Origin of the sequence: Mycolicibacterium flavescens, from assembly GCF_001722335.1 — a bacterium.
Taxonomy (GTDB): Bacteria; Actinomycetota; Actinomycetes; order Mycobacteriales; family Mycobacteriaceae; genus Mycobacterium; species Mycobacterium flavescens.
Map to the genome: position 1 here is coordinate 1 of NZ_MIHA01000031.1, position 49,243 is coordinate 49,243.

Consider the following 49,243-nt stretch of genomic DNA (forward strand, 5'->3'; position numbering starts at 1 on the left):
CCCGCGGGCTGCACGCCCATCACATCGTGCACTGGGAAGACGGCGGACCCACCGAGTTGTGGAATCTGGTGCTGGTGTGCCCGCATCACCACCGCATGCATCACCGCGGCGAGATCACCATCCGCGGCCCGGCTGACAAGCTTGTCATCACCGACAAGGGCGGACGCAAACTGACCAACAAGTCACTGGCCCGACCACCCACCGAAGCACCCCCGGCGGTCCCGCCCTGGCGCGGCCCCCTGGGCGAACCCGCCCAATGGTGGTGGTACCAGCCCTACGAACCACCCTCACCGAACTAGATTCGAAACCCGAACACCCTGCAACACCGACGTATTCGGTGCCACCCAGCCCTGCACGCCGGTCCCCCAGCGGCGATTGTCACGAGGAAACCGTGCTGCGGTCATGACCGTTCACGATGCTCATCGCCGCACGACATGCAGTCGTAGGTGAGCGACATTGTCGCCACCAGGCTGACACTCCATGCCCCCGAACGGGCGACGCCGCGTTTGACTCCAGCCTCAGCGGGCACGCCTCCGGTAACACACAACAGGAGGTGCCCATGCGTGCAGTGACGTGGCAAGGCCGCCGGAAGGTCTCCGTCGACAACGTGCCCGACCCAGCGATCAAGGAACCCAACGACGCGATCATCCGCGTCACGAGCACCAACATCTGCGGTTCGGACTTGCACCTTTACGAAGTCCTCGGTGCGTTCATGAACCCCGGCGACATCCTCGGCCACGAGGCCATGGGCGTCGTCGAAGAGGTCGGCCGCGAGGTCGACGCCATCAAGCCCGGCGACCGCGTCGTCATCCCGTTCAACATCTCCTGCGGCAGCTGCTTCATGTGCGGCCAGGGCCTGCAGAGCCAATGCGAGACCACCCAGAACCGTGACCAGGGCACCGGGGCGGCGCTGTTCGGCTACTCGAAGCTCTACGGCGAGGTCGCCGGCGGCCAGGCCGAGTACCTCCGCGTCCCCCAGGCGCAGTACACCCACATCAAGGTGCCCGAAGACGGCCCCGACGACCGCTACGTCTACCTCTCCGACGTCCTGCCCACCGCATGGCAGGCCGTCGAGTACGCCGCGGTCCCCGACGGCGGCACCCTCGTCGTCCTTGGCCTCGGCCCGATCGGCGCCATGGCCTGCCGCATCGCCGCGCACCGGAAGGGCTGCAAGGTCATCGGCATCGACCTGGTCGACGAACGCCTCAACCGGGCCCGCTCCTCCTGCGACGAGGTCATCGATCTGCGCAGCGACGACGCCGACGAGATCGTCAAGAGCCACACCCAGGGCCGCGGCGCCGACTCCGTCATCGACGCCGTCGGCATGGAAGCCCACGGCTCACCTGTCGCCGAGACCATGCAGACCATGAGCCAGTTTCTGCCCTCACCCGTCGGCCGCGTGGTGATGAAGAACGCCGGCGTCGACCGACTGGCCGCCCTGAACTCCGCGATCTCCCTCGTCCGTCGCGGCGGCACCATTTCCCTGTCCGGCGTCTACGGCGGCGCCGCCGACCCGATCAACATGATGACGCTGTTCGACAAGCAGATTCAGCTGCGCATGGGCCAGGCCAACGTCAAGAAATGGGTGCCCGACATCATGCCGCTGCTGACCGCCGACGACCCGCTCGGCGTCGAGCAGTTCGCCACCCACCGCCTGCCGCTCGACGCCGCACCGGGCGCCTACGAGACCTTCCAGAAGAAGCAAGACGGGATGGTCAAGGTCGTCCTCAAGCCCTGACCTTTTCAGATTGACCGCCCACAGGCGGGGGTATGCGTCGTCCATGCAGCTTCGGAGGCGCATGCGTTTGGCGCGCGCCGAGCCCGCAACCCAATACCCGGTACCCCTGGTTTCGGCTGGGGGCCTTCTGGCAACATTACCGACGAGTAAGAAGTTTCCTCCGACATTGAGGTGGGGCAGATGACGGGTACGCCGGAAATTTCATACCTGGCACAGAGTGAGGGCGGCGGCACCGCCATCCACGAGGTGATCGGCCTTTCGGTGGCCGCCGTCATCGTCACGGCGGTCCTGCTGTGGATCGGCTGGATGCACCGCAGCCACAAGATCACGTGGCTGACCACCCTGGGCGACAAATTCGCCAAGCGCTTCAAACGACCATCGTGGGTCGCCCTACCGATCGCGATGTTCATCACCTCGATCATCTGCGCGCTGTTCGGCTTCATCTGGGACGTCAGCCTGCACATCGGCAACGGCCGCGACGACGGCGCGCTGGCCAACCCCGCCCACTACTTCATCCTCATCGGCCTGTTCGGCATCTTCGTCGCCGGTTGCACGGCGATGGTCCTGCCCTTCGGTAAGCCCGGACCCGCCGCCGTCCGCATCACCGACAACTGGTCGGCGCCGGTCGGCGGCATCGTGATGGCCGGCTGCGGCCTCTACGCGCTGATGGGCTTCCCGCTCGACGACATGTGGCACCGCATCTTCGGCCAGGACGTCACCCTGTGGGGTCCCACCCACCTGATGATGATCGGCGGCGCCGGCTTCTCGACCCTGGCCGCGGCCTACCTCGAGATCGAAGGTAAACGCGCCGCCGGGCCCGACGCCCCCCGCGACGGCATCGGCCTCAAGTTCATCCAGTACCTCGCCTTCGCCGGCGTGCTGATCGGCATGTCGGTCTACCAGATCGAATTCGACTTCGGCGTGCCGCAGTTCCGCCAGGTGTTCCAGCCGATGCTGATTGCCGCCGCGGCGGCGCTGGCTCTGGTCGCCGCCCGCGTGTTCCTCGGCCGCGGCGCCGCGCTGCTGGCCGCGATCATCGCCATCGGACTGCGCGGCATCGTCGCGTTCGCGGTCGCGCCCGTGCTCGACGCGCCGGCCAACTGGTTCCCGCTGTACCTCGGCGCCGCCGTCGTCGTCGAACTGATCGCGCTCACACCACTGATCAAACGGCCCGTCCTCTACGGCGCCGTCGCCGGTCTCGGCGTCGGCACCATCGGGCTGTGGCTCGAATCGCTGTGGATCGGTGCGGTCTACCCCTACCCGTGGCCCAGCAGCATCTGGCCCGAGGCCCTGTTGATGGCCGTGCCGGTGGCGATCCTGACCGGCGCGTGCGGCGCGATGATCGGCATGGTGCTGTCCGCCCGGCGGCTGCCGCGACGCGCCATCGGCGTCGGCCTGGTTGTGCTGACCGTGCTGGCCATCGGCGGCGTTACCGCCAACGGGCTGCGCTACGACGTCCCCGAGAATGCCTCGGTCGCAATGACTCTCACCGAGGTGCCCAGCGACGACGGGCAGCGGATGGTCACCGCGGACGTGCAGATCACCCCGGCCAACCAGGTCAGCGACGACCCCAACTGGGTGTCGGTGCTCGGCTGGCAGGGCGGCTTGCCCAACGACAGCGGACTGTTCATCGACCGCCTCGAGCAGGTCGGCCCCGGCCAGTACCGCTCCACCGAACCGATGCCGGTGTCGGGCACCTGGAAGACGTTGCTGCGCGTGCACGACGGGCGCACATTGGCCGCGGTGCCGATCTACCTGGCCGGTGACCCGGGCATCGGCGCCGAGGAAGTGCCCGCCGAGGAGAACATGACCCGCCCGTTCGTCTCCGAGATCACCATCCTGCAGCGTGAGCGCAGCCCCGACATCCCGCAGTCGCTGTGGCTGATCGGCTGCCTGATCGTGCTCGCCTGCACGCTGGCGATGGTCGCCGGGATCACCTGGGGCGCCGGGCGTATCGACAGCAGCGAGCCCAGCGGAAGCGAGGCCGAACTCCAACCGAGCGCTCAGGCATGACGCGCGAACACGACGTCGTCATCCTGGCCGACCACCCCATTTGGCTCGCCGTGCCGGCCTTCGCCCCCGCGATCGTCGTCGCGGGGGTGGTGGTGTACATCGCTGTGAAGAACCGCCGCAGGGGCCCGGAAGGCCCGACCGACGAAAGGACACCGTGACCTCGATCCGCCAGTACGCCACCGTCGTCGCCGCCACCGCCGCGCTGCTCACCGCAGGATGCGGCGGCTCACCGGACGAGTCGAGTAGCGCACCGAGCAGCCAGCCGACGACGGTCAACCCGTCGGACATGTCCGATGTGCAGCGCCCGCCGGACCGCCTGACCATCGACATCAGCATCGAGGGCGGCAACGTCACGCCGACGAACGCGCAACTGCAGGGCAAGGTCAATGAGCCGATCGTGTTGCGGGTCAACAGCGATGCCGCCGACGAGCTGCACGTGCACTCGGTGCCCGAGCACACCTTCCAGGTGGAACCCAACGACGGGCAGCAGTTCCAGTTCACCGTCGATGTGCCCGGCAACGTCGAGATCGAACTGCATGACCTGAACCGCGTCGTCGCCACCGTCCAAGTCCAACCGTGACGTCCGCGTCGTCGGTATCCGTACTGGCGCACGGCCTCGGCGGCTCCACCGATCTGCCGATCCCCTTCACCTACGCGCTGATCGGCGCGGCGTGGGCGCTGACCGCCACGTTCGCCGTCGTCGCGCTGGCATGGAAGAAGCCGCGCTTCGACCCGGCTAAACCCGCACGCGCCCTGCCACATTGGGTGACGACGGTGATCGACGCGCCGGCGACCCGCTGGATCGTCGCGCTGGCCGCGCTGGCGCTGGCCATCTGGATCGGCGTCGTCTCGGTCACCGGCCCGCAGGACGCCACCAATCCCCTGCCCGGCGTGTTCTACGTGCTGCTGTGGGTCGGCCTGGTCGCGGTGTCGCTGATCATCGGGCCGGTGTGGCGCGCGATCTCACCGGTGCGCACGATCCTGCGCTTGCTGCGCGGGCGCACGCTGGGCCTCACCTATCCCGCGGCGCTGGGTTACTGGCCCGCGGCCTTCGGTCTGTTCGCGTTCGTCTGGCTGGAGTTGGCCAGCCCCGACCCGGGATCGCTTGGCGCGATCCGGATCTGGCTGCTGGTCTACCTCGCCGTCACCCTGGTCGGCGCGCTGTGCTGCGGCCCGCGCTGGTGCACCCGCGCCGACCCGTTCGAGATGTACAGCGTGGTGGCCTCGCGGCTGTCGCCGTTCCGCCGCGATCCCGACGGCCGGATCGGCATCGGTAACCCGTTCGACCATCTGCCGTCGCTGCCGGTGCGAAACGGCGTCGTCGCGGTGATGGCCGTGCTGCTGGGGTCGACGGCGTTCGACAGCTTCTCGGCAATGCCGGTGTGGCGCAACTTCGTCGACGACACCGCATCCTCGACCGTCACCGCCACCCTGATCAAGACCGCGGGCCTGGCCGGGTTCGCCGGAATCGTCGCCGCGACGTTCTGGTTGGCGTCGATCGCCACCGGCGGCGTGGACCGCGCGCGTCGCCGCGAGCTTCCCGGGCTGATGGCGCACTCGCTGATCCCGATCGTCATCGGCTACGTGTTCGCGCATTACCTGACCTACCTGGTCGAGCGCGGACAGCTGACGATCATCCAGCTGTTCGGCCTCAACGCCGAGGTCAGCTACTTCCTGTCGCAGCATCCCGCGCTGCTGGCCACGCTGAAGGTCGGGTTCGTCGTCGCCGGACACGTCGGTGGCGTCATCGCCGCACACGACCGTGCGCTGCGGATACTGCCCCCCGGCCACCAGCTCACCGGGCAGCTGGCGATGATGCTGGTGATGGTCGGCTACACGTTCACCGGGCTGTACCTGCTGTTCGGCGGGTAGCGTCGAGGCATGAAGGCGCTCATCATCGTCGACGTGCAGAACGACTTCTGCGAGGGCGGATCGCTGGCCGTGACCGGCGGCGCCGCCGTCGCGCAAGGCATCAGCGAACTCCTCGCCGGTGACCACGGCTACGCACATGTGGTCGCCACCAAGGACTTTCACATCGACCCCGGTGACCACTTCTCCGACGAACCGGACTTCGCGACGTCGTGGCCTCGGCACTGCGAGGTCGGCACGCCCGGCGCCGACTTCCATCCGCAGTTCCGCCCCGACGTCGTGGAAGCGGTGTTCACCAAGGGTGAGTACTCGGCCGCGTACAGCGGGTTCGAGGGCTCCGACGACGACGGCACACCGCTGGCCGACTGGTTGCGCGGGCGCGGGGTCGACGAGGTCGACGTCGTGGGCATCGCCACCGACTACTGCGTGAAGGCGACCGCCGCCGACGCGGTGGCCAACGGGTTCGTGACGCGCGTGCTGCTCGATCTGACCGCCGGCGTCGCGCCCGAGTCCACCGACCGGGCCGTCGAGACCCTGCGCGCGGCCGGCGTCGCGATCGTCTGAAGTGTGATTCTCGTGCCGCGCTGATTGCGAACGTGCCGCATCGGGCACACCCCTATCGTTCTGATCCGCCACCGTCTGGAGTGTGACCTTTGACCCAAGCCCCCGCCCCGCAACCCGCACCGTTGGAGGTCTGGCCGGGTAAGGCCTACCCGCTCGGAGCGACCTACGACGGGACGGGCACGAATTTCGCGGTGTTCAGCGAGGCCGCCGAGAAGGTGGAGCTGTGCCTGTTCGACGCCGACGGAACCGAGACCCGCATCACGCTGCCGGAGAACGACGCGTTCGTCTGGCATGGATTCATCCCGAACATCGAGCCGGGGCAACGGTACGGCTACCGCGTGCACGGCGTCTACGACCCGCCGACCGGTCAGCGCTGCAACCCGAACAAGCTGCTGCTCGACCCGTACTCCAAGGCCATCGACGGCAACTTCGACTGGAACCAGTCGCTGTTCAGCTACAACTTCGGTGACCCGGACAGCCGCAACGACGACGACTCGGCGTCGAGCATGCCCAAGTCGGTGGTGATCAACCCCTACTTCGACTGGGGCAACGACCGGCCGCCGGAATACGAGTACGCCGACTCCGTCATCTACGAGGCCCACGTCAAGGGCCTGACGCAGACGCACCCCGACATCCCGGAGAACATCCGCGGCACCTACTCCGCGGTCGCCCACCCGGTGATCATCGAGCACCTCAAATCGCTGGGCGTGACGGCGATCGAGTTGCTGCCGGTGCACCACTTCGCCAACGACTCCACGCTGATCGACAAAGGCCTGTCGAACTACTGGGGCTACAACACGATCGGCTTCCTGGCGCCCGACTCCAAGTACAGCTCGAGCCCGAACCCGGGTGGGCAGGTGCAGGAGTTCAAGGCGATGGTGCGGGCCCTGCACGAAGCCGGCATCGAAGTGATCCTCGACGTCGTCTACAACCACACCGCCGAGGGCAACCACCTGGGTCCGACGCTGTCCATGCGCGGCATCGACAACGGCGCGTACTACCGGCTCGTCGAGGACGACAAGCGGTACTACATGGACTACACCGGAACCGGTAACAGCCTCAACGTCGGTCACCCGCACTCGCTGCAGCTGATCATGGATTCGCTGCGGTACTGGGTGACCGAGATGCACGTCGACGGGTTCCGCTTCGACCTCGCCTCGACCCTGGCCCGCGAGTTCTATGACGTGGACCGGCTGGCGACGTTTTTCGAACTCGTACAACAGGATCCGACGGTCAGCCAGGTCAAGCTGATCGCCGAACCGTGGGACGTCGGGCCCGGCGGCTATCAGGTCGGCAACTTCCCGCCGCAGTGGACCGAGTGGAACGGCAAGTACCGCGACACCGTCCGCGACTACTGGCGCGGTGAGCCGGCGACGCTCGACGAGTTCGCCTACCGGCTCACCGGATCGGCCGACCTCTACGAGCGGACCGGCCGCCGACCCGTCGCCTCCATCAACTTCGTCATCGCCCACGACGGCTTCACACTGCGGGACCTGGTGTCCTACAACGAGAAACACAACGAGGCCAACGGCGAGGACAACAACGACGGCGAGAGCCACAACCGGTCCTGGAACTGCGGGGTCGAAGGGCCCACCGACGATCCGGAGATCAACGCGCTGCGGGCCCGCCAGCAACGCAACTTCCTGGCGACACTGCTGCTGTCACAGGGTGTGCCGATGATCGCGCACGGCGACGAGCTCGGCCGCACCCAGCAGGGCAACAACAACGTCTACTGCCAGGACAACGAGCTGTCGTGGATCGACTGGGGCAGCGCCGACACCGAGCTGATGGAGTTCACCCGGACGGTGTCCGAGTTGCGCGCGGCGCATCCGGTGTTCCGTCGGCGCCGGTTCTTCTCCGGCCGCCCGGTCCGTCAGCGTGGCGGCGACGGGCTGCCCGACATCGCGTGGTTCGCGCCCAACGGCTCGGAGATGGGCGACGAGGACTGGGAGAGCGGCTTCGCCAAGTCCATCGCGGTGTACCTCAACGGCAACGGCATCCCCGACCTCGACGTGCGCGGTCAGCGCGTCGTCGACGACTCGTTCGTGCTGTGCTTCAACGCCCACTACGAGCCGATCGACTTCGCGATGCCGGAGAAGAAGTTCGGCGAGTCCTGGCGCGCGGTCATCGACACCGCGGCCGATGGTGACGACGAGGCCACGGTGGTCGCCGCCGGCGAGAAGGTGACCGTCGCGGCCCGCGCGGTCGTGGTGCTGCAGGCCGAGCCGACGGAGTAGGCGCGAAACTGAGCTTGTGCTCGAGGAATCGCGCGGATTTCGGGCACAAGCTCAGTTTCGGCGCAAGAGACCTACTCCACGACGGGGTAGAAGGAGTCGCCGTCCTCGGGGGTTCCGTCGATCTGGCCCTCGGTGCGGCCGTGCACATCGGGGTCGACGCGGTCGACCTCGTCGTCCGGGCGGACCTCGGTGTCGCCGCTGGGCTCGGCGAGCGGTTCGGCCAGCTCGGGTTGTTCGGGCTGCTCGGCGGCGAGTTTCTCGTCCAGGGATTCGTCGACCTCGCCGTCGGCGTTGATCTTGTCGGCCTCACGCCACCGGTCGGGCGGGTCGACGGTCGCGTCGCCGTCGTCGTTGCGCAGGTCGTCGGGGTCGGTGGCCTCCATCGGCCGGAGCGTGTCGCCGACGCCGCCGCCGTCGTTGGGTGAATAGCCTGGGTCCGGGTTCATGCTCACAACAGTTCGGGTGCCCAGCTGCCGACCTGCTAAACGCCGCGGGCCGGGATCGAGACCGCGGTCACCACGGCGCCGTCCAAACAGCCTGTGCGACAACACCCTTGCATGCCGAAACGGCTGATCTTGAGTGTCCCCGTGTGCTACGGTCACGGGCACAGCGACCGTGGCCGCCGCGGAGACATTCGACATGTCAGCGGCCAGGCGGGCCCTGGTGAGGCCGATGAGCGGCGGACCTCACCCCGGCGGCCATGGTTGCCAGACTTCGCGCGGATCCTTCACCGCCGGAAGTAATTTTCGCGAGTGTCAGTAAAAGCCCTCGAACCGCCGTATGCTGCCCCTCATGACGGCCCCACCCAGCACCGGTCGCCGCGTGACGGCCGATGACTGGATTCAGGCCGGCTTCGATGTGCTGTCCGAAGGCGGCCCGAACGCGCTGCGCATCGGCCGGCTGTGCGAGCGCCTCGACGTCACCAAGGGCAGCTTCTACTGGCACTTCGCCGACATGCGGGCCTACCGCGTCGCACTGGCCCGGGCCTGGGGCAATCTGCACGACGAACGTCGCCGCCGGTTCGAGAACATGCGCGACGCGGACCCGCGCAAACGGCTGGCCGTGATGATGCAGACCCTGGTGTGCCCCGACCACTGGGCGCTGGAGCGGGCGATGCGGGTGTGGGCGCTGACCGACGAGTCGGCACTGGCCAGCGTTCAGCGCAGCGACGGGAGCGTGCTCGGCGCGGTGCGCCAGGCGCTGGTCGACTACGGGTTCGAACAGGACGAGGCCGACCTGCGCTCGGCGGTGCTGTTCGCCACCGGCGTCGGATTGCTGCACGAGGCCAGTTCGACCGTGCAGGAGGCCACCCCGCTCAGTGAACGGGTGCTGGATCTGGTGTTGCGCCGCTGAGCCCACCCGACCGGCTAGGGTGACGGACGGCGGGGTTTGTTAACTTTCCGCCGGGCAATTCCGATACACCACGTGATCCGGTTCCGAGATGGGGGAATTGTGCGCAAGCTTTTCAAGGCGTTCGGTGCGTTGGCGGTTGTCGCACTCCTGGCGGTCACGCTGACCCAGATGCTGAGCAACGACGGCACCGCGCCGCGCACGCGCAGCCTGCCGGTCCAGGAGACCGCGGCCGTGAGCAACCTGGGCTTCGCCGACTCCTGGCTGTGGTTCCTGTCGCCCGGCGACGTGAACCGCCAGCTGGACCTGATGGTCAGCACCGGTGTGCGCAGCGCGCGCATCATGCTGCCGTGGGCCGGGATCCAACCCACCCCCGACACCTGGGACTGGGGTCAGGCCGACCTGATCGTCAACGCCGCCAACGCGCGCGGCATCGGGGTCGTCGCGCTGCTGAACTCGACACCCGGCTGGGCCACCGGCGGCGGACCGGCCGTCACCGCGCCGCCGGCCACCCCCGAGTCCTACGCCGCGTTCGCGGGGGCGTTCGCCGCCCACTTCGCCGGTCGGGTCGCCGCCTACGAGATCTGGAACGAGCAGAACGCGGTGCAGTTCTGGGCCATCCCGGAGGGCCCGCAGCCCGACCGGTTCGCCGCGATGCTCAAGGCCGCCTATCCCGCGATCAAGGGTGCCGATCCGGGCGCGACGGTCATCGCGGGCGGGCTCGCCCCGACGATCAACTTCTTCTCGCTGACCATGAACCCGGTGACCTACCTCGAGCGGATGTACGCGGCCGGCGCCGCGGGCTCGTTCGACGCGCTGGCGTTCCACCCCTACCTGTTCACCCCCGACGCCAAGGCGCGCTTCTCCGGCGGCCGTTCCAACGGGCCGCTCGGGCTGTACGACCAGCTGCGCGCGCAGATGAACCGCAACGGCGACGGCGGTAAGCAGATCTGGGCCACCGAGTTCGGCGAGTCGACCACCGACGTCGACGAGGCCACCCAGGCCGAGCGCATCCGCGACTTCATCGTCACCTGGCGCTCGCTGCCCGGCGCCGGCCCGGCGTTCATCTACACCACCCGCGACCGCGCCACCGGCAGCCCCAACGCGCAGGACAACTTCGGCGTGTACCGCACGGACTGGACGGCCAAGCCGGCCGCGGACGTCATCCGCAGCCTGGCGTAACGGGTTCTAGCCGACGATCCGCGCGATCGATTTCAGCGGAATCGGCAGCCAACTCGGGCGGAACCGGGCCTCGTAGGCCGCTTCGTAGACGGCTTTGTCCAGCTCGTAGGCCGCCAGCAGGTGGCTGGCGTGGCGCGGGTCGAGCCCGGCCACCTCGGCGTAGCCGTCGCAGAACGACGCGGCGTTACGGTCCACCCACTCGCGGGCCCGCGCGGCGAGCTGGCGGTCGCGGTCGCCGTCGCCGCCCTGCTCCATCAACCGCTGGTAGGCGGCGTACTCGTAGGACCGCAGCAGCCCGGCGACGTCGCGCAGCGGGGAGTCCGGCCGGCGGCGCTCCTCGAGCGGCTGTCCCGGCTCGCCTTCGAAGTCGATCAGCAGCCAGCCCTCCGGGGTGCGCAGCACCTGACCCAGATGCAGGTCGCCGTGGATGCGCTGGACGGTGATCGTCTCCTCGGCCAGCTTGCGGTAGCGCTCCTCGATCAGCGGCGCGTACTCCTCGAGTCCGGGCACCGCTTTGAGCGCCGACGCCAACCGCTCGAGCGCGGTGTCGGTGGGGAACACGACGGTCTCGGTGCCGAGTTCGTCGGCCAACGTGGCGTGCACCGCGGCGACGGCCTCGCCGAGACGGTAGGACTCGCCGGCGAAGTCGCCACCCACCTCGTCGGCGTACAGGTCGCCCTCGGCGAACAGGTCGCGGGTGCTGGCCGTCGCCATGTCCCAGCCCTCGGCGGAGTTGGCGGCGAACTCGGTGACCATCCCCAGCGCGCACGGCTCACCCCGGCCGTCGGCCTCCCACGTCGTCTCGAACGATCCGAGCAGCCGCGCGACGTGCGGGTTGCCGGCGCGGGCCAGCACCCGGTTCAGCTCGATGTCGGGGTTGATGCCGGGCGTGATCCGCCGGAACACCTTGAGGATCGCCTCGTCCTCGAACACCACGCTGGTGTTGCTCTGCTCGGCCGACGACAACCGCGGCGCGGCGTCCAGCGGCAGTGCGGCGTCGGGTTCCTTGACGAACCGCACGTGCCCGACGGTCGCCGAGGAGTCGATCAGCGACAGCAGGAACTGCGCGGCCGCGGGATCGTAGAGCGCGTCGTAGGCGGTGCGGTCGGCGTCCGCACCGATGGTCGCCACTTCGGCGTACTCGTCGATCGGTCCGGAGTCCCAGCGGATCAGCACCTGGTAGCGCTCGGCGGAGCCGTCGGTGTAGGACACGTCGAGCAGCGTCAGGTCCAGGTCGTCGCGCAGGGACGTGCTCGCCACCGCGTTCGCGGCGGCCAGTTCCCTGCTGCGGCCGGCGTACCACCGCTGCTGCGGTAGCCACTCGTCGAACTGCAGGGTCATGGGTGATCTCCGTGCTCGGGTTCGGGAGCCTTCAGTGAGAACCAGTAGAAGCCGTGCCCCGGCAGCGTCAGCAGGTACGGCAGCTGGCCGATCGGCGGGAACTCAACGTACCCCGTCATCTCCATCGGGGTGTAACCGTTGTAGGCCTGCAGGTTGAGCTCGATGGGCTGCGGGAACCGCGACAGGTTGTTGACGCACAGCACGATGTCCTTGGCCCCGTCCGGCTTCTCGAGCTCCCGGACGTAGGCCAGCACCGACGGGTTCGAGCCGCCGAGCTCGTGGAAGGTGCCGATCGCGAACGCGTCGTGGCGGCTGCGGACCGCGAGCATGGTGCGGGTCCAGTTCAGCAGCGAGTTCGAGATGTCGCGCTGGGCCTCGACATTGACCGACTGGTAGCCGTAGATGGCGTCCTGGTTCGGCGGCAGGTACAGCCGGCCCGGGGTGGCGGTGGAGAAGCCCGCGTTGCGGTCCGGTGTCCACTGCATCGGGGTGCGCACCGCGTCGCGGTCGCCGAGCCAGATGATGTCGCCCATCCCGATCTCGTCGCCGTAGTACAGCACCGGAGACCCGGGCAACGACAACAACAGCGCGGTGAACAACTCCATCTGGTTGCGGTCGTTGTCCAGCAGCGGCGCCAGGCGACGACGGATGCCGACGTTGGCCTTCATCCGCGGGTCCTTGGCGTACTCGGCGTACATGTAGTCACGCTCTTCGTCGGTGACCATCTCCAGCGTCAACTCGTCGTGGTTGCGCAGGAAGATGCCCCACTGCGCCATCTCCGGGATGTCCGGTGTCTGGGCGAGGATCTCCGAGATCGGGAACCGCGACTCGCGGCGGACGGCCATGAAGATGCGCGGCATCAGCGGGAAGTGGAACGCCATGTGGCATTCGTCGCCGCCGGTGTCCGGGTCGCCGAAATACTCCACCACGTCGGCGGGCCACTGGTTGGCCTCGGCCAGCAGCACCCGGCCCGGGTACTCGTCGTCGATCACCTTGCGGCAGTGCTTGAGAAACGCGTGCGTCTCGGGCAGGTTCTCGCAGTTGGTGCCTTCGCGCTCGAACAGGTAGGGCACCGCGTCGAGGCGGAACCCGTCGATGCCGATGTCGAGCCAGAACCGCAGGACGTCGAGCATCGCCTCCTGCACGGCCGGGTTGTCGTAGTTCAGGTCGGGCTGGTGGCTGAAGAACCGGTGCCAGTAGAACTGGCGGCGCACCGGGTCGAACGTCCAGTTCGACTCCTCGGTGTCGACGAAGATGATGCGCGCGTCGGAGTACTTGTCGCTGGTGTCGCTCCACACGTAGAAGTCGCCGTACGGGCCGTCGGGATCGCGCCGGGACTCCTGGAACCACGCGTGCTGGTCGGAGGTGTGGTTCATGACCAGGTCGGTGATCACCCGGATACCGCGGCGGTGCGCGGCGTCGAGCAGTTCGACGAAGTCGTCGACGGTGCCGAACTCCGGGAGCACGCGGTAGAAGTCACGGATGTCGTAGCCGCCGTCGCGCAGCGGTGAATCATAGAACGGTGGCAACCAAAGGCAGTCCACGCCAAGCCATTTGATGTAGTCGAGCTTTTCGGTCAGCCCGCGCAGATCACCGATGCCGTCGGAGTTCGAGTCGTAGAACGCACGCACCAGCACCTCGTAGAAGGTGGCGCGTTTGAACCACGTGCGGTCCTCCGGTAGCACCCGGGCGTGGCCGAAGTCCTCGGCGGTGGGATGTTCGACGACCCCGTCTTCGACATGACTGCCCTCGGCCGGGTCGTGGTCGGCCGACGCGTCGGAAGCTTTGACACCGCTGATGTGGTCCATACGATTCCAAAGCTACCCACGCCGCCGGAAATTGAATCGCCCGCCGACCGCATCGGAGCGGTTGAAACAGTGATCTTGACGGGTTACGGTTTCCGTCGTCTCGCTCACCCCCTACGAATCGAGTGGCTGTGGCTGATTCGACGCCCAACGATGGTGAAGCTCAGGTCATTGTCGGCATGGCCGACGCGGCGATGCACATGTACGGCGCCGCGATCGATGCCCTGCCCGACCACAGCGACCCGGACTTCCCCGACCGGGTGGGCGTGATCCTCGAGGGTATGCGCAAGCTGCAGGGTTCGCTGACCGAGGCGGCGGGCCGCAGCCGCACCCAGCCGTCGGTCATCGTGGCGCTCAGCGGGGTGCGCAGACGCTACGACGAGTTGATGGAGAACGCCGCGACCGGACCCAACGCCACGTTGGGGCAGCGGCTCTACGTGGCGCGCGGCCGGGCGAAGCTGTCGACCAAGGAAGCCGCCAACGGTGTCGGGTTGCGCAAAGACCTGATCGAGTCGGTGGAGGCCGAGGGGCCGGCCAACGAGGAAGAGACCTCACGCATCAAGGACCTGATCGCCGCGCTCGGCGGCTGACCGGGATTCGGTAGTGTCCTGGCGTGGCAACACGTGATCACGGTGACCCGGGCGACGCTCCGAGCGTGCCGCCCCCGCTGACGGAGATCGTCAACCCCGTCCGCCCGTCGGCGGCCGAAGAGGCCAGGACCATCGCCGCGTCGACCAACGTCGGAACCCTGGCGACGTTGACCGCCGACGGCAACCCGTGGGCGTCGTTCGTGACGTACGGTCTGCTCGACGGCGCGCCGGTGCTGTGCGTGTCCAACCTCGCCGAGCACGGCCGCAACCTGCTGGCGGATCAGCGGGCCAGCATCGCGATCGTCGCGCCGCAGTCGGGGTCCGACCCGTTGGCCAGTGCGCGGATCACGCTGGCCGGGGTGGCGTCGCGGCCGGCCGGCGACGATTTGGCGGCCGCGCGGGAGGCGCACCTGTCCGCGGTCGCCGCCGCCCGCTACTACATCGACTACAGCGACTTCACGGTGTGGCTGCTGCGGGTGGACCGGGTCCGCTGGGTCGGCGGGTACGGGCGGATGGACTCGACGACCGGCGAGGCCTACACCGCCGCGCAGCCCGATCCGGTGGCGCCGCGGGCGGCCGGGGCGGTCGAGCACCTCAACGCCGATCACGCCGACACGCTGGTGGCGATGGCCCAGGTGCTGGGCGGCTACCCGGACACCACCGCGGCGACCTGCACCGGCGCCGACCGCTACGGGCTGGACCTGCGGGTGGAGACGCCGCGCGGGATGGCCTACACGCGGATCGGCTACGCCTCGCCGATCGATTCGGTCGGCGAATTACGTTCAGCCGCAGTCGAGTTGACGCGTCGCGCGCGGGAGGGGCGATAGCATGGCGGCCGTGCCCGAGCGCCCGCAGAGTTGGCAGGCCGCGTTCGACCTGATCGCCACCCGCGGTCATGAGCGTCGCGAGGAGCCGTTCAAGCTGGCCAGCGGTCAGCTCAGCCACGACTACATCGACGGCAAGTACGCGATCGACACCGGTGAGCGGTTGACCGTGGTCAGCCGCGCGGTCGCCGAGCTGGCCGAGCTGCACGGCATCTCCTACGACGCCGTCGGCGGGCTGACGATGGGCGCCGACCCGTTGGCGCACGGCGTGGCGATGGTCACCGGCAAGGCGTGGTTCTCGGTGCGCAAGGAGCAGAAACAGCGCGGCCGCCAGCAGTGGATCGAGGGCACGCGGTTGACGCCCGGGACGCGGGTGCTGCTGGTCGACGACGTGATCAGCACCGGCGGGTCGACGGAGATCGCGTTCGACCGGGTGACCGCGGTGGGCGCCGTCGTGGCCGGCGTGATCCCGATGGTCGACCGCGGCGACATCGCGGCCAAGCGGTTCGCGGCGCGCGACGTGCCGTTCGTCGCGCTGGTCAGCTACCGCGATCTGGGGATCGACCCGGTCCGCGACGTCTAGTCTTTTCTTTGGCGCGAATTGCTACGACGCCGGCGGCACCACCAGCACGCCGTCGGACTCCACGCCGACGCGCACCGTGTCCCCGGGAGCGAACGCCCGCGCCGCCGAACTGCTCAACTGCGCGCCGACGACGGTGCCATCCGACAGCGTGCTGTACACCCGCGACACCGGACCCAGGAACGCCACCGAGCTGACCGTCGCGCCGCCCGCCGGGTCGGCGGTGACGGTCACCGACTCCGGTCGCACCATCGCCAGGCCTCGACCGGAGGCGACCGACCCGGGCAGCGTCGGCACCGACGAGCCCAGCACGGCCACCCGTCCGCCCGAAACCTCGCCGGGCACTTTGTTGTTCAGCCCGACGAACTCGGCGACGAACGGAGTCGCCGGGTGGGCGTAGAGATCGGCCGGCGCCGCCAACTGCTCGAGCCGGCCCTGACTCATCACGCCTACCCGGTCCGCGACGGCCAGCGCCTCCTCCTGGTCGTGGGTGACGAACAACGTCGTCGTACCGACCTCGAGTTGGACCCGCCGGATCTCGTCGCGCAACTGGGTGCGCACCTTGGCGTCCAGCGCCGAGAGCGGTTCGTCGAGCAGCAGCACCCGCGGCTGGATCGCCAGCGCCCGGGCCAGCGCCACCCGCTGCTGCTGTCCGCCGGACAGCTCGCTGGCGTACTTGTGGGTGTGCGCCGACAACCCGACCAGCTCCAGCATCTCGGCAGCCCGAGAAGTGCGCTGCGCCTTGTCTTTTCCGCGCATCTTCAAGCCGAATGCGACATTGTCGAGCACGGTCAGGTGCGGGAACAGGCTGTAGGCCTGAAACACCATGCCCAGGTCGCGTTTGTTGGCCGGCACCCGGCTGACGTCGCGGCCGCCGACCGACACCGTGCCTGAGGTGGCCTGGTCCAGGCCCGCCAGGATCCGCAGCGCGGTCGTCTTCCCGCACCCCGACGGGCCCAGCAGCGCGACGAGTTCGCCCGGCTCGATGTGCAGCGTCAACCCGTCGAGCGCCTTGACGGTGCCGTACACCCGGGTCAGGTCGTTGAGTTCGACGGCGAGTCCGTCGGTCATGCGGCGACTCCTTGCACCCTTCGGCGCCCGCGGGTGGCGAGCGACAGCACCAGCAGCAGGACGAACGCCAACAGCAGCACCGCCAGCGAGGCCGCCACCGACGTCGTCCCGTCGGATTTACCGATCAGCACGATCTGCACCTGCAGCGTCTCGTACCCGCTCAACGACGCGATCGTGTACTCGCCGAGCACCACGGCGATCGATATGAACGACGCGGACAGGATTCCCGGCCAGATGTTGGGCACCACCACCCGCAGGATCGTGGTGGCCCACCCCGCGCCCAGCGATCGCGCCGCCTCGGTCAGCGTCTGCAGGTCGATCGACGACAAGGCGGCGTCCAGCGCGCGGTAGGCGAACGGCAGCACCAGCACGATGTAGACGAACGTCAGCGTCAACGCCGACTCCCCGAGGAAGTACGTCACCCACAGGTACACGTTGCGCAGTCCGACGACGATCACCAGTGCCGGAATCGTCAACGGCAGCAGGCACAGAAACTCCACCAGCCCCCGCGCCCACGGGGCCCGCAGCCGCACCCAGATCATCGTCGGCAGCAGCAGCACCAGCATCGCGACCACGGTGAGCACCGCCAGCATCAGCGACACCACGATGGCCTGGTACAGCGCGTCGTCGGCGACCAGGTTGTTCCACGCGCGCAGCGTCCGGCCGCCGGCGATCAGGTTGCGCGTCGAGAAGTCGGCCATCGCGTAGAGCGGGAACAGGAAGAACAACCCGAACCCCACCCAGAGCACACCGCGAACCAGCTTGCCGGTCATCGCAGCCACCTCGCCGTGCGCCGGACCAGCATGTTGTAGGCAACCATGACGATCGCGACGACGACGATCATCTCGAGCGCCAGCGCGTAGGCGAGCCCGGACTGCCCCAGCACCACTTCACTGGTCAGCGCGGCCCGGATGAGCAGCGGCACGATCGGGCTGCCCTGGCTGACCAGCGCCGCGGCCGTCGCGTACGCGGCAAAGGCGTTGGCGAACAACAACAGTGCCGAACCCAGGAACGCCGGCGTCAACAACGGCACGACGACTTCGCGGAAGTACTGCCACCGCGATGCGCCGAGGCTGACCGCGGCCTCGCGCCACTGTTCACGCAGACCCTCCAGCGCCGGGATGAACACGATGACCATCAGCGGGATCTGAAAGTACGTGTACACCACGATCAGCCCGCTGAGCCCGTACAGCCACCCCGAGCCGGCGAGGTTGAAGCCGAACAGCTGCTGGACCCACAGCGTCAGCACCCCGTTGAGTCCGATTGTCGCCAGGAACGCGAATGCCAGTGCCACACCACCGAACTGGGCCAGCACACTGCACAGCGACAGCACGCTGCGGCGCAGCATCGACGTCGAGGGGCTGGACACGATCAGCCACGACAGCACCGCCCCGAACACCGCGCCGATCAGCGCGGTGCTCGCCGAGAGCACCATGCTCTTGGCCAGCGCCGACAACGCCGCCCCGGAGAACAGCGCCTCGATGCGGGTCAGCGAGAAGACGCCGTCGACGACGAACGCGTTGACGATGACCGTGACCGTCGGGATGACGAGGAAGATCACCACGACCGCCAGGAACGGCAGCAGCGGCAGTGCGGATGCGGAGGTCTCCCGCAGCTTTTTCAGCTTCACTCCTCGCGGTCAGCCGATCGCCGCGGCCCAGTGCTCGGCCAGGTACTTGGTGGCCGCCTCGGTCTGCTCGGGCGTCGGCACGGTCACCGGTCCGTCGATCACCGGCACCGACGCGGTCGCGGCCTCGTCGAGGGTTCCGTCGGCGGCCATGTTGTCGGCCCGTACCGGCCGAACTCCCCCGAGCGCGAACAGGTTCTGACCCTCGTCGCTGTAGAGGAACTCCTGCCACAGCCGGGCGGCGGCCGGATGCGGCGCGTCCTTGTTGATGGCCTGGTAGTAGTAGCCCGCCACCGCGTGGTCCGGCGGCACGAGCACCTTCCACGACGGCAGCTTCTTGGTCTCGGCGGCGTTGGTGTAGTTCCAGTCGATCACCACCGGGGTCTGACCCGATTCGATGGTGGCCGGGGTGGGGTCGACGGGCAGGAAGTTGCCTGCGTCGGCGAGTTTGCGGAAGAACTCGACTCCGGGCGCGATGTCGTCGACCGAACCGCCTTGGGACAGAGCGACCATCAGCACGCCGGAGAACGCGGCGCCGGCCTGGGTCGGGTCGCCGTTGAGCGCGACCGACCCGCGGTACTCGGGCTTGAGCAGATCGTCGACGCTGGTGACCTCGGGCACTTTCGCCGAATCGAAGCCGATCGACATGTAGCCGCCGTAGTCGTTGACCCAGGTGCCGTCGGCGTCCTTGAACGCGGCCGGGATGTCGTCGAAGGTGGTGACCTTGTACGGCGCGAACATCGCGGTGTTCGCCAACGCCACCGACTGGCCGAGGTCGAACACGTCGGGTGCGGTGCTCTTGCCCTTCTGCTGGTTGGCGGCGTTGATCTCGTCCTGGCTGGACGCGTCGGGCTGCGCGGAATTCACCTTGATGCCGTACTTGTCGGAGAACGCCTTGATGATCGCGCCGTAGTTCGCCCAATCCGGCGGCAGCGCAATCACATTGAGCTCGCCCTCGGCTTTGGCGGCTTCCACCAGGCCGTCGATCCCGCCGAAGTCCTCGGCCGAGGTGGCCTCGGCGGCCTTGACCCCGGACTGCGTCTCGGCGCCGCCGCTCTCCTTCTCCGGGGGCGCGCAGGCCACCGAGCCGCCGAGCAGCAGAACCGCCGCGGCGCCCGTGGCGGCGAGTTGTCGTGTGCGTGCGCTGAGTTTCATGGCCGAAACCTTCCGATGGTCAGGAGGCGGCAGGATGGCGCCGTGGTGACGGCCGCCGGTCGCCGCGGTGAATGAATCCATGCGAGGCGCTCGAAACCCTATCGCGACGGCGTCGCGGCCGCGCGGCTTCGCCGCAGTTTCCCCGCCCGAGCATTTGCGCAGGTACCGGCGTTAACATTCCTGTGTGGCGGAACGCGAAGCCTCGGGGGACTTCGACTACCTGTTCGATGACGAGGGCGAGCAAAGCGGTGCGGCGCTGCCCGCCGCTTCCGGCGAGGTCCCCGAGATCGGCGCGGACTACCGCTCCTTCGACGCGTTCGACTCGGACACCTGGTATTTCGAGCCGGCGCCGCCGCCGTGGTACCGCACCCGCAAGACCGCGACCCTGCTGGCCGCGATCTCGCTGGCCGCAATTGCGATCGTCGTCTCCGGTGTGTTGCTGGTGTTCGACCGGCCGTCGGGCACCGCGGTCGATGAGGTCACCACGGTGTCCCCGACCGCGCAGAGTTCCGCGCCGCCGCCGAGTTCGTCGCGGCCCGAGCCTCCCCCGCCGCCGCCTCCCCCGCCGCCCGCCGAGACGTCGGCCGCCCCGGCTCCGGCGCCGGCGCAGACGAACCGGCCGCGCACTCCGTCGACGCGGACCACCCGTGAGCAGCCCGAGATCGGCGTGACGCGTACGCCGGTGACCCGCTCGCCGATCAGCGTCGCGCCGCAGCGGCCGGACCAGCGCTAGGTGGCGCCGAGTGTGAAGTGGTTGCGATTTCGCGGCCGTTTTTTCGCAGCGGTTTCACACTCGGCGCAATGTCAGCGGTGCCGGCCGATCTTGTGGTGCAGGATCACCCCGAACGGCACCCCGTAGAACGGGGTCTGCAGTTGGGCCGCATCGCTGGCTGCCAGGCCGGGTTGGGCGGTGACCTGGGCGTTGCCCGGACTCACGCAGGTGGTGGCACCGCCGGTGTAGGAACACCCGGTCGGTGCGGCGACCGCGGTCGGGGCGAACCCGACGGCGGCGGCCGTGGCTGCCATGGCCAATGTCGCGATCAGACGTGTCTTCATGCCGTTTCCTTCGGTCACGCGGGGCGGGTCCGCGGTGGACGGCGTCTCGCAATTACTGAACTTCACGTTCAGTTTCAAGCGTACGCCTCAGCCCCCCCATCGCGGCGGCGACGACGTGGTCCACATCGCCGACGGCTGCGTGCCCGAGCAGCAACCGGTACAGCAGCGGGCTGAGCAGCAGATCGACCGCGACGTCGGCGTCGATGTCAGCGCGCAGCTCCCCACGCGCCACCCCCCGCTCCCACACCCTGCGCATCAACGCGCGGCGCGGGGCGACCAGATGCGTCTGCAACTCGGCGGCCACCGCCGGGTCGGACTGGCCCTCCCCGACCAGTTGCGCGAACACCCGACCACTCTCGCCGTCGTAGAAGTGCGCCAGCCCGCGAAGCACGCCGAGAATGTCCTCGCGCGCCGAACCGGTGTCGGGATCGGGCGCCTCGGCCATGATCTGGCCGAGGAACGCCTCGATGGCCACCGCGTACTTGTTCGGCCACCACTTGTAGATCGTCGCCTTGCTGACCCCGCTCCGGCCGGCGATCTCCTCGGTTGTCATCGCGCGTAAGCCGACCTCTCGCAACAACTCCGACGCCGCGCGCAGCACCGACAGCCGCGACTGCTCGCTGCGTGGGCGGCCGGGGCGCGTGGGCATGAGACCACTATCGACGACCGTTGCGCCCGCTGGCGGCAAACGGGTCAGGCCGCGTTCTCGTCGGCGGCCCACAGCCCGTCGATCTCGGCATGCGCCCGGCGCAGGCTCTCGGCGGCCAGCCCGCGCAGATCGGCCATCGCCGGGTTGGCGTCGGCCATCGTGAGCTCGGCGGTGATGAACCGCGGCCGCAGCCCTGTCATCGACACCGCGTGCGGCAACCAGGCGATCGCGTGGTCCCAGCCCTCACGCGGGGTGCCCGGTCCGTAGCCGCCGCCGCGGCTGGTGAGCACGACGAACTCGGTGTCGCCGAGCAGCCCCTCGCCGGTCTGAGCGTCGATCGAGAGCCCGACCGCGACCAGGTGGTCGACCCACGCGTGCACGCTGCTCGGCGCGCTGAAGTTGTACAGCGGCAGGCCCAGTAGCAGCACGTCGGCGCGCTTGACCTCGTCGATCAACGACGCGCTGAGCTCGACCGACGCCAGCTGCGCGGCGGTGCGCTGGTCGGCGGGGATCTTGCGGGCGGTGCCGGTCGACGGGATGAGATGCGGGACGGGATCGGCGCCCAGGTCGCGGTAGGTCACCGTGCCCCCGGGATGGGTCGCCCGCCAGCGTTCGGCGGCGCGGGCGGTCAGGCGCCGGCTGACCGACTGGGATCCGCGGACCGACGAGTCGATGTGGAGCAGATGAGCCATTGTTAGTCCTTTATAGACGATTAGTATTGTACAAACTATTAATACATCCATGACCGTCGGGGTTATTCCCGTAGCCTGGACAGATGCCCGAGTTGTCCGCCCCGCTGCTGGTCTTCCTGGCGCGACGGATGCAGACCGAGGGCGACGTCGCGCTGGCACAGTTCGGGTTGCGGGCCCGCCACGTCATCGCGCTGACCCTGCTGCGCGAACTCGGCGAGCAGAGCCAGTCCGACCTGTCCACCACGCTGGGCGTCGACCCGACCAACGTCGTGGCGCTGCTCAACGAACTCGAGGCCGACGGGCTGATCGAGCGCCGACGCGTCCCGCAGGACCGCCGCCGCCACACCGTGTCCCTCACCCCCGCCGGCGCGCGTCGGCTCACCGAACTCGAGGAGTCCCTCAGCGGCGTCGAGCAACGCGTGCTGGCCGCACTCGACGCCGACGAACAGGCCCAGCTGTACAAACTGCTGTCGCGGGCGACGTCGGCCCCCTACACCGAGTCCCTCAGCAGCTCGGCCTGCTACCTCGACGGGGCGAAGTAGGTTCGGCGATGGCCGGTTTCGACGCGACGACCGCATTCGCCGAGGCGCCGATCGCGCGGTTGTCGACGGTCGGACCCCAGGGTGCGCCGCACCTGGTCCCGGTGGTGTTCGCGGTGCACGACGGCGTGGTCTACACGGCCGTCGACGCCAAGCGAAAAACCACTCGGCGCCTGCGCCGGTTGGTCAACATCGAAGCCAACCCGCAGGTGAGCCTGCTGGTCGACCACTACGAGGACGACTGGTCCCGGCTGTGGTGGGTGCGCGCCGACGGTAACGCCGAAATCCACACCAGCGGTGAAGAATTGGCGACCGGTTACACCCTGCTGCGGCGCAAGTACCCGCAGTACGAGCGGCTCGCGCTCGACGGGCCGGTGGTCACCGTCGCGGTCACCCGATGGGCGTCCTGGCAGGCCTGAGATTTCGCCAATCCCTTGTGCTGTGTGCCGCCGAGGAGCAAGGTGTTGCACACACACTGCGGCGGCTGGGCGGCCGCCGTGGAAGGGGAACGTCATGGCCGACAAGACGACACATGCCCAGGGCGCCGGAGCCGCCCCCACCGCGGACAGTCCGGCCGCCATCCGCAACGTGGCCCTGGTCGGCCCGTCGGGTGGCGGCAAGACCACACTGATCGAGGCGCTGCTGGTGGCCGCCGGCGTGCTCACCAGAGCGGGTTCGGTGATCGACGGCACCACGGTGTGCGACTGCGACGAGGCCGAGATCGCCCAGCAGCGCTCGGTGGGCCTGGCGTTGGCCTCCCTGGCCCACTCCGACACCAAGGTCAACCTGATCGACACCCCCGGTTACGCCGACTTCGTCGGTGAACTGCGGGCGGGTCTGCGCGCCGCCGACTGCGCGCTGTTCGTCGTCGCCGCCAACGAGGCCATCGACGAACCCACCAAATCGCTGTGGCAGGAGTGCGCGCAGGTCGGCATGCCGCGCGCGGTGGTGATCACCAAACTCGACCACTCCCGGGCCAACTACGACAACGCGCTCGCCGAGGCACAGCGGGCGTTCGGCGACAAGGTGCTGCCGCTGTATCTGCCTGCGAACATGCCGTGCACCGGGCTGATCGGGCTGCTGTCGCAGACGCACTACGAGTACCGCGACGGCACCCGCGTGGCCGCCCACGAACCCGAGGCGTCCTACGCCGACGCGATCGCCGAGCACCGCAGCGCGCTGATCGAAGGCGTCATCGAGGAGTCCGAGGACGAGACGCTGATGGAGCGCTATCTCGGCGGCGAACAGATCGACGAGTCCGTGCTGATCGACGACCTCGAGAAGGCCGTCGCGCGGGCGTCGTTCTTTCCGGTCATCCCGGCCTGCAGCAGCACCGGGGTCGGCACCCTGGAACTGCTCGAGATCATCACCGCCGGTTTCCCCTCTCCGCCCGAACATCCGCTGCCCGAGGTGTTCACCCCGCAGGGCAAGGCGCGCGAGACGTTGCCCTGCGATCCGGCCGCCCCGCTGCTGGCCGAGGTGGTCAAGACGACGTCAGACCCCTACGTCGGGCGGCTCAGCCTGGTGCGGGTGTTCTCCGGCACCATCACCTCCGACACCACTTTGCATGTGTCGGGCCACTTCTCGTCGTTCTTCGGCGCGGGCTCATCGGGACCGGGCCACGAGGACCACGACGAGGACGAGCGCGTGGGGACCCTGAGCTTCCCACTCGGCAAACAGCAACGGCCCGCGGCCGCCGTGATCGCCGGCGACATCGCCGCGATCGGTCGCCTCAGCCGCGCCGAGACCGGTGACACGCTGTCCGACAAGGCCGATCCGCTGGTCCTCAAACCCTGGAGCATGCCCGAACCGCTGCTGCCGATCGCCGTGCAGCCGCGCGCCAAGACCGACGAGGACAAGCTGGCGGTCGGGCTCGGCCGGCTGGCCGCGGAGGACCCGACGCTGCGCATCGAGCAGAACCCGGAGACCCACCAGGTCGTGCTCTGGACGATGGGCGAGGCGCACGCCGGTGTGCTCCTCGAGGCGCTGGCCCGCCGCTTCGGCGTCGCCGTCGACACCGTCGAACTGCGGGTGCCGCTACGAGAGACGTTCGCGGGCAAGGCTAAAGGCCACGGCCGCCACGTCAAGCAGTCCGGCGGGCACGGCCAGTACGCCGTCTGCGACATCGAGGTCGAACCGCTGCCCCAGGGCACGGGTTTCGAGTTCGTCGACAAGGTCGTCGGCGGCGCGGTGCCGCGCCAGTTCATCCCCAGCGTCGAGAAGGGGGTGCGGGCACAGATGGACAAGGGGCTGTCCGGGGTGAGCGGCAGCGGCTATCCGGTCGTCGACATCCGGGTCACGCTGTTCGACGGCAAGGCGCACAGCGTCGACTCGTCGGACTTCGCCTTCCAGATGGCCGGCGCGCTGGCCCTGCGTGAAGCCGCCGCAGCGACCCGGATCAGCCTCCTCGAACCCGTCGACGAGGTGACGGTGTTGATTCCCGACGACTTCGTCGGCGCGGTGATGGGTGACCTGGCGGGCAGGCGTGGACGGGTGCTGGGCACCGACAAGGTCAGCGACGACCGCACCCTGGTCCGGGCGGACATCCCGCAGGTCGAACTGACCCGCTACGCAATCGATCTGCGCTCGCTCGCCCACGGTGCCGGGTCGTTCACCAGGACGTTCGCCCGCTACGACCCGATGCCCGAGCATGCCGCGGCCAAGGTGCTCGCCACGGTCTGATCAGCGACCTCACCGGGTCCGCTCAGGCCGGTCACAGCCGGCGTGCCTAGCGTCGTCGTCATGAACGACCGCACGCATCTGCTCGCTCATGTCCTGACCACCGGAGCGCTCGCGGTCACGGCGATGGTGGCGGCGTGGGTCTGGCTGTTCTGACTCACCGCGGCGGGTCGCCGCGCCAGGCGAAGCTGTTGACGTATTTGCCCATGTCCAAGGCGATCTGAAGATTCGCCCCGGACGGCTTGCCGAACCCGAAGTCGGGGCCGAACTGGTGGTAGGGCCCCACCGCGGCGGCGACCAGCGCGAGATCGTCCTTGACCGCGACCATCACGATCACCCGCATCCGCAGGTAGCTGCTGTTGGCGCCCTGCGGCCAGCAGTCGGCCACCTCGCCGTAGCCGGACTGGTAGCCGACCATCGCGTTGGGAATCTCGTAGGCCGTCCGGGTGTCGGGAAAAGTACTGTCCACCAACGTTTTCGCGATGTCACGCGGGGCACGGCCGGCGGCGGGTTCGCTGAACAGTTGCAGCGTGCCGCCGTCTCCGGCGGTGAATTCGGCGGTCACCCCGTTGGGTCTGGTGGTAATGCGGTAGGCCGAACTCGGCGCCGGATACGACACCGAGAACGCACCGTCGGCGGCGGTGAAGCGCGGGTTGATCTCCACCGGTGTTCCGGTGGGCGGCCGACCGCAGTCGGGCGGGCAGATGTAGCGCACAGGCGGTTTGGCGATCTTCGCCGACATCCAGAGCAGGGCGCCCGCGATGACCCCGATCGCGACGATCCAGGTCAGCACCAACCGGGTGCGCGACGTGCGCGGCGGTGGTGCCGCGGCGTACTCGCCGGCCGGAACCGCGTAGCCGGGAAAGAAATCGGGTGTCGTCGCTGTACTCATGACCGCGTGCTCATGGGCTGTCCGGTCTGCGGCCGCGCACCGGGCGCGCCTGGCGCCGGTGCTTGCGCGACGACCGGGACGACGCGCGCGTCGCCACCCCGCACGCCGGGCAGAACGCCATGTCCGGTACCACGTGCCCGCAGTGCGGGCACAGCAGCGGTTCGTCGGAGAGGATCTCGTCGTGCGCCTCGTGCAGCAGCGCCAGGTGCAGACCGATCCGCAGCAGCAACAGCGCGACCGTGGCCAGCAGCAGATACAGCACCAGCATCGGCACCTGCGGGAAGCGCGCCACGTCGATCAGTCCGAGGCTCAGATATACGACCAGCACCGCGACCGCGAAGCCGACGAGCACCGCACGGACCGCGCCCGGATGCTGATCGCGTTTACTGGCCGGGCGGGTGAACCACAGTGCGGCGCCGATCAATCCGCCGGCCGCGGCGGCGGTCAACGGCACCGCGATACCGCGGATGCCCGCCTCGACCAGCAGGCTCTCCATCGGCCGCCTGCTCACCAGGCCGGTGCCGAACTGCGGGGCCAGACGCGTCAGCGTCGCGGCCGCGGTGAACGTCAGCGCACCCAGCGCACCGACCATGAACCCGTCCAGCGATTCCCGCGACGGCGGCCGCCACACCCGCACGGCCACCGCGGGCAGCAGCATCAGCAGCACCCCGCCCAACGGGATGCCGATACCGTCGCGCAGCAGACGGGTGCCGACGATCCCGGCGCCCAGCCCCGTGCCGTACGAGCGCGCCACCACCGCGCCGGTCAGCAGCACCCACCCCACGCCGAGGCCGACACCGAGCGCCATCGTCAACACGATGGTACGAATCGGGAAGTCGCGGAACGCATCCGACTCACGTAGATAGATCAGGTACAGCAGCGGCAGGCCCAGCGCCGCCACCGTCACCAACGCCGCGGGCAGCCGTAGCAGCGTGAACGCGACCAACGCGGCCAGCAGTACCACCAGGCCGATCCGGAACGCCGCGCGGGACCGCTGCGGCAGATGCGGGAACAGCGAACTGGCCACCGACAGCTGCAGCAGGTGTTCGTTCGGTGCGGCGCCGAAGTCGCGAACGCGCAGCCAGTCCGGGCCCTCGTGTCTGCGCGGGGTCAGGTGGCATCCGCACAGCCCGCAGTACGTGCCCGCCGGGACGTCGGTCTTGCAGATCCGGCACTCGGTGGTGGGCACCGCGTCGTCATCGCCCGGGTTCTCGGTGCTCATGACGGAACCCGCTGCAGGACAAGAAGATTGCGAACGAGGTTGTCGACGTCCGGGGTACCCAGCCCGGTCACCAGGTCGTAACCCGGGGTGGCGTCGGCGACACTGTTGCCGCCCAGCGTGACGTCGCGGAACGCGGGCAGCGGGGCGCCGCGGGCCATCCGGTACAGCAGCGGGTTGAGCGCGCCGATCCCGCGGCCCCCGTTGGCGATCAGGTACTGGTTCATCACCGCCGCCATCCCCGCCCAGATCGGCGCGGACTGCGAGGTGCCGCCGCCGACCAGCGGCGTCTGCTGGAACACGATCCGCACGCCGGTGAACGGGTCGGCGACCGCGGCGACGTCGGGGGTCAGCCGCCGGTCGGAGTGCTGGCCGGTCATCACCGCGCGTTGCCACGGCGGGCGGTCGAACAGCGCCGAGACCCCGCCGCCGGTTCCGACGGTGAGCGGCACATCGAACCAGGCCTGCTCGGACAGCCAGCGGCCCTGGGCGTCGGTCGACAGCGTGGTGCCGCCGACATCGGTCATCTCCGGCAGCGACGCGATCGAGTCCAGGCCGATGTCGGCCTCACCGGGCGGCGAGGACCAGTCGTCGCCGCCCTTGCACTCCAGCCCGGCCAGGTCACCGCTGGCGTTGAACGCGGTGGTGCCGCGTTCCTGCGCGGCCGCCAGCGCCGCGCGCACCGGGGCCAGGTCGGCGGCGGTGATCAGCTTGTCGCAGCCCCAGCCGATCGACAGGCTCCACACCGCGCCCGGGAAGCGCCGGTCGGTCTCGGCGAACATCTGCCCGATCTTCTCGAACGCGCCGTCGCCGGTGACGGTCGGCTGCGCGCTGACGACGACCTTGCGGGCGTCGGGGGCGACGGCGTGCGCGACCTGCAGGTCCATCGTGGTCTCGCCGCGCGGTTCGTCGAGTTCCCCGCCGACCACCTCCGGGGTGAACCGCGGCAGCCGGTAGGTGTCGGCGAACGTGTCGAGATCGGCCTGGTCGAAGCCGTCGAACGCAAAGAACACGATCGTGGTGCCCTTGCCGGTGTACCCGGCCGCCGCCAGCGGGGTGATGTTGTAGGTGTTGAGCAGCGCCTCCGGTGTGAGCCCCTGGTCGGGCACGTCCAGCGGCACCGTCCAGATGTGCGACGTGCGGTGCGGCAGGTAGCCGAGGATGCGGCCGAGGTCGCGGACCTCTCCGGTCAGACCGTCGGGGACCCCGGGCTGCTGCGGCGAGGCGTAGAACACCTGCCCGCGGCGGCCGCGGTAGTCGTGCACCTCGACGTCGAAGGCGTCGGCGACGTCCTGCGCCCGTCCCTCGACGACAGCCCAGTCCTGCCCCGCATGCCAGCGCACCGCGAGGTCGCGGCCGCCGGCCCAGTCGAACAGCGCGTCGGGCCGGTCGCGGCCGCCCAGCGCCAGCGTGACCTGGACGTCGGCGGTGCGCGACGGTCCCAGGTCGGTCGAACTGGCCAGCAGATAGGAGTACGGCCCGGGGATCACACCGCCGCCGTCGCGCGCGGGATCGGGACGCAGATCCGCGGCGAGCGCCCACACGCCCACCGCGATCAGCGCCAGCACGCCTAGCTGCCGCGCACTCACGGACGCCAGCGTACGTCCGTTCCGGATCCGGTCAGTTGTCGCCGGGGATCGCCGTCGGCGCCGGCGGCGCGTGGACGGTCGGCGAGAACGGGTTCGGGCCGGGGTCGATGCGCGGCGCCTTCTCCGTCGGCTCCACCGGCGCGGCCGAAGTCGTCGTCGTCGTGGTCGTGGTGGTCGTCGTGGTGGTCTCCTCCGGCGCCTCCTCCTCGGAGGAGCACGACGCGGTGAACAGCACCATCGCCGCGGCGGCGGTCCCGGCCGCGATCACGCCGACGCGGCGGCCCAACTGAGCTGACCTCATGTTGCAGTCCTATCTGTCCCGATCGGTGCCAGGTCCGGTCAAGATCAGCCCGGCGTCGAAACTGTAACCCGGATGACCGGCGGGTCGCTCGGTGAGCGACCGAGAGTCAGGAACCGGACTGCAGCGCCGACAGCGCCTCGGGCAGCGTCGGGAACAGCGAGAACACCTGGTCGAGCCCGGTCAGCTGGATCGGTCGGCTGGTGGCCGGGCCGTCGGCGACGACCGCGAACCGGGCGGACTTGCTGACGGTCTCGTGGGTCGCGACCAGCGCCTGCAAACCTGCCGAGGCCAGGAAGTCCACGGCGGTCAGGTCGACGACGAGCGCTGTGGGTTCCTGCGTCAGCGCCTCGGTGATACCGGCCTGGAACGCCGGCACGGTGGCGAGGTCGATGTCGCCACCGACCGTCAGCACGGCGATGCTCCCCTCCTGGGAGACCGAGGTCGTGATCGGATCATTACGTGACAACAGATGTCCTCCGGTCGACGCCGCCCCTGACGGCGGCGATGCGCCGAGCTTAATACGTGGCCGCCGATCGCAGAGATCAACGCTTCCCAGGATCCGTACAGCGGGCGCGGACTATGGTCGGGACGACACTGCGACGACCGCGATTGACCCGAGGATGACCGACTCCGCAGACCTGTACCACCGTTACGAGCGGGAGCGGGCGCGGGCCGATCACCTGGCGGACCGCGACGAGTTCCGCGGGGCACTGGTCAATTCGTTGCAGGACGGCTTCTTCGTCGCCGACGGCCACGGCGCCGTAATCGAGGTCAACGACGCGTTCACCCAGATCACCGGCTACGGGCAGACCGATCTGCCGTATCTGGTGCCGCACCCGTGGGTGCGCGACGCCGACGCGGCCCACCGCCGCAGCGAGGCTCTGGTGAAGGACGGCCGGGTGACCGGCGAGATGGAGATCGAGCACCGCGACGGCCGGCGGCGCTGGGTCGCGCTCAGCATCAACGCCGTCACCGGTCAACCGTTCGGCGAAGGCCTCTACGTCGGCACGATCCGCGACATCACCTCGGCCCGTGCCGCGGGCGAACGCGACCGCGCGGTCGCCCGGCTGGCGACCGCGGTGAGCGTCGCGCGAAGCGTCGACGAGGTGCTGGCCATCACGCTCGCGCAGTGCCGCCGGTCCCTGGATGCGCGACGGCTGATGGCGGTGATCTGGCCGCGGAGCCCGGGCGACGGACCGTCGGTGCACGTGGCGGGCGAACCCGCGGTGTCGGAGTGGGACGACCTCGACGACGACTGGCAGCGCACCATCGACGACGCCCGCTCGTGGATCCCGCTGACCGTGACACCGGTCGGCGCGGCGCCCAGCGCCGGGACCACCCGCGGATTCGTCACGGTGCTGTCGGGTGCTCGCGATGTCGTGGTGTGCCTGGAGCACCACCGGCCGCGGGTGATCAGCGACGAGGACCGGTACCTGATCACCGCGCTGGTCGGCCACCTGGGCACCGCGATGCAGCATGTCCGCCAGTTCGAGAACGCGCGCGACACCTCGCTGACCCTGCAGCGGTCGCTGCTCGCGCCGATCGACCTGCCGCCGGGCTTCGCGGTGCGCTACGAGCCGGCCGTGCACCCGCTCGAGATCGGCGGGGACTTCTACGACGTGCTGCCGGTGGCCGAGCACCGGATCGGGGTCGTGGTCGGCGACTGCGTAGGGCGCGGGCTGGCGGCCGCAGCGGTGATGGGCCAGTTGCGGGCGTCCACCCGCGCGTTGCTGCTGACCGGTGCGGACACGTCGACGCTGCTCGAGCACCTCGACGCGGTCGCGTCCCACATCCCCGACGCGTTCTGCACGACGGTGTTCGTCGCGATCGTCGACACCGAGGCGGGCACCGTCGAATACAGCAGCGCCGGCCACGTACCGCCGATCCTGATCGGCGACGACGGCGCCTGCGAGCTGTTGACCGGGGCGGTCTCGGTGCCCCTGGGGGTCCGGCACCGCGAACCGCGACCGCGGGCCAGCCACCCGCTGAGGGCCGGCTCGACGCTGATGCTCTACACCGACGGTCTGGTCGAGCGGCGCGACCGACCGATCGACGCGCAGATCGAGCGGGTGGCCGCCGTGATCGCCGAGTCCGCGGCGCTGCCGGTGGACGAGGTCGCCGACACGGTGCTGGGCAAACTCGCCCCGGATCGCGGCTATGACGACGACGTCGCGCTCGTGCTGTACCGGGCCGAGCCCGCGCCGCTGGTCATCGACATCCCGGCGATTGCCGCGCAGCTGACCGAGATCCGCAGGCGGCTCACCGCCTGGCTCATCGCCCACGGTGTGCGGGAACCGTCGGCGTCCGACATGGTGCTCGTGGTGAACGAAGCCTGCTCCAACAGCGTCGAGCACGCGTACCGGGGACGGGAGCCCGGCCGCATGAAAGTGCACGCCGAACGACGCGGCACCTCGATCCGGGTGCGGGTCACCGACTTCGGGTCCTGGAAGGACCCCACCGACGATCCGGGCACCCGGGGCCGGGGTCTGCTGCTGATGCGGGCGGTCAGCGACGATGTCGATCTGGACGGCACTGCCGCGGGCACGACGGTCGATATGACATTTCAATTACCGGAGACCCCGAAGTGAGGACTCCCCGGCCGCCTCAACGGCTTCCGCGTGATATGACAATCACTGACAAAGAGCGTCTGTCAAGGCGAGGCAGCGGTGAGGGTTGTTTGGCGTGTACTGGGGCGGCGGCGCCTTTAGTACATCGGGAGGTGCTGTGACTGACACTGCTGATGAGAGCTCCTGCCGCGGCGACTCGGTGCCTGTGGGGGTCCGAAAGGCGTGACTGTCAACGAGTTCCGGCTCACGGCCGGAAACGCTGAGGCATCTCCGGTCGTCACTGCGGCCGGTGAGATCGACCTGGCGAACGTCGACCAGTTCAGCGCGGTGTTGTCCCGCGCGGCCGACGGTAACGCGGCCGTCACCGTCGACCTGACCGCGGTGACCTACTGCGACAGTGCCGCGTTGCGGGAGTTGTTCTCCACTGCGGCGGTGGCCAAACTCGAACTCGTCGTGCCCGCCAACGGGCCGATCACGACGCTGCTGCGGATCTCCGGCCTGGACAAGGTCGCCTCGGTCACGGTCGTCGACTGAACGGATCGTCGTCGTGCCCGCCCCCGACTTTCAACCCCGCCAGCACCCCGAGCTGATCACGCTGCTGCAGCGTGTGCTGGAGCGCCTGCACGCCGAGTTACCCCGTGCGCTCGGCGTCGCGGTCACCGTGCAGGACAAGCGTTTCGGCGAGACGCCGTCGGCGCTGGCGGCGCTGGGCGTCGAGGCCGAGATGGTGGCGGCGCAGTTGTCGGGTCTGGGCGGCCCGGTGGCCGACGCGCTGAACTATCAGGTGCCGGTACTCAGCGTCGACCTGTTCAGCGACGAGCGGTGGCCCGACCTGACCCGGGACGCGGCCGCGCGGTGTGCCCCGGCGATCGCCTCCTCGCTGCCCGAGGTCTGCGGTGTGGCCGCGGTGGCGGGCTTCTGGCGCACCGACGCCGCAATCATGCTGTCGTGCACGCTGCGCGAGCCCGGCAGCGCGTCGACCGTGGCGACGCTGATCGCCTATGAGCAACTGGTGTCCGCGGCCCTGGTGACCACCGCCGCGCAGAACGAAGCCGCATTCGAGGACCTGCTGACCGCGCTGCAGTCGCGCGGCGCCATCGAACAGGCCAAGGGCGCACTGATCGGCGCGATCGGCTGCGACGCCGACCAGGCGTGGAGCGTGCTGCGCCGCGCCAGCCAGGAGTTCAACGTCAAGCTGCGCGAACTCGCGGTCGCGCTGGTCGAGCACATCAGCGGCCGCCCCGCCGAGCAGCCCGGCGCCGCCGAACCGATCGCGCCGGACGGGCCCGCGCGCGACGCCGCCCGGTTGCTGTGGACCGCGATGGTCAAGGAGCGGCCGTCAGCCTGAGCGGGCCTGGCGCTTGGCGGCCTCCTCGAGCTGCTCCTCGAGCGCGCCTTCGTCGCGGCCGAGCGCGATGGTCGCCGCAGTCATCGCGGCCACCGCGACCGCGATCGCCGCGGCCTTGACCCCGTTGACCGTGAGGTGCTCACCCAGCACGACGGCGCCGAGCACGACGGCCACCACGGGTTCGAGTACGAGCATCGTCGGCACCGAGGTCTGCAGCGAGCCCGCGTGGAACGCCGACTGCTGCAGGATGACCGCGACGACGCCGAGCACCACCAGCAGGTACACCACCGGTGAGGTCAGCACGGCGCCCGGACCTTCGGTGGTCAACATGTGCATGACGATCTTGGTGAGCACCGCGACGACGCCGAACAGCAGCCCCACCGCAGCGGCGAGGATCACCGCGCGCCGCCACCCCGCGCAGCGGACCGCGATCACCACGCACGCCAGCACCGCGACCGCGCATACCACCGCGACGACGGCCGACGTCGGGGCCGAGGCCTCGTAGTCGCCGGGCCGCGCCTTGGCCAGCAACACGAACACCGCGAGCGCGGCGGTCAGCAGCAGCGCCCACGCCCACTCGGCGCGGGTCACACGACGGTTGGCCAGCCGCGCGCTCAGCGGCAACGCGAACAGCAGCGCGGACACCAGGATCGGTTGGACGACCAGAAGCGATCCCTCGGCGAGCGCCAACGCCTGGAATACGAAGCCGGCGACCGCCGCAGCCGTGCCGGCCCACCACAGCGGCCTGCGCAGCAGCGTCATCACCATCACACCGCTGACGCCGTGTTCGGGCGGCACATCCATGGTGGCGCGCTGTCGAACCACGATGCCGATGGCCAGAAATGCGGCGGCCAGCAGGGCCAACAGGACGACCAGGCCCTGCTCGATCAACGTGCACCCGTCAAGAGGATCCCTCCGCAGAAGCTGTCACCGCACAAGCGAAACACATCGTCGGTCGGGCCGCGAAAGCGGCTGGGCAGCCTTCGTCCAGGTTTGACGGTCGATCCGATCGGGCATCAATCCGATCATGAATCTGCGACGGATGTTGTTGCTGGTGGGTGCTGTGGTGCTGCTCGTCGGGGTGATCGGGCTGCTGATGCCCGTCTCGATCCCCGGCCCGGACAATCAGAAGATCGGGTGCGGCAACGCGATCGCGGCCGACGACTCCGCGGCGAGCCAGGCCGACAGCAACAACCCGGTGAACCTGCCGATCCTCAACGAGGTGGTCCCGCACACCGACTACGTCGCGCAGTGCCAGTCCGCGGTCTCCGACCGCCGGACCTGGACGATCCCGGTGGCGGTCATCGGTGTCGTGGTGCTCGCCGCCTCGTTCTTCGTCGGCGGCCGCACCGCGCGCGCGGGCTAGCTGGCTTCGCGGTCGGCGACGACCCGCAGGCGGGTGGGACCGGTTTCGGGAGCGATGCGGTCGTTGACGGTGGCGACGACCGTGTCGACCCGGTTGACCGCCCGGTCGCACAGCCCGCGGACCTTGCCGCTGGCCGCGTCCACATCGTCGGCGGCGCTCATCAGGTAGGCGCGGACGTTGAGGCCCAACCGCTCACCGGTCGCCCGGACCCGCCGCCGCAGGCGTTCGTCGATCTCGACCGTGACGTAGGGCATCACGCGAAGCTTCATGACGCCACCCTAGCTTTTTCCGCGCATCTCGTTCGGTTCCTTCCGCGACGGCAGGCGCGAGGCGGGAACGCCCCGCATTGGTTGGACTATTTCGTCCAGTTATGTGATGTTTCGACGGCTATGACGTCGTTGACGTGAGCAGATTTTGGACGATATAGTTCAGTCCAACTACAGTGAGGAATCAACCATGAACTCTGTTCACGTGCGCCGCCGCATCGCGGTTCTGGCCGGCGGCGCCGCAGCGCTCGCGATGGTGATGTTCACCGCGTCGTGCGCCCAGGAGGAGACTCCGGAGGAGACCACCACGACGACCACGACGGAGATGCCCAGCCCGACGTCGAGTCCGACCGAGGCTCCCGTCGAGCCGACGGACAAGGCGCCGCGCATCGACCCGGGTGGCCCGAACCCGTTCTCGCCGACCGTGATCGCGCCGCCCGCGCCGACGGCGCCGCCCGGCGACAACTGACGACAGAGGCGCGTCAGGTCACCGGCGCGCCGACGGCCGCGAACGACGCGACGTGGCCGATGGCCATGTTCAGCGCCGACTGCATCAGCCGCGGATCACGACCGGTCTGCGACAGCAGATACCCGCCCTCCACCGCGGCGAGCAATCCCGTTGCCAGCCCGCGGATGTCGGCGTCGTCGCGCAGCACCGCGCTGTCGCGCATCCGCTGCAGCGCCCCGGCCAACAAACCGTGCCATTCGGCGAAGTGCTCCGCGAGCGACTCGCGCGCCCGGTCGTCGGTGTCGGACAGTTCGGCGGCCAGCGAACCGAGTTCACAACCCCACAGCCCGCGCCGCAGCGTGCAGCGCTGCACCATGGCGTCGCGCCACTGGTAGAGCCCCTTGAACGAGTCAACCTTCTCCAGGCGCAGGCGCTGCCAGGACAGCACTTCGTCGGCACGCTGCGTGATGACCTCGTAGACCAGCTCGGCCTTGTCCTGAAAGTGTTGGTAGAACTGCGATTTGCTGGTCGCGCTGGCGGCGAGCACGTCATCGATGGTGGTCGGGGCGACACCCTGGGCGTGCATCAACTCGGCGGCGGCGAGCACGATGCGGTTGCGCGTCGCGGCTCCGCGGGCAGTCAGTCGGGGCCGCAGCGGACGATCGGATTGCGGCGGCACCCGTTCACTGTATCGCTGCCGCCTGCTGCCGGCCCTGGGTCTGGGCCAGCGGGCGGCCCGCCGATTCGGTGAGGGTGAGCACGACGATCAGCGAGATCACCGCGGCCGCGATCAGGTACCAGGCGGGCGCCAGGTTGTCTCCGCTCGCGGCGGTCAACCACGTGACGATGTACGGCGTGGTGCCGCCGAAACCGGCGACGCAGATGTTGTATCCGATCGAGAAGCCGCTGTAGCGCACCCGGGTGGCGAACAGTTCGACCCCCGCCGACACGGCGGTCGAGACGTAGATCGACTCGATGGCCGCCAACCCGCAGTGCGCCGCGACGGCCGCCACCACCGAACCCGAATTCAGCAGCAGGAACAGCGGGTAACCGAACACGATGAACGCCGCCGACCCGGCGATCAGCATGGGCCGGCGGCCCACCCGGTCGGACAGCGCGGCCAGCGGCAGGATCAGCACCAGGGCCACCAGGCTCGCCAGCGTCATCGAGACGAACGCGTCGGTCCTGGAGAACTCGAGCGTCTTGATGAAGTAGGTCGGCAGGAACGTGAACACCACGTAGTAGCCGATGTTGAACACGATGAACAGACCGATGACCTGAAGGATCGGCCGCCACGACGTGACGACCGCCTCGCGCAGCGGCGACTCGGCGACCTGCTCGGACCTGCTGAGCTCCGCGAACTGAGGCGTGTCGTCGAGTCGCATCCGGATGTAGAGCCCGACCAGCCCCAGCGGCCCGGCGATCAGGAACGGGATCCGCCATCCGTAACTGTCCATCGCCGCGGCGGGCAGCAGCGCCTGCAGCACCGTGACGGTGATCGACCCGAGCAGGAAGCCGAGCACCCCGGACCAGGCCATGAACGTGATGGTCAACCCGCGGCGGCGCTCGTCGGCGAACTCGGCGAGATAGACTGCGCCGCCGCCGTACTCGCCGCCGGCCGAGAATCCCTGCAGGCAACGCAGCAACAGCAGCAGCAAGGGGGCGGCGACGCCGATCGTCGCGTACGTCGGCAGCAGACCGATCAGCACCGTCGCGGCCGACATCAGCAGGATCACCACCGCCAGCACCCGCTGCCTGCCGATCCTGTCACCGAGCGGGCCGAAGACGAACCCGCCCAGTGGGCGCATGAAGAACGCCGCGGCGAAGATCGCGAACGTGTTCAGCAGCGCGGCGGTGTCGTTGCCCGCGGGAAAGAACTTCGCCGCGATGAACGTCGCCAGGAATCCGTAGATCGCGAAGTCGAACCACTCGACCGCGTTGCCGATCGACGCACCGGTGACCGCCTTGCGCACATCGCTGGACATGCCGACCTCCCGAAAGTAAGCGCCCCGCTGAGCAATTCGCTTACCTGTCGATAAGCGACCCTAGAAACATATCGGGCGTGCGGTGTCACATTCCATCAGTTGCGCAGTCGATCCGACCACAGTGGCCTGGTCGCCAGCACCACCGCCGCCAGCACCACCGGCGGCGCGACCAGCGGCAGCCACGGCACCTGCACCGGGATCGTGACCGCGGCCGATGCGACGATGCAGAACCCCACCATCGCCACCGCGGTCGGCGCGGTGATCTCACCGGTATGACGCAGAACCAGATAGGCCGCCGCGGTCAGCCCGCACACCGCCACCGGTAGCACCGCTGCCCCGGTGACGACCAGCGCGGCCGCCACCAGCAGCACGGCCACCGTCGCCGCCACCCGAAAAGCGTTGCCCACCAACACCGCGGCCGTCGCGGCGGCGCAGAGCAGGAGCCCGGCCGTGTCGGCGGGCAACGCCGCACCCGCGACCATCACCAGCCCGCACGCGGTCGACAGCAGCCGGTTCACCGGCGCCCCCGGTGGGCGGGCACCAGCTGCATGGACTGGTCGAGGGTGTCGTCCTCGCGCCAGGCCACCACGTCCACCCCGATCGTGCCCATGTCGCGGTACATGAACGATCGCTGCAGCGCCCACATCCGGGCCACCAGCTCGTCGCAGCCACCCGGAAACGGCGCACCCTGCAGCACGTCGACGGCCACCACCGTGTGCCCGCGCTTGCGCAGATCGATCAGCGCCAGCGCGAACTCCGTGTCGAGCAGCGTCGTGAACGCGATCACGATCGCGCCGGGCGGCAGCGCCGCGCGCGGTGCCAGGGTCCCGGAGGTGGTCTCGAAGCTGCCGCTGACACCGAGCAGGACGTCGAGCACGCGGTAGAACTGGCGCCGCCCGATATCGGCGCCGAGCCACCGGGGCCGTCGGTCACCCAAGGTGACGACACCGGCCCGGTCGCCGCTGCGCAGGGCGCTCTGCACCACCTGCACCGCGCCGCGCGCGGTGCGCTCGGTGGCCTCGGTCGCGGGCCCGGGTGGCTGGTGGTAGTTGTCGACGAGCACGACCACGTCGGCGGCCCGGTCGGTCAATCGTTCGGTGACGTGCAGGCTGCCCCGGCGGGCGCTGACCGGCCAGTTGACGGTCCGCAGTTGGTCGCCCGGTACGTAGCGCCGTACGTCGGCGTACTCGACGCCGGGCCCGACGTAGCGGGTCAGGTGGGTGCCGAGGCGGTCCAGCAGGTCGGTCCGCGGGATGACGGTGGACTGCGGCGGAGCCAGCGGGAACACGTAGACGTCGGCCGCGTCGACGGCCCCGCGGCCCTCGATGAGGCCGCCCCGGGCGGGCACCGTGACCTGCGCCCGCACCGGGTAGCGACCCCAGCGGTCGGCCGAGACCACGACGGTCTGTCCACCGTCGGCGCGGCGCTCGCTCTCCTGCACCGTCATTCCCGCGACCACGTCCAGGCTCAGCGCGCCGGCGTCCGCGCTGACCGTCACCCGCGCGGGCTCACCCTCGAAGCAGCGGTGGATGCCGGGTTCGCCCCGCACCCGGACCGCGGGCGGTGGCCGCTGCCAGTACACCGAACACAGCACCCCGGTGAGCGGGGCGGCGAACACCACGAGTTCCCAGCGCAGCGCGATCACCGCCACCGCCAGCGCACCGGCCACGCAGGTCAGCACCGAGCGCGCGAGCGGTGATGCGCGCCAATGTAGTTCGACGTCGGTGACCCGCGGCTCGATCACGACGAGGTTCTCGGCACCGGGAGTCGCCGCAGCAGTTCGTCGACCACGTCGCTGCCCTGTACCCTACGCACCCACATCTCCGGCCGCAGGCTGATACGGTGCGCGATCGCCGGTATGGCAAGGGTTTTCACGTCCTCGGGTACGACGTAGTCGCGGCCCAGCAGCAGTGCGCGGGCGCGCGAGAGCTGCACCAGATCGAGTTCCGCCCGCGGGCTGGCGCCGACCGCCACCTGCGGATGTTGGCGGGTGGCCGCGGCCAGGGCGACGACGTAGCGCAGCACGTCGTCGTGCACGGTGACCTGTTCGACGGATTCGCGCATCGCGACCAGATCGTGCGCGTCGACGACCTGGGCGACTTCGGGCCGCGCCGATCCGCGGTCGATGCGCCTGCGCAGCATGTCGGTTTCCTCGTGCTCGGACAGGTAGCGCAGTTCCAGCCGGATCGTGAACCGGTCCAGCTGCGCCTCGGGCAGCGGATAGGTGCCCTCGTACTCGATCGGGTTGTCGGTGGCCAGCACGATGAACGGCGCCGGCAGCCGGTGGGTCGAACCGTCGATACTGACCTGGCTCTCGGCCATCGCCTCCAACAGCGCCGCCTGGGTTTTCGGTGGGGTGCGGTTGATCTCGTCGGCGAGCAGCAGGTTGGTGAAGATCGGGCCGGGACGGAACTCGAAGCGACCGGACTGCATGTCGTAGACCGTCGACCCGAGCAGGTCGGCGGGCAGCAGGTCCGGCGTGAACTGCACCCGCGTGAAGTCCAGTCCCAGCGCGGCCGCGAACGACCTCGCGATCAGCGTCTTGCCCAGACCCGGCAGGTCCTCGATCAGCACGTGCCCGCCGGCCAGCACGGTGGTCAGGATCAACGCCAACGCGCCGCGCTTGCCGACCACCACCCGCCCGATCTCGTCGAGCACCGCCTCGCAGTTGGCGGTCGTGGCCGCCGCGGGCAGGCCCTTGCTTGCTGTCACACGCGTTCCAATCGCCGCAGGATCTCATCGAGTACCGCACGGCCCGGGCCCGGTTGCTCCACACCGCTTCTCGCCGCATTCTCCGGGTTCACCCACTCCCACAACTGGTCGCCGAACAGCATGCGGCCGGTCGCGTGGTAGGCCTGCCGGTCCTTGGTTCTGCGCTGCCCCGTCGACAGTTCGAACTGCCGTGCCAGCATCGGCCTCAGGTGACGGTCCCAGTCCCGCCGCGTCGACTCCGCGCGACTGATCAGCGTCTCGGTGCGTGCCAGCCAGCGGTTCAGCGACTCGGCCGCGGCATCGGAATACTCTGCGACATCGCCTGTTTCGCCTTCGCGAGTCAGATACCACCGCAGCGCGAGCAGGGTCAGCGCCGTCGCCGCTCCCGCGACGATCAGCACCGCCTGCCGGTCGCGGGCCACCAGCGTCATCAACTCGACGCCGATCACGAGCAGGAAGCCGGCTGCGGCAACCCTTTTCACGATCCCACCTCGGCGGCGCGCCGTGGGAGCTCGGCCAGCACCCGGTTGAGCACCTCGACCGCGGCGTCGCGGTGGGCCTCGGTCATCACATGCGGGGAGAACCGGGCCTCTTCGAACAGGTGCACCAAGTCGGTCGCGCTGTCGGCCCGCAACGCGCCGCTGTCGACCGCGCGCGCCAGCACCTCGGTGGGGGTGTCGTACGCCTGCGGCGCCGCGCCCGGCACCCGGGTGAGTTCGCGCTCCATCGCCGCGTAGCACGCGATGATCGCCTCACGCGGTTCGCGGCTCACGTCACCGATCGCGGCCAACCCGACCTCGGCGGCCCGGGCCAGCGACGGCGCGCGGGGCGGCGATGCGGCGTCGGTCTCGTCGTGGGCCGGCGCGGGCGCGACAGTCCGGCCCTGTTGGCGGGATGCGAGCGCCGAGCCGATGACGATCAGCGCCATCAGCACGAGCATCGGTGGAATCAGATAGTTGACCGGGTCGGGTGTTTCGTCGTCGGGCTTCGGATCGTCGGGCGTCCGGTCCTCGACCCCGGGCCCGGGGGTCTCCGGCGCCGTCGCCTCGGGCGGCGACGGCGGTTGCACCGGGTCGACGATCCGGTTGAGCACCGACACGAACAGCAGCCATCCGATCACCGCGAGCAGCGCGATGACCACGAACCGCCACGACGGCCGCTTCGCCCCGGACGCGCGCGGCAGCGTGCCCGCCGGTGGCCGGGCGGGCTGGGGGCTGCGCAGCCGGACGACGATCGCGAGGCCGATGACTGCGATCGCCGCGCACAGCAGGACCAGCACCGCGGCGAGCGCGAGCAGACTGCTGCGCCGGTCGTCGGCCGGCGGGTCGGGCGCGGGTGGTTCGACGCCCGGCAGGTAGCCCCGCAACGCCACCGCGGCAAGAACCAGGAGCGTGATCACCGCAATCACGCGCCGTGTCGACGTCCGGGGTGCGTCCATGGCCCTGCCGTCATCCTGGCACGCCGGTGGGCCGCGCCACCGCCACTCGGGCCGATAGGTTCGACACCGATAGGTTCGACACCGATAGGTTCGACACCGTGACCACCACTTTGCAGAACCCGCGGGTCGCGGCGACGCTCGACCGGATGTACGCCGAAGCCCGGGCCCAGATGACCGAGCTGCGCGGTACGGATTTCGCGCGGCTGTCCTCGGCGACCGCGCAGGAGCGGGCCGACGCGCTCAGCGAGTTCTACCTGCCTATCGCGCCCGAGGCGGGCCGCCTGCTCTACGCGCTGGTGCGCGCGGCCAGGCCGGCGACCGTCGTCGAGTTCGGGATGTCGCTCGGCATCTCTGCGATCCACCTGGCCGCCGCGGTGCACGACAACGGCACCGGAGCCGTGGTGACCACCGAACTCAGCGCCGCCAAGGTCGCCGCCGCCACCCGGACGTTCGCCGAGACGGGGCTCGACTCGGTGATCACCGTGCTCGAGGGCGACGCTTTGAGCTCGTTGCAATCCCTGGACGGCCCAGTCGATTTCGTGCTTCTCGACGGGTGGAAGGAGCTGTACCTGCCCGTGCTCGAACTGCTGCAGCCGCGGCTGTCGCCGGGCGCCCTCGTCGTCGCCGACAACACCTCCATGGCCGAACTCGCGCCCTACCTGGACTACGTCCGCGATCCCGCCAACGGCTACGTCAGCGTCGCATTCCCGGCGCGTGAGAGCGACAGCATGGAGATCAGCTGCCGCGCGGTCACGTGATCCGGCGCAGCCGCGCCTTGGCCTCCTTGACCGTGGCGGCGGCGTCGCGGCTGGCCTGCTTGCCCTGGTCGTAGGCGTCCTCGGCGGCGCTCAGGCCGCGTTCGGCGTCCTGTAACCGCCGCTGCGCGTCCTGGTGTCGCATCCGCGCGGTGGCCAGGTCCGACTGCAGTTCGGCCAGCGCGTCGTCGGCCTCGGCGCGCGCGTGTTCGGCGGCCGCCAGGTCCGCGCGGGCCTGCTGCCGTTCCCGGCGAGCCGCGGCCTCCCTGTCGTCGCGCGGCTTCTCCGGCTCGGGCTTTTCGGTTTTCTCGGGCTTGCGGCGGGCGGCCGGGCTGACCACGATCGCGGTATCACCGAACTCCCCGAAACCCGACCAGGTTTCGGCCTTCGTCAGCCTTCCGAGCCGGGCCGCGACATCCGGGTCGGCCACGGCCGCCTGCAGGGTCCCGGTGACGTCGTCGCGCAGCGCCCCGGTCGGTTTGAGCCCCTTCAACGCCTCGCGGGCGAGATCGTCGACCAGGCGTCGCTGTTCGGCGGACAGTTCGCGGATGCGGTCACCGTCCATCGCGGCGTGCGCGTCGCGCAGCCGCTGCCCGAGTTCGCTGAGCCGCCGGGCGACGCTGTCGTCGGCGATCGCGAGCCGGTTGACCACCCACGCCGCCGTCGTCGGCTTGCGCGCACCCGAAATGCGTTTGGCGGCATCGGCATCACCGCCCTTGCGGGCCTCACCGGCCAACCGCTTCCGCAGCGCGGTGAACTCCTCGAGCGGGGCGGCGTAGAGGTCGTCGAGCGGATCGTCGGCCATCGTCTCTGCTTACCACCCGCTACGGCGCCTGACCATGCTCGCGCAGCCAGCGGTCGGTCAACTGCCGGTAGGCCTGCTTGCCGATGCTGCCGGGCCGGGCGTCGAAGACGTGGTCGGCGAACGGCACCGACACCAACTGGGTCCGCACACCGGCCGCGCGCGCCTGCTCGACGAACGCGACCGTGTCGGCCGCCGGCACCAGGTGGTCGGCCTGCGGCAGCAGCACCAGCGTGGGTGGCGCCGCGGCGCTGATGTGGGTGGCCGACGCGATGCTGCGGTAGCGCTGCGGGTACTGCTGCGGTGAGCCGCCGGTGTAGGCGGTCACCATCGCCCGGGCCCGCGGCCCTGTCACCGGATAGTCGTTGGCGTACATCGCCTCCGGGTTCACCGCCGGGTACAGCGCCGACACCGCGTCGACCTCGGGGATGCGCCCGCCGCACGACGATTGCAGCCGGTTGTCGGCCCGCAGGTACGCCGCGTTGACGGCCAGGTTGCCGCCCGCCGAGTCGCCCGTGAGCGACAGCCGCTCCGCGTCGCCGCCGTACCGGTGCGCGTTCTGCCCGACCCAAGCCAGTGCGCAGCCGATCTGGCTGTGGGTGACGTCCCACAGGTGCCGCGTCGACGACGACAAGGTGTACCCGACGCTGATCGTCAGCCAGCCGCGGTCGGCGAACCACCGCAGGTCGTCGCTGTGCGCGGTCCGGTCTCCCGCGACCCAGCCGCCGCCGTGCACGAACACCAGCACCGGTGCGGGGGACCCCGATGACGCAGGACGGAAGATGCTCAGCGACAACGACTCTCCGTCGAATGCGGTGTACACCTCTTCGGCGTCGGGCGGTACGGGTTGCACCGACCCCACGGTCAGCAGCGCCGGCAGGTCCACCTGCGCGCCGGCGCGCTGCACGGCCGTCGTCATCGCCCCGAGGATCACCGAGGCCCCGGCGACCGCCGCCACCGCGGTCAGCGCCACCGCCGCCGCGAGCCGGGCCCGCAAACGCCACCACAGCGCGCCGGCCAGCAGGCCGCCCGCGAGCGCCGCGACGATCAGCCAGCCCAGGTACCAGGGCGCGAACGCGGTGGCCAGCCCGAGGTAGGGCACCTGCGGCAGCAGCATCCCGAGCACCGCGACGGCCGGCACCGCGACCAGCGGTACCGCGATCACCTGACCGACCACCGCCGCGATGCGCACACCCCATCATCGCCGTCGCCGCCGCGGCTACGTCCGGAACACCACCCAGCGCATCATCGTGTACATGAACACCGCCTCGCAGGCACCCGCCACCAGCCGCGCGACGCGCACGTCAACACCGTTCACGGCCAACAGGTTCGACAGCGCGAGGATGAACGCCAGGTAGTTCACCACGACGACAGCCACGTAGACGGCCAGCTGCGGCCCCACCGGCGCGTGGCTGCGGAAGTTGGCGACGCGGTTGAGCACATAGCTCAAGACGAACGCGCACGCGTAGGCCACCGTCACCGCGACCGGCAGCGGCGTCCGCAGCCCGTCGTAGAGCACCGTCAGCAGCACCAGATCCACCGCGAAGGTGAAGCTGTTGATCAGGCAGAAGCCCAGGAACGTCGGCGCGACCACGCCGTCGAGCCCGAACGGTAACCGCGCGACCACGCTGACACACAAGGCGTGGAAGCGGGCGACGGCCGAGGCCGCCGGTTCGGCTCGCACCCGACCACGCTGACAGGCCCGGGTGTCGGCCCCGTGGACGGCAGACGAACTTCGGGGGGTGGTTCAGGCCAGCCCGACCGACGCCAGCAGCGTGGTCGTGCGCCACCAGATCAGCACCGCGCACAACGCCAGCACCGCGACCGTCGCGGCGATCTGCACGGCGTTGCGGGACGCCCGGGGTGCGTACGCGTAGGCGGCGGCCACGACGGCCCCGGTGACCAGCCCGCCGATGTGGCCCTGCCAGCTGATGTTCTGGGAGCTGATCAGCGGGATCACGAACGTGAAGGCCAGGTTCAGCGCGATGATCACGACGACCCACCGCACGTCCATGTTCAACCGCCTGCCGACGACGAATGTCGCGCCGAACAACCCGAACACCGCGCCCGAGGCGCCGGCGGTCATCGCCGTCGGCGCCGAGGCCAGGTACACCAGCACCGAGCCGCCGAGCGCGCTGAGCGCGTAGAGCCCGAAGAACCTGAGCCGGCCCAGCGCCGCCTCCAACGGCACACCCACCACGTACAGCGCCCACATGTTGAACAGCAGATGCGCCATGCCGTAGTGCAGGAACGCCGACGTCAGCAGCCGGTAGAGCTCGCCGTCGGCGACCGCGAACGCCTGCAGCACGAACTCACGCTGAAATCCGGGCAGCGCCATCTGCAGCACGAACATCACCACGTTGATTCCGATCAACGTGTAGGTGACCGTCGGTTTGGCCGACGGCACCCCGCCGAACTGGGTGCGCGCCTGCCGCACGGTCTTGGCGCCCTGGTTCACGCACTCGACGCACTGGTGCCCGACCGCGGCGTCACGCATGCACTCCGCGCAGATGAAGCGGTTGCAGCGCGCGCAGCGCACGTAGGTCACCCGGTCGGGATGCCGGTAGCAGGTCGGCGTCACCTGTGGCCCGGGTGTGCCCGGGTGCGGCATGTTCACAGCGTTCCGAACAGTTCGATCCAGTTGCCGTCCGGGTCGGCGACGAACATCCAGCCCATTCCCGGCACGGGCGCGAACTCGGTCAGCGGTTCCACCACCTGGTACGGCGACGCCGCGAACGCCTCGGCCACGCCGCGCAGCCCATTGACCCCGATCGTGAAGTACCGGATGCCGGCCTGCGCCCGACCTCCGCCCGGCGTCGGCGGCTCCGGCGGCGCGGGCGTGTAGGTCACCAGCTTGAGCACGCTGGTGCCCAGCGAGTAGCGCCGCTGCGAGCCGCCGGGGAAATCGATGACCCCCTGGCCGTCGAGTTCGAGGAAATCCTCGTAGAAGGTGACCATCTCGTCGAGGTTCGTCGTCACCAGGCCCACCTCGACACCGGGGCTCAACAGGTCCAGCTTCACAGTGCCCACCTTAGATTCAAGGGTTCGGCGCTTCCGCTCGCCACCACCGCGGATAACAATTTGGTCACCGCGCAGATCACGATCAATTAAGGACCGGCGGGCAATCTTGAGAGAATTCACCGTCTCTGTTCGCGCGCTTATCGAAATCGGCCCCAATTGCGGCGCATCTCACGCCGAATCGGTGTAACGCCAGCGTGGGCATGGTTTTTCGATCCTCCGCGGACCGTTTGCCGGTGATCGCCTTGGGTACTTTTGATTTCGGGGACGGGGGAATCAGCGACCATCGCAATTGAAGGAAGTAAACACATGAAATCTCGTGGTATCGCCATGCGCCGGCAGATCGCCGGTGCCTGCGCCGCAAGCCTGCTCGGCGGTCTGGCCGTGGCAACCATCGCCGCGCCGTCGGCGATGGCAGCTCCGGACTGCAGCGCGGCCGCCGTGTCGGGCACCGTCAGCTCGGTGACCGGTGAGGCCCGCGCCTACCTGGACACCCATCCGGGCGCCAACCAGGCCGTGACCGCCGCGTTCAGCCAGCCGCGGCCGGAAGCCTCGGCCACGCTGCGCGGGTACTTCAACAGCAATCCGCAGGAGTACTACGACCTGCGCGGCATCCTCTCGCCGATCGGCGACGTGCAGCGCACGTGCAACATCCAGGCGCTGCCGCCGGAGCTGGCGTCGGCCTATGACGAGTTCATGGCCGGCTGAGCCTCCGCGTAAGCCGCGGACCTGCGTCCGCACCGGCCCGCCGCCACAGTCCGCTGTGGCGGCGGGTCTCGCATTTCCGCCAACCCGCGGCAAGCGCTTAGACTGGCTTCCTATGAACCTGACGCGACCCGTCGCCGTCGCCGCGGCGGTACTGCTGACCGTCGGCGCCCCGGGCCTCGCGCATGCCCAACCGTCGCCGGCGCCTGAGCCGCCACCAGCGCCGAAGACCTCGATCGACGCCGACGGCACGTACAAGGTCGGCGTCGACATCGTGCCCGGCACCTACGCCTCGGCGGGTCCGATCCCCGACGGCGCCTGCTACTGGAAACGCTCCGGGCCCGACAAGCTGCTCGACAACGCGTTGACCAAGAAGCCGCAGGTGGTGCGGATCGAACCCGGCGACGTGAGTTTCACCACCAACGACTGCCAGCCGTGGTCGCTGACCAACCAGGCGCCGCCGCCGAAGGGTGCACCGGGTGACCTGCTCGGTCAACTCGGCACGTTCATCGGCCAGGGCATCTTCGCCGGACCCCGCTAACCTGGCCGGATGGCCGGTAACCGCGCGCAGACGACGTCGCAGGGCCGCATCCGGGTCCCCGCCGATCTCGACGCGGTGACCGCGGTCGGCGACGAGGACCACTCCGGGATCGACCCGGCGGCCGTCGAGCGGATCTGGAGCGCCGCGCAGCACTGGTACCGCGCCGGTATGCACCCGGCGATCCAGCTGTGCCTGCGCCACAACGGCAAAGTCGTGCTCAACCGCGCGATCGGGCACGGCTGGGGTAATGGCCCCGACGATACCGAAGACACCGAAAAGGTCGCGGTCACAACGGCAACCCCGTTCTGCGCCTACTCGGCGGCCAAGGCGATCACCTCGACCGTCGTGCACATGCTCGTCGAGCGCGGCTGCTTCTCGCTCGACGACAAGGTCTGCGAGTACCTGCCCGGATACACCAGCCACGGTAAGCACCGCACCACGATCCGGCATGTGATGACGCACAGTGCAGGCATCCCGATCCACACCGGCCCGCGGCCCGATCTGCGCCGTATGGACGACAGCGAGTACACCCGCGAGAAGCTCGGCGAGCTCAAGCCGCTGTACCGGCCGGGTCTGGTGCACATCTACCACGGCCTGACGTGGGGGCCGCTGATCCGCGAGATCGTCGGCGCCGCGGCCGGACGCAACATCCGCGACATCCTGGCCTCCGAGATCCTCGAGCCGCTCGGGTTCCGGTGGACCAATTACGGTGTTGCGCCGCAGGATGTTCCGGCGGTCGCACCGAGCTACGCGACCGGCAAGGAGCTGCCGCAGCCGGCCGCGACCGTGTTCCGGCTGGCCGTCGGCGGGTCGTTGTACAAGATCATCCCGTTCTCCAACAGCCCGCAGTACCTGACCAGCGTGCTGCCGTCGTCGAACACCGTGTCCACCGCCTACGAGCTGTCCCGGTTCGCCGAATTGCTGCGCTGCGGAGGCGAACTCGACGGTGTGCGGGTGCTGGCGCCCGAGACGCTGCGCGCGGCGACCGCCGAATGCCGCCGGCTGCGCCCCGACGTCGCGGTCGGGCTGGCGCCGCTGCGCTGGGGCACCGGGTACATGCTCGGCTCGAAGCGGTTCGGCCCGTTCGGCCGCAACGCGCCGGAGGCGTTCGGGCACACCGGGCTGACCAACATCGCGGTGTGGGCCGATCCGCAGCGCCGGTTGGCCGCCGGGCTGATCAGCAGCGGCAAACCCGGGCCACACCGGGAGGCCGACCGCTACACCGCGCTGCTGGACCGGATCGCTGCCGAGATCCCGCGAAACTGAGCTTGTGTCGCAATCAGCCCCGGAACTTCGCCATCAACTTCAGTTTCGGCGCTGACCCAGCGGATCGTTTGGCCGCACACCGCGGTAGATACCGCGGCGCACGATCCACGGCTGCAGCACCCGATCGATCGACCAGCCCGGGAACCGGAACGCCCGCCCGCCGGGGGTGAACACCTCCAGCCCGTCGGGTTGTGCCCCGAGCACCGAACCCCACCGCCGTTGCGCGGGCCGGTACGCGCGCAGCGGCCGGCCCGCGAGCTCGGCGCGGATGTTGCGGGCCAGCAGCCCGTCGGCGCGGTTGCGGGCCGAGGACCGCAGCGGGTCGGTGGCCGCGACGTCGCCGATCGCGAACACCCCGCGCCGGCCGGGCACCCGTAGCTGCGGGGTGACCCGCACGAAACCGTCGTCGTCGAGGAGTTCGGCGGACAGCCAGTCGGTGTTCGGCCGGACCCGCCCGATCGCCC

55 protein-coding genes and 1 pseudogene are annotated in these 49,243 nt (G+C 69.6%); 26 read left to right on the forward strand and 30 right to left on the reverse strand.

The genetic code is table 11. The annotated features are described in order from the left end of the window. The 8 genes from BHQ18_RS26780 to glgX form a co-directional block, all read left to right on the forward strand. Positions 1-299 (forward strand): HNH endonuclease signature motif containing protein (locus BHQ18_RS26780; protein WP_131815743.1); only part of this gene is annotated, 299 nt, incomplete at its 5' end. Positions 300-559: 260 nt separating this feature from the next. Continuing rightward, a complete protein-coding gene (locus tag BHQ18_RS26785; RefSeq protein ID WP_069416689.1) occupies positions 560-1,738 on the forward strand; it encodes a zinc-dependent alcohol dehydrogenase in 1,179 nt (392 codons plus the stop codon). 180 nt (positions 1,739-1,918) lie between these two features. Then, complete coding sequence (locus tag BHQ18_RS26790; RefSeq protein WP_069416732.1) at positions 1,919-3,751, forward strand: hypothetical protein; 1,833 nt, start codon at positions 1,919-1,921, stop codon at positions 3,749-3,751. After that, positions 3,748-3,909: a hypothetical protein gene (locus BHQ18_RS30225; RefSeq protein WP_165614604.1), complete on the forward strand. Its 162-nt coding sequence runs from the start codon at positions 3,748-3,750 to the stop codon at positions 3,907-3,909. The genes BHQ18_RS26790 and BHQ18_RS30225 overlap by 4 nt, the downstream gene beginning before the upstream one ends. Continuing rightward, entirely contained in the window at positions 3,906-4,331 is a 426-nt protein-coding gene (locus tag BHQ18_RS26795; protein WP_069416690.1) for a hypothetical protein, read from the forward strand. Before BHQ18_RS30225 ends, BHQ18_RS26795 begins: the two co-directional genes overlap by 4 nt. Continuing rightward, positions 4,328-5,623, forward strand: a complete 1,296-nt coding sequence (locus tag BHQ18_RS26800) for a hypothetical protein (protein ID WP_069416691.1) — start codon at positions 4,328-4,330, stop codon at positions 5,621-5,623. The genes BHQ18_RS26795 and BHQ18_RS26800 overlap by 4 nt, the downstream gene beginning before the upstream one ends. A gap of 9 nt (positions 5,624-5,632) precedes the next feature. After that, entirely contained in the window at positions 5,633-6,184 is a 552-nt protein-coding gene (locus BHQ18_RS26805) for a nicotinamidase (RefSeq protein WP_069416692.1), read from the forward strand. 89 nt (positions 6,185-6,273) lie between these two features. After that, on the forward strand, positions 6,274-8,421 hold the full coding sequence (glgX, locus tag BHQ18_RS26810) for a glycogen debranching protein GlgX (protein WP_084294417.1): 2,148 nt from the start codon (positions 6,274-6,276) through the stop codon (positions 8,419-8,421). A gap of 71 nt (positions 8,422-8,492) precedes the next feature. On the opposite strand, the gene BHQ18_RS26815 is transcribed toward glgX, so the two are convergent. Continuing rightward, positions 8,493-8,867, reverse strand: coding sequence for a hypothetical protein (locus BHQ18_RS26815; RefSeq protein WP_069416694.1), 375 nt, complete (start codon positions 8,865-8,867; stop codon positions 8,493-8,495). A gap of 346 nt (positions 8,868-9,213) precedes the next feature. Here BHQ18_RS26815 and BHQ18_RS26820 point away from each other — a divergent pair, with 346 nt between their 5' ends. After that, a complete protein-coding gene (locus BHQ18_RS26820; protein ID WP_069416733.1) occupies positions 9,214-9,774 on the forward strand; it encodes a TetR/AcrR family transcriptional regulator in 561 nt (186 codons plus the stop codon). A gap of 99 nt (positions 9,775-9,873) precedes the next feature. Further along, positions 9,874-10,953: a cellulase family glycosylhydrolase gene (locus tag BHQ18_RS26825; RefSeq protein ID WP_069416695.1), complete on the forward strand. Its 1,080-nt coding sequence runs from the start codon at positions 9,874-9,876 to the stop codon at positions 10,951-10,953. 6 nt (positions 10,954-10,959) lie between these two features. On the opposite strand, the gene BHQ18_RS26830 is transcribed toward BHQ18_RS26825, so the two are convergent. Together BHQ18_RS26830 and treS are read right to left on the reverse strand one after the other, a co-directional pair. Beyond that, the gene (locus BHQ18_RS26830; protein ID WP_069416696.1) at positions 10,960-12,294 is read right to left on the reverse strand and encodes a maltokinase N-terminal cap-like domain-containing protein; all 1,335 of its coding nucleotides are present in this window, start codon (positions 12,292-12,294) and stop codon (positions 10,960-10,962) included. Continuing rightward, entirely contained in the window at positions 12,291-14,102 is a 1,812-nt protein-coding gene (gene treS / locus BHQ18_RS26835) for a maltose alpha-D-glucosyltransferase (RefSeq protein ID WP_069416697.1), read from the reverse strand. The genes BHQ18_RS26830 and treS overlap by 4 nt, the downstream gene beginning before the upstream one ends. Before the next feature lie 197 nt (positions 14,103-14,299). On the opposite strand from treS, the gene BHQ18_RS26840 reads away from it, so the two are divergent. From BHQ18_RS26840 to BHQ18_RS26850, 3 genes are read left to right on the forward strand one after another with little or no spacing between them, the layout of a single operon-like run. Continuing rightward, positions 14,300-14,689, forward strand: a complete 390-nt coding sequence (locus tag BHQ18_RS26840; protein WP_069416734.1) for a hypothetical protein — start codon at positions 14,300-14,302, stop codon at positions 14,687-14,689. A 23-nt stretch (positions 14,690-14,712) separates the two neighbouring features. Then, on the forward strand, positions 14,713-15,516 hold the full coding sequence (locus tag BHQ18_RS26845; RefSeq protein WP_069416698.1) for a HugZ family pyridoxamine 5'-phosphate oxidase: 804 nt from the start codon (positions 14,713-14,715) through the stop codon (positions 15,514-15,516). A 1-nt stretch (position 15,517) separates the two neighbouring features. Further along, positions 15,518-16,096 (forward strand): orotate phosphoribosyltransferase, encoded by a 579-nt coding sequence (locus BHQ18_RS26850; protein WP_069416699.1) that lies wholly within the window; start codon positions 15,518-15,520, stop codon positions 16,094-16,096. A gap of 21 nt (positions 16,097-16,117) precedes the next feature. Here the strand turns inward: BHQ18_RS26850 and BHQ18_RS26855 are convergent, their stop codons facing one another. From BHQ18_RS26855 to BHQ18_RS26870, 4 genes are read right to left on the reverse strand one after another with little or no spacing between them, the layout of a single operon-like run. Continuing rightward, a complete protein-coding gene (locus BHQ18_RS26855; RefSeq protein ID WP_069416700.1) occupies positions 16,118-17,164 on the reverse strand; it encodes an ABC transporter ATP-binding protein in 1,047 nt (348 codons plus the stop codon). Beyond that, positions 17,161-17,937, reverse strand: coding sequence for an ABC transporter permease (locus BHQ18_RS26860; RefSeq protein ID WP_069416701.1), 777 nt, complete (start codon positions 17,935-17,937; stop codon positions 17,161-17,163). Before BHQ18_RS26860 ends, BHQ18_RS26855 begins: the two co-directional genes overlap by 4 nt. Next, a complete protein-coding gene (locus BHQ18_RS26865) occupies positions 17,934-18,794 on the reverse strand; it encodes an ABC transporter permease (RefSeq protein ID WP_205866201.1) in 861 nt (286 codons plus the stop codon). The genes BHQ18_RS26860 and BHQ18_RS26865 overlap by 4 nt, the downstream gene beginning before the upstream one ends. Before the next feature lie 9 nt (positions 18,795-18,803). Further along, complete coding sequence (locus BHQ18_RS26870; protein ID WP_069416736.1) at positions 18,804-19,946, reverse strand: ABC transporter substrate-binding protein; 1,143 nt, start codon at positions 19,944-19,946, stop codon at positions 18,804-18,806. 184 nt (positions 19,947-20,130) lie between these two features. Between BHQ18_RS26870 and BHQ18_RS26875 the strand changes: the two genes are divergently transcribed. Beyond that, on the forward strand, positions 20,131-20,679 hold the full coding sequence (locus BHQ18_RS26875; protein ID WP_069416702.1) for a hypothetical protein: 549 nt from the start codon (positions 20,131-20,133) through the stop codon (positions 20,677-20,679). A 71-nt stretch (positions 20,680-20,750) separates the two neighbouring features. On the opposite strand, the gene BHQ18_RS26880 is transcribed toward BHQ18_RS26875, so the two are convergent. Genes BHQ18_RS26880 through BHQ18_RS26890 form a run of 3 tightly spaced genes read right to left on the reverse strand, consistent with a single transcriptional unit; the run spans position 20,751 to position 22,343 of the window. Further along, positions 20,751-21,002, reverse strand: a complete 252-nt coding sequence (locus tag BHQ18_RS26880) for a hypothetical protein (RefSeq protein WP_069416703.1) — start codon at positions 21,000-21,002, stop codon at positions 20,751-20,753. A gap of 52 nt (positions 21,003-21,054) precedes the next feature. After that, positions 21,055-21,651 (reverse strand): TetR/AcrR family transcriptional regulator, encoded by a 597-nt coding sequence (locus BHQ18_RS26885; protein WP_069416704.1) that lies wholly within the window; start codon positions 21,649-21,651, stop codon positions 21,055-21,057. Positions 21,652-21,695: 44 nt separating this feature from the next. Next, a complete protein-coding gene (locus BHQ18_RS26890) occupies positions 21,696-22,343 on the reverse strand; it encodes an FMN-dependent NADH-azoreductase (RefSeq protein WP_069416705.1) in 648 nt (215 codons plus the stop codon). An 83-nt stretch (positions 22,344-22,426) separates the two neighbouring features. On the opposite strand from BHQ18_RS26890, the gene BHQ18_RS26895 reads away from it, so the two are divergent. From BHQ18_RS26895 to BHQ18_RS26905, 3 genes are all read left to right on the forward strand, one after another. Continuing rightward, the gene (locus BHQ18_RS26895; RefSeq protein WP_069416706.1) at positions 22,427-22,885 is read left to right on the forward strand and encodes a MarR family winged helix-turn-helix transcriptional regulator; all 459 of its coding nucleotides are present in this window, start codon (positions 22,427-22,429) and stop codon (positions 22,883-22,885) included. Between the two features lie 8 nt (positions 22,886-22,893). Then, positions 22,894-23,301, forward strand: coding sequence for a TIGR03668 family PPOX class F420-dependent oxidoreductase (locus BHQ18_RS26900; protein ID WP_069416707.1), 408 nt, complete (start codon positions 22,894-22,896; stop codon positions 23,299-23,301). 94 nt (positions 23,302-23,395) lie between these two features. Then, complete coding sequence (locus BHQ18_RS26905; RefSeq protein ID WP_069416708.1) at positions 23,396-25,564, forward strand: elongation factor G-like protein EF-G2; 2,169 nt, start codon at positions 23,396-23,398, stop codon at positions 25,562-25,564. Positions 25,565-25,718: 154 nt separating this feature from the next. Here BHQ18_RS26905 and BHQ18_RS26910 read toward each other — a convergent pair whose 3' ends face one another. The 5 genes from BHQ18_RS26910 to BHQ18_RS26930 all read right to left on the reverse strand — a co-directional run bounded on the left by BHQ18_RS26910 (position 25,719) and on the right by BHQ18_RS26930 (position 30,028). Next, positions 25,719-26,453: a hypothetical protein gene (locus BHQ18_RS26910; RefSeq protein ID WP_069416709.1), complete on the reverse strand. Its 735-nt coding sequence runs from the start codon at positions 26,451-26,453 to the stop codon at positions 25,719-25,721. A 10-nt stretch (positions 26,454-26,463) separates the two neighbouring features. Further along, entirely contained in the window at positions 26,464-27,675 is a 1,212-nt protein-coding gene (locus tag BHQ18_RS26915; protein ID WP_069416710.1) for a hypothetical protein, read from the reverse strand. Continuing rightward, positions 27,672-29,261, reverse strand: a complete 1,590-nt coding sequence (locus BHQ18_RS26920; RefSeq protein ID WP_109789427.1) for a S53 family peptidase — start codon at positions 29,259-29,261, stop codon at positions 27,672-27,674. The genes BHQ18_RS26915 and BHQ18_RS26920 overlap by 4 nt, the downstream gene beginning before the upstream one ends. A gap of 31 nt (positions 29,262-29,292) precedes the next feature. Further along, positions 29,293-29,562, reverse strand: coding sequence for a hypothetical protein (locus BHQ18_RS29355; RefSeq protein WP_084294419.1), 270 nt, complete (start codon positions 29,560-29,562; stop codon positions 29,293-29,295). Positions 29,563-29,668: 106 nt separating this feature from the next. Beyond that, entirely contained in the window at positions 29,669-30,028 is a 360-nt protein-coding gene (locus BHQ18_RS26930; RefSeq protein ID WP_069416713.1) for an STAS domain-containing protein, read from the reverse strand. A 154-nt stretch (positions 30,029-30,182) separates the two neighbouring features. Between BHQ18_RS26930 and BHQ18_RS26935 the strand changes: the two genes are divergently transcribed. The 3 genes from BHQ18_RS26935 to BHQ18_RS26945 all read left to right on the forward strand — a co-directional run bounded on the left by BHQ18_RS26935 (position 30,183) and on the right by BHQ18_RS26945 (position 33,477). Continuing rightward, the gene (locus BHQ18_RS26935; RefSeq protein WP_069416714.1) at positions 30,183-32,150 is read left to right on the forward strand and encodes a SpoIIE family protein phosphatase; all 1,968 of its coding nucleotides are present in this window, start codon (positions 30,183-30,185) and stop codon (positions 32,148-32,150) included. A gap of 201 nt (positions 32,151-32,351) precedes the next feature. After that, entirely contained in the window at positions 32,352-32,663 is a 312-nt protein-coding gene (locus BHQ18_RS26940) for an STAS domain-containing protein (protein WP_069416715.1), read from the forward strand. Between the two features lie 13 nt (positions 32,664-32,676). Then, entirely contained in the window at positions 32,677-33,477 is an 801-nt protein-coding gene (locus BHQ18_RS26945) for an ANTAR domain-containing protein (protein WP_069416716.1), read from the forward strand. Here the strand turns inward: BHQ18_RS26945 and BHQ18_RS26950 are convergent. Beyond that, positions 33,469-34,368, reverse strand: a complete 900-nt coding sequence (locus BHQ18_RS26950) for a DMT family transporter (RefSeq protein WP_205866202.1) — start codon at positions 34,366-34,368, stop codon at positions 33,469-33,471. The genes BHQ18_RS26945 and BHQ18_RS26950 overlap by 9 nt on opposite strands. Before the next feature lie 136 nt (positions 34,369-34,504). Between BHQ18_RS26950 and BHQ18_RS26955 the strand changes: the two genes are divergently transcribed. Further along, on the forward strand, positions 34,505-34,843 hold the full coding sequence (locus BHQ18_RS26955) for an aminopeptidase (protein ID WP_069416717.1): 339 nt from the start codon (positions 34,505-34,507) through the stop codon (positions 34,841-34,843). On the opposite strand, the gene BHQ18_RS26960 is transcribed toward BHQ18_RS26955, so the two are convergent. Then, positions 34,840-35,112, reverse strand: a complete 273-nt coding sequence (locus BHQ18_RS26960) for a hypothetical protein (protein WP_069416718.1) — start codon at positions 35,110-35,112, stop codon at positions 34,840-34,842. The genes BHQ18_RS26955 and BHQ18_RS26960 overlap by 4 nt on opposite strands. 187 nt (positions 35,113-35,299) lie before the next feature. On the opposite strand from BHQ18_RS26960, the gene BHQ18_RS26965 reads away from it, so the two are divergent. Continuing rightward, positions 35,300-35,578, forward strand: a complete 279-nt coding sequence (locus tag BHQ18_RS26965; RefSeq protein WP_069416719.1) for a hypothetical protein — start codon at positions 35,300-35,302, stop codon at positions 35,576-35,578. Positions 35,579-35,591: 13 nt separating this feature from the next. Here BHQ18_RS26965 and BHQ18_RS26970 read toward each other — a convergent pair whose 3' ends face one another. The 7 genes from BHQ18_RS26970 to BHQ18_RS27000 form a co-directional block, all read right to left on the reverse strand. Beyond that, on the reverse strand, positions 35,592-36,236 hold the full coding sequence (locus BHQ18_RS26970; protein ID WP_069416720.1) for a TetR/AcrR family transcriptional regulator: 645 nt from the start codon (positions 36,234-36,236) through the stop codon (positions 35,592-35,594). A 4-nt stretch (positions 36,237-36,240) separates the two neighbouring features. Further along, the gene (locus BHQ18_RS26975; protein WP_069416721.1) at positions 36,241-37,542 is read right to left on the reverse strand and encodes an MFS transporter; all 1,302 of its coding nucleotides are present in this window, start codon (positions 37,540-37,542) and stop codon (positions 36,241-36,243) included. A gap of 95 nt (positions 37,543-37,637) precedes the next feature. Beyond that, the gene (locus tag BHQ18_RS26980; protein WP_084294421.1) at positions 37,638-38,060 is read right to left on the reverse strand and encodes a hypothetical protein; all 423 of its coding nucleotides are present in this window, start codon (positions 38,058-38,060) and stop codon (positions 37,638-37,640) included. After that, on the reverse strand, positions 38,057-39,286 hold the full coding sequence (locus BHQ18_RS26985; protein ID WP_069416722.1) for a DUF58 domain-containing protein: 1,230 nt from the start codon (positions 39,284-39,286) through the stop codon (positions 38,057-38,059). Before BHQ18_RS26985 ends, BHQ18_RS26980 begins: the two co-directional genes overlap by 4 nt. Continuing rightward, on the reverse strand, positions 39,283-40,236 hold the full coding sequence (locus BHQ18_RS26990) for an AAA family ATPase (RefSeq protein WP_069416738.1): 954 nt from the start codon (positions 40,234-40,236) through the stop codon (positions 39,283-39,285). Before BHQ18_RS26990 ends, BHQ18_RS26985 begins: the two co-directional genes overlap by 4 nt. 14 nt (positions 40,237-40,250) lie before the next feature. Continuing rightward, positions 40,251-40,736 (reverse strand): hypothetical protein, encoded by a 486-nt coding sequence (locus BHQ18_RS26995; protein ID WP_069416723.1) that lies wholly within the window; start codon positions 40,734-40,736, stop codon positions 40,251-40,253. Next, on the reverse strand, positions 40,733-41,692 hold the full coding sequence (locus BHQ18_RS27000; RefSeq protein WP_069416724.1) for a DUF4129 domain-containing protein: 960 nt from the start codon (positions 41,690-41,692) through the stop codon (positions 40,733-40,735). The genes BHQ18_RS26995 and BHQ18_RS27000 overlap by 4 nt, the downstream gene beginning before the upstream one ends. Positions 41,693-41,790: 98 nt before the next feature. On the opposite strand from BHQ18_RS27000, the gene BHQ18_RS27005 reads away from it, so the two are divergent. Then, on the forward strand, positions 41,791-42,450 hold the full coding sequence (locus BHQ18_RS27005; RefSeq protein WP_069416740.1) for an O-methyltransferase: 660 nt from the start codon (positions 41,791-41,793) through the stop codon (positions 42,448-42,450). Here the strand turns inward: BHQ18_RS27005 and BHQ18_RS27010 are convergent. The 5 genes from BHQ18_RS27010 to BHQ18_RS27030 all read right to left on the reverse strand — a co-directional run bounded on the left by BHQ18_RS27010 (position 42,443) and on the right by BHQ18_RS27030 (position 46,270). Then, complete coding sequence (locus tag BHQ18_RS27010; protein ID WP_069416725.1) at positions 42,443-43,252, reverse strand: hypothetical protein; 810 nt, start codon at positions 43,250-43,252, stop codon at positions 42,443-42,445. The genes BHQ18_RS27005 and BHQ18_RS27010 overlap by 8 nt on opposite strands. A 19-nt stretch (positions 43,253-43,271) precedes the next feature. Continuing rightward, positions 43,272-44,441 carry an alpha/beta hydrolase gene (locus tag BHQ18_RS27015; RefSeq protein ID WP_069416726.1) on the reverse strand — a complete coding sequence of 390 codons (1,170 nt, stop codon included), beginning with the start codon at positions 44,439-44,441 and terminating at the stop codon, positions 43,272-43,274. A gap of 27 nt (positions 44,442-44,468) precedes the next feature. Then, on the reverse strand, positions 44,469-44,933 hold the full coding sequence (locus BHQ18_RS27020; protein ID WP_069416727.1) for a GtrA family protein: 465 nt from the start codon (positions 44,931-44,933) through the stop codon (positions 44,469-44,471). A 63-nt stretch (positions 44,934-44,996) separates the two neighbouring features. Beyond that, complete coding sequence (locus BHQ18_RS27025; protein WP_069416741.1) at positions 44,997-45,860, reverse strand: rhomboid family intramembrane serine protease; 864 nt, start codon at positions 45,858-45,860, stop codon at positions 44,997-44,999. Between the two features lie 2 nt (positions 45,861-45,862). Beyond that, positions 45,863-46,270, reverse strand: a complete 408-nt coding sequence (locus BHQ18_RS27030; RefSeq protein ID WP_069416728.1) for a VOC family protein — start codon at positions 46,268-46,270, stop codon at positions 45,863-45,865. Positions 46,271-46,576: 306 nt separating this feature from the next. Between BHQ18_RS27030 and BHQ18_RS27035 the strand changes: the two genes are divergently transcribed. From BHQ18_RS27035 to lipE, 3 genes are all read left to right on the forward strand, one after another. After that, on the forward strand, positions 46,577-46,975 hold the full coding sequence (locus BHQ18_RS27035; RefSeq protein ID WP_069416729.1) for a heme-binding protein: 399 nt from the start codon (positions 46,577-46,579) through the stop codon (positions 46,973-46,975). 112 nt (positions 46,976-47,087) lie between these two features. After that, a complete protein-coding gene (locus tag BHQ18_RS27040) occupies positions 47,088-47,513 on the forward strand; it encodes an Rv1352/Rv1906c domain-containing protein (protein ID WP_069416730.1) in 426 nt (141 codons plus the stop codon). Between the two features lie 9 nt (positions 47,514-47,522). Beyond that, complete coding sequence (gene lipE / locus BHQ18_RS27045; protein WP_069416731.1) at positions 47,523-48,779, forward strand: lipase LipE; 1,257 nt, start codon at positions 47,523-47,525, stop codon at positions 48,777-48,779. A gap of 39 nt (positions 48,780-48,818) precedes the next feature. On the opposite strand, the pseudogene BHQ18_RS27050 reads toward lipE, so the two are convergent. Beyond that, positions 48,819-49,243, reverse strand: a pseudogene (locus tag BHQ18_RS27050) (pyridine nucleotide-disulfide oxidoreductase); the annotation flags it as partial.

Excerpts from the sequence above, each read along its gene's own strand:
- BHQ18_RS26785 (WP_069416689.1), top strand. The coding sequence starts at position 560 with ATGCGTGCAGTGACGTGGCAAGGCCGCCGGAAGGTCTCCGTCGACAAC.
- BHQ18_RS26790 (WP_069416732.1), top strand. The coding sequence starts at position 1,919 with ATGACGGGTACGCCGGAAATTTCATACCTGGCACAGAGTGAGGGCGGC.
- BHQ18_RS30225 (WP_165614604.1), top strand. The coding sequence starts at position 3,748 with ATGACGCGCGAACACGACGTCGTCATCCTGGCCGACCACCCCATTTGG.
- BHQ18_RS26805 (WP_069416692.1), top strand. The coding sequence starts at position 5,633 with ATGAAGGCGCTCATCATCGTCGACGTGCAGAACGACTTCTGCGAGGGC.
- BHQ18_RS26815 (WP_069416694.1), bottom strand. The coding sequence starts at position 8,867 with ATGAACCCGGACCCAGGCTATTCACCCAACGACGGCGGCGGCGTCGGC.
- BHQ18_RS26820 (WP_069416733.1), top strand. The coding sequence starts at position 9,214 with ATGACGGCCCCACCCAGCACCGGTCGCCGCGTGACGGCCGATGACTGG.
- BHQ18_RS26830 (WP_069416696.1), bottom strand. The coding sequence starts at position 12,294 with ATGACCCTGCAGTTCGACGAGTGGCTACCGCAGCAGCGGTGGTACGCC.
- treS (WP_069416697.1), bottom strand. The coding sequence starts at position 14,102 with ATGGACCACATCAGCGGTGTCAAAGCTTCCGACGCGTCGGCCGACCAC.
- BHQ18_RS26840 (WP_069416734.1), top strand. The coding sequence starts at position 14,300 with ATGTACGGCGCCGCGATCGATGCCCTGCCCGACCACAGCGACCCGGAC.
- BHQ18_RS26850 (WP_069416699.1), top strand. The coding sequence starts at position 15,518 with ATGGCGGCCGTGCCCGAGCGCCCGCAGAGTTGGCAGGCCGCGTTCGAC.
- BHQ18_RS26855 (WP_069416700.1), bottom strand. The coding sequence starts at position 17,164 with ATGACCGACGGACTCGCCGTCGAACTCAACGACCTGACCCGGGTGTAC.
- BHQ18_RS26860 (WP_069416701.1), bottom strand. The coding sequence starts at position 17,937 with ATGACCGGCAAGCTGGTTCGCGGTGTGCTCTGGGTGGGGTTCGGGTTG.
- BHQ18_RS26870 (WP_069416736.1), bottom strand. The coding sequence starts at position 19,946 with ATGAAACTCAGCGCACGCACACGACAACTCGCCGCCACGGGCGCCGCG.
- BHQ18_RS26880 (WP_069416703.1), bottom strand. The coding sequence starts at position 21,002 with ATGAAGACACGTCTGATCGCGACATTGGCCATGGCAGCCACGGCCGCC.
- BHQ18_RS26885 (WP_069416704.1), bottom strand. The coding sequence starts at position 21,651 with ATGCCCACGCGCCCCGGCCGCCCACGCAGCGAGCAGTCGCGGCTGTCG.
- BHQ18_RS26890 (WP_069416705.1), bottom strand. The coding sequence starts at position 22,343 with ATGGCTCATCTGCTCCACATCGACTCGTCGGTCCGCGGATCCCAGTCG.
- BHQ18_RS26895 (WP_069416706.1), top strand. The coding sequence starts at position 22,427 with ATGCCCGAGTTGTCCGCCCCGCTGCTGGTCTTCCTGGCGCGACGGATG.
- BHQ18_RS26900 (WP_069416707.1), top strand. The coding sequence starts at position 22,894 with ATGGCCGGTTTCGACGCGACGACCGCATTCGCCGAGGCGCCGATCGCG.
- BHQ18_RS26905 (WP_069416708.1), top strand. The coding sequence starts at position 23,396 with ATGGCCGACAAGACGACACATGCCCAGGGCGCCGGAGCCGCCCCCACC.
- BHQ18_RS26910 (WP_069416709.1), bottom strand. The coding sequence starts at position 26,453 with ATGAGTACAGCGACGACACCCGATTTCTTTCCCGGCTACGCGGTTCCG.
- BHQ18_RS26915 (WP_069416710.1), bottom strand. The coding sequence starts at position 27,675 with ATGAGCACCGAGAACCCGGGCGATGACGACGCGGTGCCCACCACCGAG.
- BHQ18_RS29355 (WP_084294419.1), bottom strand. The coding sequence starts at position 29,562 with ATGAGGTCAGCTCAGTTGGGCCGCCGCGTCGGCGTGATCGCGGCCGGG.
- BHQ18_RS26935 (WP_069416714.1), top strand. The coding sequence starts at position 30,183 with ATGACCGACTCCGCAGACCTGTACCACCGTTACGAGCGGGAGCGGGCG.
- BHQ18_RS26955 (WP_069416717.1), top strand. The coding sequence starts at position 34,505 with ATGAATCTGCGACGGATGTTGTTGCTGGTGGGTGCTGTGGTGCTGCTC.
- BHQ18_RS26960 (WP_069416718.1), bottom strand. The coding sequence starts at position 35,112 with ATGAAGCTTCGCGTGATGCCCTACGTCACGGTCGAGATCGACGAACGC.
- BHQ18_RS26965 (WP_069416719.1), top strand. The coding sequence starts at position 35,300 with ATGAACTCTGTTCACGTGCGCCGCCGCATCGCGGTTCTGGCCGGCGGC.
- BHQ18_RS26975 (WP_069416721.1), bottom strand. The coding sequence starts at position 37,542 with ATGTCCAGCGATGTGCGCAAGGCGGTCACCGGTGCGTCGATCGGCAAC.
- BHQ18_RS27000 (WP_069416724.1), bottom strand. The coding sequence starts at position 41,692 with ATGGACGCACCCCGGACGTCGACACGGCGCGTGATTGCGGTGATCACG.
- BHQ18_RS27010 (WP_069416725.1), bottom strand. The coding sequence starts at position 43,252 with ATGGCCGACGATCCGCTCGACGACCTCTACGCCGCCCCGCTCGAGGAG.
- BHQ18_RS27025 (WP_069416741.1), bottom strand. The coding sequence starts at position 45,860 with ATGCCGCACCCGGGCACACCCGGGCCACAGGTGACGCCGACCTGCTAC.
- BHQ18_RS27035 (WP_069416729.1), top strand. The coding sequence starts at position 46,577 with ATGAAATCTCGTGGTATCGCCATGCGCCGGCAGATCGCCGGTGCCTGC.
- BHQ18_RS27040 (WP_069416730.1), top strand. The coding sequence starts at position 47,088 with ATGAACCTGACGCGACCCGTCGCCGTCGCCGCGGCGGTACTGCTGACC.
- lipE (WP_069416731.1), top strand. The coding sequence starts at position 47,523 with ATGGCCGGTAACCGCGCGCAGACGACGTCGCAGGGCCGCATCCGGGTC.